We start from the raw sequence: 57,671 nt of genomic DNA on the forward strand, positions 1-57,671 counted from the left end.
TTCCGCAGTAGCTCAGTGGTAGAGCATTCGGCTGTTAACCGAACGGTCGTAGGTTCGAGTCCTACCTGCGGAGCCATATGCTTCCATAGCTCAGTAGGTAGAGCACTTCCATGGTAAGGAAGAGGTCAGCGGTTCGAATCCGCTTGGGAGCTTCCCAATCTATCTATGAACACAAAACAGTTCGGCCCGTTGGTCAAGCGGTTAAGACACCGCCCTTTCACGGCGGTAACACGGGTTCGAATCCCGTACGGGTCACCATTTTAAATCATTAATCCGGAGGATTAGCTCAGCTGGGAGAGCATCTGCCTTACAAGCAGAGGGTCGGCGGTTCGATCCCGTCATCCTCCACCATTTTATTCTTTACTTGCCGGTGTAGCTCAACTGGTAGAGCAACTGACTTGTAATCAGTAGGTTGGGGGTTCAAGTCCTCTTGCCGGCACCACTTACAACCATATATTGCGGAGGGGTAGCGAAGTGGCTAAACGCGGCGGACTGTAAATCCGCTCCTTTGGGTTCGGCAGTTCGAATCTGCCCCCCTCCACCATTTTAATAAAATCCTGTGGATCAGTTATATATTCTCTATATTGGGGAATTATATGATTACCACCTTTTTATTTTGTTGAATATTAATTATTGCATATCATATATTGGGCTATAGCCAAGCGGTAAGGCAACGGATTTTGATTCCGTCATGCGAAGGTTCGATCCCTTCTAGCCCAGCCATTTGCGGAAGTAGTTCAGTGGTAGAATACAACCTTGCCAAGGTTGGGGTCGCGGGTTCGAATCCCGTCTTCCGCTTAATATATTTCATATCCCTTAGGGGCCTTAGCTCAGCTGGGAGAGCGCCTGCCTTGCACGCAGGAGGTCAGCGGTTCGATCCCGCTAGGCTCCACCATCAACTACATACACCAAAACTTACGTCTTAAGCCAAAAATGGTTTAAGACTTTTTTTTGTTTAAGGCTAGTTGGGTATACTAATCCCAAGAAAGATCTTTTTTCACCAAAAACATATGTGATAGGAAAACGTGCATCTTTATACATGGAAATGTCGAGTTGAACCAACCGGCATATACGATATAAAATGGTGGAAAGGGGGAATTGTATGTCTATTCAGAAAATTTCCGTCATCGGGTTGCCTATGGACCTTGGTCAAGCAAGGCGAGGGGTGGATATGGGACCTAGTGCCATTCGCTGCGCAGAGATTGTCGAGCGGCTTGAAAGATTGAATATAGAAGTAGAGGATTTAGGAGATATAATTGTGGGGCGTCCTGAAAGTGCAGATGAGCCTGGGACAAATCTAAAAAACTTACAGCTTGTAGCAAAGGGTAACACCCTGCTTGCAACAAAAGTTGATGAAATAATAGAAGGAGGCTCCTTTCCGCTTGTATTGGGAGGAGACCATTCGATAGCCATAGGTACACTGGCAGGAGTCGCAAAGCACTATGAAAAATTAGGCGTGATTTGGTACGACGCACACGGGGATTTAAATACGGAAGATACTTCACCATCCGGGAATATACACGGTATGCCCCTGGCTGTCAGTATCGGGCTTGGACATCCGGACCTAATCAATATCCATGGTTTTGCTCCAAAGGTGAAACCGGAAAACATCGTAATAATTGGGGCAAGGTCATTGGATGAAGGAGAAAAAGAACTTATCCGTGAGAAAGGGATTAAGGTATTCACGATGCATGAGATTGACCGTTTGGGAATGACACGGGTCATGGAAGAATGCATTGATTACCTAAGGGAAAGAACGGATGGCGTCCACCTTTCATTGGATTTGGATGGAGTTGACCCAGCAGATGCACCCGGAGTAGGCACACCGGTGATTGGTGGTATAAGCTATCGGGAAAGTCATTTGGCCATGGAAATGCTTGCGGAATCCAACTTGATTACATCAGCTGAATTCGTAGAGGTGAATCCCATTTTAGATGAGCGAAATAAGACGGCGATCGTTGCCGTGGCCCTAATGGGTTCCCTATTTGGAGAAAAATTATTATAACTGAAAATTAAAAGAAACAGTAACCGGCTTGTAATGGGTTACTGTTTTTTATATGCTAGAAGACGTAGGTTTATTTTCCAGGGTGTATGTAACAGGAACATAGTTATAGATAGATGGTTGCAATCGTATATCCGTATTCACTTTAGAGCACTTCTGTCTGTGGGATCTCCATTTTTAGTTAAATGGATGTATTGGATGATTAAAGAATCCAGTTTACTGCTAACTTCAACAACCTCATTATCCACCATCGAAGAACGGGAAGCCAAAAACATCATCTTCTGTCTGTATTGTTCAATATGGTCTAAAATTTGTTCAGCCGTCATATAGAGAATCACTCCCTTGAATTTTACAATTTCTTACTATATAGCCCTGTTTTTTTTTTCTTAAACATAAAATGTAAAACTTTGTTAAAATTAATGTATTAAATTTTTGAAACCTTTTAGCTTACGATTCGTAGTAATCGTATAGCCGCATGAGCGGGGGTAATACCGGAAAATGGATGCACTCATTAAAGAGAGAATTAATCAAGTATTAAAGGGAGACCATAATGCATTTGGGGAAATTGTCGAAATTTACAAGGACAAAGTTTTCCAAATATGTTTCAGGATGCTCGGAAACAGGCAAGAAGCAGAAGATTTGGCGCAAGAGGCCTTTGTAAGGGCCTACGTGAATATTCGGAGTTTCAATATAACAATGAAATTTTCTACATGGTTATATAGGATTGCGACCAATCTTTGTATTGACCGGCTTCGCAAGAAAAAACCGGACTACTATCTAGATGCAGAGGTGGCAGGAACAGAGGGATTGAATATGTATTCCCAAATTGCATCGGATATGGCGAAACCCGAGGAAGAAGTTGAATCTTTAGAACTGCAGGAAACGATTCAAGTGGAAATAATGAAATTGCCCGAGAAATACCGATCGGTAATAGTATTGAAGTATATTGAAGAGCTATCACTAAAGGAAATCAGTGAAATACTCGATTTGCCGGTCGGTACGGTTAAGACGAGGATACATCGCGGTCGGGAAGCCTTGCGTAAACAACTACGCCATTTATAAAAAGAAGGTGAGAAAAATGAACTGCCATGAGGAAATCATTGAATATATGCATGATTATTTAGATGAGGACATCAAACCGGAGCATAAAGAGGTTTTACGGGAGCACTTGAATAACTGTGCTGAATGCCGGGATTACTTTCATGAAATGAAAAAGGCGGTCGCTCTTGTACAAAGCACTTCCCATATAAAGGCCCCGGATGACTTTACAGCAAAGGTTATGGCTCAATTGCCAAAGGAAACGAAAACAACAGGTGCCAAACGTTGGTTCAAAAGCCATCCCTTCATGACAGCGGCAGCGATGTTCATCATATTGATGACAGGATCTGTTTTTTCGACTTATAATCAGGACGAACATTTTTCAGTATCAAAGCAGCCTAACTTAGTGGTCGATGGTGAAACGGTGATTGTGCCTGAGGGTGAGACAATCAAGGGAAATGTGGTAGTTCAAAATGGTAACATTCAAATAGATGGTGAAGTAGAGGGAGATGTAACAGTCATAAATGGGCATAAATATATGTCTAAGGCAGGGAATGTGACTGGGAGCATCCATGTTATTGACCAAGCTTTTGAGTGGATGTGGTATAAAGTAAAGGACACTGCAACCTCGTTGGTTCCTGCTAAAGATGAGAATAGGGAATAGAAGCTGGGTGAGGGCACCGTTTTTCATTTAAGGTGACTTCGCCCAGCTTTATTTTTTTAGGGGACCATTATTCATGGTTCTTTTTTCCTGTGTAAATTTCTCACACTAGTTTTTAGATGTATCATTTAAAAAATGGTATACTATTAAGGTTATCGTATAAAGATTGTAATTGGTATTTGGAGTAATACTGACTGGAGGAAACAACATGTCTTTAACCAATTTGACTGTTTGGGACTATGTAGTAAATTTCATTGATATTCTCCTTGTATGGTTTGTGATATATAAATTGTTAACTATTATTCGAGGCACGAAGGCTATTCAGCTGCTAAAAGGAATTTTTGTAATTGTCATTGTAAAAAGCTTAAGCAACCTGTTTGGTTTCAATACACTCGGATGGTTAATGGCACAAGTCATGAATTGGGGAGTATTGGCGATTCTCGTCATTTTTCAACCTGAACTGAGAAGGGCACTTGAACAATTGGGACGCGGGAAGCTCTTTGCAAGGGGCACCGTTCCAGAAGAGAATCAGCAAGAGCGTTTAGTCGAGGAAATCCTAAAGGCGTCCACCTATATGGCAAAAAGGCGTATAGGAGCCTTGATTACGATAGAAAAAGGTACGGAGCTTGGGGATTATGTTGAAACGGGGATACCCCTGAAATCCTACATTTCTTCAGAACTGCTCATTAATATCTTCATCCCTAATACGCCGCTCCATGATGGCGCAGTAATTTTGCAAAATAACCAGGTGGCGGCTGCAGCCTGCTATTTGCCATTATCAGAGAGTCCATTCATATCAAAGGAACTTGGTACACGGCATAGGGCAGCCATAGGCATGAGTGAAGTTACGGATAGTCTTACGATTGTCGTTTCAGAAGAAACGGGAGGAATATCCGTCACTAAAAACGGGGAACTTTACCGGGATTTGAATCAAGAATCATTTAGGGCCATGCTTACAAGTGAACTGGTAGTGGAAAACATCAAATCAACTTCCTCAAGCATCTTTAACTGGAGGGGGAAAAAGAATGGATAAATTCACCAATAGCGCTTGGTTTATGAGAATCGTAGCTTTCGCCTTGGCAGCACTTTTGTTCATTTCCATTAACTTTGAGATGGAGTCGGATAAAAAATCGCTTGGTTTATCGACAGCCCCTGAAATCAGTACGGAGACCATCGAAAATGTACCGGTTGAAGTGTACTATGACCGTGAGAATCTAGTGGTGAGCGGAGTGCCGGAGACGGTTGATGTTACGCTTAAGGGAGCAAAAAGCCTCTTGATAAATGCGAAAAATCAAAGGGACTTTAAAGTGTATGTAGACCTTTCCGATCCTGCAATCTCAATGGGGGACAGAACTGTCACATTTAAAATAAGTGAGTTGAATGAAAAGTTAGTGGCGACGATCGATCCGGAATATGCCGAAGTCAACGTTCAGGAACGGGTGACGAAGGAATTCTCCGTTGAAGCCGAGTATAATAGCTCTTTACTTGAAGAGGGTTATACCGCTGGTCAGCCAACAGTCAGCCCGAAAACTGTCAAAATTACGGGTGCTAAAGATGCGATTGAACAAATTTCGTATGTAAAGGCAAACCTTGAAATAAGTAAGGGACTTAGCGAAACGGTGAACGCCAAGGCTACCGTTAAAGCCCTGGACAGAGACTTGAATAAGCTGGATGTGACGATCGAGCCATCTTCAGTTGCCGTTTCCTTAAAAGTGAGCATTCCTTCCAAGACGGTTTCGATAGAACCGAAGCAAACTGGCAAGACAAAGGATGGCATCAGGATCACAAGTATGAGTGTCGACCCAAAAGAGGTCACCTTATTCGGTTCGGAATCGGAACTGGAGAAAATAGATGAAATAAATCTTCCTGTAAATATCTCGAAAATCGATGGTGATACAGAATTGGAACTCGATCTTAATAAACCGGAAAGTGTACAAAAAATGTCCTTGGGTAAGGCAAAGGTCAAGATTCGCACCGAGAAAGTTGATGTGGATGAAGAGAGTTCAGAGCCAGTCGTAGAAGAGGAAGAACCTGAAACTGAACAAAAACAAGAAGAGCCAGTAGTCGAAAAAGAAGAAGAAAAAGAAAAAGATGAAACGGCTGCCGTTGAGTCCAAAACTTTCAACAATATACAAATTGTGCCTGTGGGCATACAGGATGGCCAAAATGCCGAATTGGAATCCGATGTAACTAGCATCACTTTGCTTGGTGAGGCGGATGATTTGAAGAAAATAACTAAAGACGACATTAATCTTACAGTAGATGTGAGTAAATTAGATGAAGGTACGCATGATGTGGATTTGGCGGTATCAGTGCCTGAGGGAATGGAATGGGAACTGGATTCTGAAACGATCTCGGTCACCATCACACAAAAAGACGAAGAGACATGACCTTGCTTTAACAACATCATTTAATTCAGTAACGATTCGAAGAAGGAGCGATAAAGATGGGTAAATATTTTGGAACAGACGGAGTAAGGGGTATAGCGAATAGCGAATTAACACCGGAGTTGGCATTTAAACTAGGCCGTTTTGGTGGCTATGTTCTTACTAGAAATACAGAAAAACCCAAAGTGCTGATAGGGCGCGATACTCGTATTTCAGGTGAAATGCTGGAAGGTGCGCTTGTTGCCGGTCTTTTATCCATTGGGGCTGAAGTGATGCGCCTTGGGGTCATTTCGACACCGGGAGTTGCCTATTTAACAAAGGCCTTAAGTGCTGAAGCAGGTGTCATGATCTCCGCTTCGCATAATCCGGTAGCGGATAATGGCATTAAATTCTTTGGACCGGATGGGTTTAAGTTATCCGATGACCAAGAAGCGGAAATTGAAGCACTATTAGATATGGAAAAGGATGAACTTCCACGCCCGGTTGGCGGAGATTTAGGCCATTTGAACGATTATTTCGAAGGAGGGCAAAAGTATCTCCAGTACTTGAAACAATCAGTGGATGAAGACTTTACAGGCATTCATGTTGCTCTTGATTGTGCACATGGGGCGACATCTGCCTTGGCCATGCACCTGTTTGCAGATCTTGATGCAGACATCTCTACTATGGGGGCATCGCCAAATGGATTGAACATTAATGATAAGGTAGGTTCCACCCACCCTGAAGCACTTGCTGAATTCTTAAAAGAAAAAGGTGCGGATGTTGGACTTGCTTTCGATGGTGACGGAGACCGTGTCATTGCCATAGATGAAAAAGGAAATATCGTGGACGGCGACCAAATCATGTATATCTGTGCGAAATACTTGAAAGAAAATAACCGTCTGAAACAGGGAACAGTGGTTTCTACGATCATGAGCAACCTTGGTTTTTATAAAGGTCTTGAAGAGCATGGCATACAAAGCGCCCAGACGGCAGTGGGTGATCGCTATGTGGTCGAGGAGATGCGAAAAGGCGGCTATAACCTTGGCGGTGAACAATCCGGACATATCATCTTCCTGGACTATAACACGACAGGTGATGGCTTATTGACGGGTCTGCAGCTTGTGAACATCATGAGCGATACCCAAAAAACCTTATCGGAGCTTGCTGGCGAGATGAAGAAATATCCACAAACGCTGATCAATGTCAGAGTTACCGATAAACACGCTGTAACCGATAATGAAAAGGTACAGGAAGTCATCAAGGCTGTTGAAGGGGAAATGAACGGAAATGGCCGTATTTTGGTGAGACCATCCGGTACTGAACCGCTAGTCCGTGTTATGGCTGAAGCACCGACAGTTGAGGAATGCACTAATTATGTAGATCGCATCGTCGCAGTTGTAAGAGCGGAAATGGGAATAAACGAATAACCAATCCTATGCATAAAAGGAACTAAATTTCCTTTTATGCATATTTTTATAAAGAAGTTCTTTTTCGCAGGTCTTGGTAATAAAGAATTGACCTATGTCCCTTATTTAAGGTATGATTATCCTGATTTACAACTCATTTTCTTGAAAATGGTTGTTTTAAAAAGGAGGGTAGGCAAGGAGAAACGGATTCACAAAAGCGCCTGAACTAAGTCTGGACGAGAAATGGCTTAGTTGACGAGGAGGAGGTTTATCGAATGATCGGCGGATACCTCCCGGCTGAAGTGCACAGCCGCAATAATTCCAATCTTAAAACAGTAGGGCAACTTACTGCACAAAGGGTTGGAAATGCACAATGGGAAAAAGTGCTTTAGGGCATTTCCTTTATAAAAATATATTAGAGATGAGGGGGCAGGGATGCCCCCGTGCATTCCTGTTCCCTCGAATCGGTTGGAGGAACAGAAATTATGTGTGGAATTGTTGGATATATTGGACTTAACGATGCAAAGGAAATTTTATTAAAAGGTCTTGAAAAACTTGAATATCGCGGTTATGACTCTTCAGGGATTGCTGTGAGAAATGAAGCAGGCGTGACAATCTTTAAGGAAAAGGGAAGAATCGCGGACTTACGAGCAGCCGTGGATGATAATACTATGGCACAAACCGGAATTGGACATACGCGCTGGGCCACCCATGGTGTGCCAAGCCGTGAAAATGCCCATCCACACCAAAGTAATTCAGGTCGATTGACTTTAGTTCATAATGGGGTCATTGAAAACTATGCGATTCTAAAACGTGAATATTTGAAGGATGTTGCCTTTAAAAGTGAAACGGATACGGAAGTCATCGTTCAACTGATAGAGAAGTTCGTGAACGAGGGCATGGAAGTGGAAGAGGCGTTCCGTCAAACACTCACTCTATTAGAGGGTTCATATGCAATTGCCCTATTGGATGCTGAAAATGATGAAACCATCTTAGTCGCAAAAAATAAAAGCCCGCTGCTGATCGGCGTCGGAAAAGACTTTAACGTTGTCGCTTCGGATGCAATGGCGATGCTGCAAGTCACAGATCAATTCCTTGAACTGATGGATAAGGAAATGGTTATCGTGACAAATGAAAAGGTAACGATCAAGAACCTTTCCAACGAAGAAGTCATGCGTGCTCCATACACTGCTGAACTGGATGCAAGTGATATTGAAAAAGGTACGTATCCTCACTATATGCTCAAGGAAGTCGACGAGCAGCCAGCTGTAATACGTAAAATCATTCAAGCATACCAAAATGAAGAAGGTAAACTTGCAATCGATTATAATATTACTGAAGCCGTAAGTGAGGCTGACCGTATTTATATCATCGCTTGCGGAACCAGCTATCATGCTGGGTTGATTGGTAAGCAATTCATCGAAAAAATGACTGAAATTCCGGTTGAGGTACATGTGGCATCGGAGTTCACTTACAATATGCCGTTATTATCAAAAAAACCGTTATTCATCTTCATTTCACAAAGTGGTGAAACTGCAGATAGCCGTGCCGTATTAGTGTCCATCAAAGCGCTTGGTCATAAAGCCCTGACCATCACGAACGTACCTGGCTCTACATTGTCACGTGAAGCGGATTATACGCTCTTGCTGCATGCTGGCCCAGAAATTGCCGTTGCCTCTACAAAGGCATACACAGCTCAAGTTGCGGTCTTATCCATCCTGGCAAATGTAACTGGCCAATTCCGTAACATGGAGTATGGTTTCGACCTTGTAAAAGAGCTTGGAATCGTAGCGACTGCAATGGAAGCCCTATGTGATTCGAAAGAAGAGATGGAAGAAATTGCTCGTGAATATTTGTCCGTTACGAGAAACTGCTTCTTCATCGGCCGTTCCCTTGACTACTATGTCGTTCTTGAAGGGGCCCTTAAGCTGAAGGAAATTTCATACATCCAGGCTGAAGGCTTTGCTGGCGGAGAACTTAAACATGGAACGATCGCCTTGATTGAAGAAGGTACACCTGTCATAGCACTTGCTACGCAAGCAGGCGTCAACCTAAGCATCCGTGGTAATGTGAAGGAAGTGGTTGCCCGTGGCGCAAACCCTTGCATCATTTCCATGAAGGGGCTTGAAGAAGAGGATGACCGTTTCGTCATCCCGGAAGTGAATGAACTATTAACACCCCTTATCTCTGTTATCCCGCTGCAGCTCATTGCTTACTACGCAGCCTTGCACCGCGAATGTGACGTGGATAAACCGCGTAACCTTGCGAAAAGTGTAACGGTTGAGTAAGTTACAATGAATGCAATGTAGATCTAAATAAAGTTCAACTGTTTATAAAAAGTTGCGAAGCTTTACCCCTTTGGCTATGATTAGCCAAAGGGGTATTTTTAATGTCCAAAACAACGAGAACCTCTCAAGCTGACAAGCGGTTTAAAGCATGCCAAGGAATAGGAAAAGGTGTGCAGTGACAATAAAGTTGTTTAATGCAATCTATCAAATCCATCGGTAGGTAATAACGGCATCCAATAGAGCAATGTTAATGATCTTCCTATGGTGCATTGTTGAAAGAAACCCGTATTGGCATTAAATTTAGGCGATGTTGAAAATGAAGTCTTCATAAAAATTTTTTAATTTAGGGGAGAATGACATGGAAGTCTTTGCAGAATTTTTAGCGAATATTGATAACCCGCAACATAGGGAACGAACGGAAGAGGTCTTGGCTTGGGTAACTAAGAAGTTTCCAAATCTAATGCCGAAAATTGCGTGGAATCAGCCTATGTTTACCGATCATGACACATATATTATTGGCTTTAGCGTAGCCAAACATCATATGGCTGTTGCCCCTGAAAAGGCAGGGATCGATCATTTCTCTGATGAAATCGTGCAGGCTGGCTATGATCACACCAAGCAGCTGGTACGTATCAAGTGGGACAGCCCGGTTGATTACTCATTACTTGAAAAAATGATCGAGTTTAATATTTTTGATAAGGCAGACTGTTCAACTTTTTGGCGGAAATAATAAATTGGATTATTAAGGGTGAAATTAATTTTAATCAAACTTTATACTAAACCATCAAATAGTAATAAAAAACAGCTGCCATTGCAGCTATTTTTTATTACTATGGATTTAAAATAAACTTCAAAATCACAAAGTCCTTCACGAAATAGGAAGCAGAATGGTGAAGGTCGTTCCCTTTTCGAGTTCACTTTTCACGGATATGGTCCCTTCATGCATCTCTATAATTCTTTTCACGATGGATAGGCCTAGACCGCTGCCGCTTTTTGAGCGGTCCCTTGCCAGGTCGGCTTTATAGAATCGCTCGAATATATGGAACTGGTCCGTTTCGGAAATGCCGATTCCATTGTCGGATATCGTTATGGATGCCAGGCTATCAATCTGTTGTAATCGAATCGTGATCTTTCCGCGATGGCGGGTGAATTTGATACTATTGTGTATTAAATTTGTCCATACTTGGCTCATTAAATCCTGGTCTGCAACTATTGGTACTTTTTCTAAGGATATATCCAATTCGAGTTCTTTTTCCAACCAAGCGGGTTCACAAGCCAAAATAATGGTTCGTATTTGCTGATCCACCCTGAAATTTGTCCTTTCAAAAGGATGATGCTCGGATTCAAGGGATGTAAGCTTTAGAAGGTTATCACTTAATTTAGATAATCTCCTGCTCTCTGTCTCTATTATATGAAGATAATGATTTCGTTCTTCGGGTGTCAGCTTATTAAATTGAAGAGCTTGGGCAAATCCTACAATGGAGGTAAGGGGCGACTGTATTTCGTGTGAGACGTTAGAGATGAATTCCTGCCGCATTTCTTCCATTTGCTTCAATTGCTTGGCCATGTGATTGAAGTGGTTAATGATATCCGTCATTTCGTTTTTCTTTTCCATTTTAAAATCCAATTGTACATTATAATCGCCATTTGCTATTTTCCTTAAGGCATCTATGATCTCGAGGTAAATATTTACCCGTTTATTGTGATGGATAGCGCGGATAAGATAACCGATGGATATCATGATTGCGATGCTTGTCATGATAGTGGCCAGAAACCGAACATAATCGGTTAACCTTAAGGGCAATAGTTCAATGATATAATATCCGGCGGAAAAGCAAATTGAAATAAACGTAACAAAAAACAGCGTGCCAAACATTTGTTTGAAAAATCGATTGCTTCTCATCTTGTTATCTCCAAGCGGTAGCCCAATCCCCAAATCGTTTTAATCCGGAAGGGGAATTCCGATTCTGGAAACCGTTCTCGCACTCTTTTAATATGAACATCGACAGTTCGTTCATCACCTTCATAATCATAGCCCCAAATGTCTTCGATAAGATCTTCCCTGGAAAAAGTTTTTCCAGGATAGCTTGCTAATTTAAACAACAATTCGAATTCTTTTAAGGGAATCGTATATTCCAGTTCTTTGAATGAAATTTCATGTGTGTTGCGATTCATCTTTAATTCGCCGATATTTAATGTTTGTGAAATAGTGATTTTATAGCGTTTTAGTAATGCCTTTATTCTCAGAACCAATTCGATCGGTTCAAATGGCTTTACAAGATAATCATCTGCCCCAAGCCCGAAACCTTTTACTTTCTGTGTTGTTTCCCCTTTTGCAGTCAGCATTAAAATGGGGATATCACTAAATTCCCGTAACTCCTTGCATAATTGCCATCCATCCATGTTAGGCATCATAATGTCGATGACTGCCAAATCGATTTTCGCTTTCTCCATTACTTTCAATGCTTGCAGTCCGTCTGAGGCCTCATATAGATCGAAGCCTTCTTTTCTTAACAACAGGTTTATAAGTTCGCGAATATGTGCATCATCATCGACTATCAATATTTTTGTCATCCTTCTTCTTTCCTTTCGGTGAATTAGGCCAGTTCAAGTTTGTTTAACTGCTGTTCAGCGAATTCGCGATATAATGAGTGCGTTTTATATAGCTCCTTATGTGTTCCGCTGCCCGTTATTTTCCCTTTTTCCAGAAAGATGATTTGATCTGAACCAACAACGGTCGATAGGCGGTGAGCAATGACTATTGTTGTTCGGCCTTTCATTAAATCATTCAATGCCTGTTGAACCACTTTTTCTGATTTGCTGTCCAGGCTGGAAGTAGCTTCATCAAGCATTAATATTTTGGGGTTTCTTAAAAATGCACGAGCGATCGCGATTCTTTGTCTTTGACCGCCTGATAATTTCATGCCCCTTTCACCAACCTCTGTATCATATCCGTTCGGCAGATCAGAAATGAACTGATCTGCATACGCCATTTTAGCCACTTGATTTAATTCTTCATCCGTTATATCCCGCTCGATACCATAACAAATATTATCTCGAATTGTACCTGATACAATCGGGCTTTCTTGTGAAACATATCCAATCTGGCTTCTCCATGAAAGGAGTGTGAAATCATTTATGTTTTCCCCGCCTATGGATATGGACCCTTGCTGTGGTTTGTAGAAACGCTCGAATAATGAAAAAAGGGTCGTTTTTCCGCTGCCGCTTGGGCCGACAATTGCAGTGACCTTTCCGGCTTCAACGTTAAAGCTTATATCTTTAAGTACCTGTTCTCCATTATTATAACTATAGTTCAGGTTCTCCACGCTGATTGATTGACCTATATTTTGAACTGGCTTCATTGCATCTTCTTCCTCCACTGAATCCAGAATGGAAATGATGCGCTCTGTTGCACCCGTTGCTTTTTGGAATTGTGTAAAGAAACTGGCTAATTGAGCCATTGGCATGATTATTTGGAAAAGATACATGATGAATGCAACTAGAGCTCCAGCTGTCAGAGCTCCTGAAGAAACGCGCATTCCCCCATAACCTAAAATCAGCACGAGTAATGCCATCATGACAAAACTCATTAGCGGCGCAATCAACGCTTGGATTTTTGCCTCTTTTAATCCGAATTGAAATAATTTATGGATGCCCTTTTTTCCATTTTGATATTCCAAAGCTTCTGCATTCGAAGCTTTAACAAGGCGTATTTCCGTTAGCACCTGCTGAAGGACTGCGGTGAAGCTTGCTGTCTCGTCCTGCATTCCTTTTGAAATTTTATGCATTTTTTTCCCTAATGGCATTAATATCAAAACAGAGAGCGGAATTGCAGTGAACATCAATAATGTCATTTTCCAATCCAGAACGAATAACACGATCATGGAGCCTACGATGGAAATGATTCCAGTAACGAAATTTGAGAGGTGTTCAGAGATTAATCCCTTCACTACTGTTGTATCATTTGTCATTCGGCTGACTGTTTCTCCCGATGGATGTTCATCAAAATAACTCACGGGTAATACGAGTAATTTTTTCCATAGTTGATCGCGGATACCGGCCACTACAGATTGACCGATCCGATTTAATAAATAGATGGAAAATCCACTGGCCAATGCTTGAACGATGATGGCAAGCACGAGAAGTGTGATCCGTTCAGTGCTTAGTGAACTGATTGAAAAATCATTAATTAGATTTTTTGTGAATAGAGGGACCATTAAACCTACACCTGTTGTACCTAGGCTTAATGCTAATGCTAGCCCTATCATTAGTTTAGAAGGCTTCGTTTGTTGAACCAACCGAATGAACTGGCGCCATCCTTTTTGATTTTTTGCTTCTGACATATGTAAATACATCCTTTCTTGGTTTTCATTACAGAGAAGTATATAAAAAAGTTGTGAATTGAATATGAACTACTCTTAGTTATTCCACGAAAATTCTGGTGAACCTTTTCTTTCTATTTTTCTTCAATACTACCGTCACTGTTCTCTGAATGAAAAAGTTTTAAAAATATGAAATGTTAAAGCTGATCAGTAGTGTGTGGCTTTTTCTTCTTAAGATACTATAAAAAAATTGGCCTGAAATATTCAGGGGACTAAGAAGGTAAAGGTATATGAAATTCATGGTTAATGGCAAGGCATATCAGTTATAATGGATCACCAGTAGCAATTTGGAAAATCGGAATGGAATGGAGTACAATTATAGAAATGGGAATATGTAAAAGGGAGTAAGATACAGATGAATCGGATTACCATATTGATAGCTGATGATGAGGTGGAAATTGCTGACCTGGTCGCTTTGCATTTGGAGAAAGAGGGATATAACTATATCAAGGTATCGGATGGGAAAGAGGCCATTCGTGTTATTAGCGATCAGAAGATAGATTTGGCCATCTTGGATATCATGATGCCGGAGTTGAATGGCTATGAAGTTACCCGTCAAATTAGAGAGAAATATCAAATGCCTATCATTTTTCTTAGTGCAAAAAGTTCCGATCTGGATAAAATCTCCGGATTGGTGATGGGGGCGGACGATTATATGACCAAGCCTTTCAACCCAATGGAATTGGTCGCACGAGTGAATGCGCAATTGCGACGGGCAATGCAGTTGAATAAAGCCTCAAACGAAAACGAATCTATATTGGAAGTCGGCGGTTTGACCATTTATCCGGATCAGCGCAAAGTGATACTATATGATGAAGTCATCGAACTAACTCCGAAGGAATTCGATATTTTGGTTCTCTTAGCCGGTCATTCCCAAAAAGTATATAGTGCGGAAAGTATTTTTCAGAATGTATGGGGCGAAGCGTATTATGAAATGGGCAATAATACTGTCATGGTTCATATTCGTACGCTAAGGAAAAAGCTTGGCGAGGATAAAAATAAAAACAAGTTCATTACGACAGTTTGGGGAGTGGGATATAAATTCAATGGCTGACATGTTACGAAGCTTCCGGGCTAAAATGATTGTATTGCTTGCATTGAGTATGTTGATAGCCGGAACCATTACCTTCCTGATATATAAAAGCCTTCAACTTTATTATCATACGAATGTAAAGGTCGAAGATCCATTGTTCCGTTTGCGTTTGATCATGAATATATATGGAGATCTAAACTTCTTTTTAATCATTTTTATCCCACTTTCGATACTATTCTTCTTTTTTCTTACTAAACCTTATGCGACATACTTTAATAAGATTTCCAATGGAATCAATGATCTCGCAAATGGTGACTTTAAAAGCAGAGTCGACATCTTATCAAAAGATGAGTTCCAGGATATAGCGGAAGATATTAACCGGGCTAGTGAGAAATTACAAGAAGCCGTAGAAAGAGGCGATTTTGCAGAAAGCAGTAAGGATCAATTGGTTCTGAACTTGGCCCATGATTTACGTACACCTCTAACTTCCGTTTTGGGATATTTGGACTTTATCCTTCGAGAAGAAGATTTACCTGCAGAACGAATCAGGCATTTTACGAAGATTGCTTATACGAAATCCCAACGTTTAGAGAAACTTATTGATGAACTTTTTGAAATAACCAGAATGAACTATGGCATGCTTCCATTAGAGAAAAAATCCCTCAACTTAAGTGAATTGCTCATTCAATTAAGTGAAGAACTATATCCACTCTTCGAAAAAAACCACTTGAGTGCAAGATTGACTCTTCCATCGCATTTAGATATTTCAGGTGATGGCGACCTATTGGCACGTGTATTCGAAAACTTATTGACCAATGCCGTACGTTATGGAAACGATGGACAGTTCGTGGATATCCTTGGTTTCACTGATAAAGGGGAGGTTGTGGTGCAAGTTATCAACTATGGAACTTGTATACCTGAGGAAGAACTACCTTATGTTTTTGATATGTTCTATACAAATGATAAGGCGCGGTCCCATAAAGATGGAAGCACAGGTCTCGGTTTATTCATCGCAAAAAATATTGTCGAACAGCATAATGGAACGATATCCGTTAAAAGCGATTCTATACAGACTCTATTTGAAGTGCGATTACCGCAGTGATTTAAGAAAAATTTTATTATTACCCCACTCTTTTTTTAAACTATTTTTCCTAACCTATAGAAAGAAGGTAAGGAGGACTGTTCATGAAGAAGTGGGTTTTTTTGTTTGTTTTATTTTTGCTGTTTGCACGTGAAGTAAACGAATATAAATCTGACGGTGATTTTCAAATTATTGATGAAAGACATGGTCTAAGGGTTCCGAAGGAAAGTGTAACGTTAGAAATAGCTAAGGATCAGGTTTACCAAGGGAATTTGTTATTGGTCAATAAGGAACATCCTGTACAACGGGGAGGGATCAAATCTGATGTGGTTAATCTATTTCAACACAAAGAACTAATAGATGGATATGGTCTGTTGGACGAAAGGATTCACCTGTCACAGGGGTGTGGCAGAGAAATTCTTGAAAATGGTTCGTGCAGCTGAAAAAGATAATGTCCGTCATTTCATGATTAGCAGCGGGTATCGGAATGAAGAGGAGCAAAGTCAGCTCTATCAAGAAAAGGGGTCTGCATTTGCTTTACCAGCTGGTTATAGTGAGCACAACTTAGGGCTATCACTTGATATAGGTTCCACCTTATCAGGTATGAATGAAGCCCCGGAAGGAAGGTGGCTGCAAAAGAATGCTTCGAAATACGGTTTTATTTTACGTTATCCGGAAAATAAAAAGGCTATTACAGGAATTGAATATGAGCCATGGCATTTCCGCTATGTCGGTCTTCCCCATAGTAGAATCATGCAGAAAAAGAATTTTACTTTGGAAGAATACCTTACTTATATAAAAGCGAAAAAGAAAATTGGGGGAACCATAATGGGTGTGGAATATGAAGTCACTTATTATCCTGTATCCTCAAAAAAGACGGTTAAGGTACAGGCCAACGCGTATGAAGTATCTGGAGATAATATGGGTGGAGTCATCGTGACTGCTTTTTCTTCTGTGCATCCACGTGATGGGCAAGAGAAATGAAGAAAATAATAATACAGGATATCATTATTCCAGCTTTGTTTGCTAGTTATATATTTTTGCTAATCAAAGTCATTTTATTTAAGTTTGGCCATATTGATATAACTTTTCTTCTGGAACAGCTTCAAAGTAATCTAAAAAACCCAGCAAATATGAAGGATAGATTATTATTGTTCGGTAATTTAATGCCGCTTAATGAAATAGTGACTGCTGTCCAAAATAGTACATATCACAATATATTCAATTTGCTAGGAAACATCGCATTATTCATTCCTTTTGGTATATTTCTACCCCTCGTTATTGGAAAGGGATATATAAATCTAAAGAGGGCATGCTGTATTTCCATTATAGTAAGTCTTTGTTTCGAAGTCGCTCAGGCTGTCTTTAATATCGGCATCTTTGATGTGGATGATCTTCTATTAAATACGTTTGGCGGAATGCTAGGGTATGCCCTATTCAAGTTAAACATCAAATCGAAAAACCATCAAGTATTATTGTAGATGTACAAGAATGAAGGAGTTCCTTTAACATGAGCATAGGAAAAAAGAGAGCCCGGGGCAAGATCCGGGCTTTTCCCTTGTCCTCAAATAATTTTCAACTTATGTCGAATAGGTAAAAAGATATAGTGATATTTTGATTTTTAATAATAAATACCTATATAAGCTAAAAACTTACCGGTTTTAACCGATTAAATATGGAGATACAAAAAACAGTATAAGTTAGGTGGAAAAAATGATTATTTTGAATGAGTCCATTGTGTCGCCAATTCTTCTAAAGGTGTTAGAGGAAAAGCAGATTCCAGTGCTGGAACAAGGGCAATGGGGAGACACATTAACATCAGAAAAGCTAAACATTCAAAAGGATACAGAATTTTTCAAGTCCATGGAAATGGACAAAAGAATTCTTACAAACTCTGAAAATGGCATAACATTATTAGGGCATTATCAACCGAATAGCAATGAATACATTTGGTCAAAGTTATTGAAGGATAAGAGTCAGGTGCGAAATTTGACGAAATCTTTATATCCTGATTTCTATTTCCAAGATATTGATTTATCCATTATAAGTGACCTGGATAAAAATCAAATACCGTTTCCGGTAGTTATCAAACCCAATATTGGCTATTCAAGTGTAGGGGTGCACAAAGTCAAGAATGAGCAGGATTGGGATATAGCCGTGAACCAGCTTAAAGCGGATTTACTTCATTCGGATGGATTATATGATTCAGAGGTGATCGGTTCCCAGACCGTTTTAATAGAAGAGTGGATTCAGGGTGAAGAGTATGCGATTGATGGTTATTACAATCAAGATGGTGAACCGGTCATTTTGAATGTCTTTAAGCGACTATTCAGGGATGATTACGATACTTCCGATCGAATTTATTATACTTCGAAGTTGGCCATTAATGAAATTTATCATGATGCACTGAAGTTCATGAGGAATATCCAAACGGTCCTTCCACTAAGGAATTACCCGGTACACTTTGAAATTCGCAAAAAAGGAAATCGGGTGATACCCATCGAAATCAATCCCTTGCGTTTTGCTGGGGCGGGTACAACGGATCTAGGTTACCATGCCTATGGAATGAATATGTATGAACACTATTTTTCTGGAACGAAACCGGATTGGAATCGGATATTGGAAGAGATGGACGATCATATATATAGCTTTTTCTTTGCAGAGGTTCCACTGGAAATAAATCTGGAAGATGTTGCGCGTATTGATCATGAAGGACTTCGTCATGAATTCGAACATGTTTTGGAATATAGGCAGCTTCCTTTCCCAAATGACCGGAGCATGGCCATCATCTTTTATAGAAGTGAGGATTTGAATAAAAATCTCCGATTGCTTCATTTGGATTTAATACCATATTTGACTATAAAACACCTGGTTTTCAACTAAGGGGGACATGGAAATGAGATTTTCAAAGCTGAATCCTAAAAAATCTCTATTGGCAAAACTATTCTTGTTTTATATTATTCCTTTCGTACTTTTCGCAGGGGCCATGGGCCTTTGCTTTTCCTATATTACTAATAAAATGATCAATGAGAATGTCCTTCCGCAATTCGATGATCGTCTTTCTGAAAATGCCCACAGTTTGGCAGCAAGCCTCAATCCCACTTTGATAAACAAGGCTTCGGTACGGGGAGAAGAGATTAAGCGTGAGTTGGATGCCTTTGTTAAAGATAAAAAGGGAATCGAATATGTTTATGTTTTGAAGCGGGAGAACGATGCCGACATGATCGTAGCCCTGAACGGCAGCGAGGACTACATGGTGGAATCCCCCTTCACGCCGGAACAGGCAAAATCGATAGATGGAAAAAAAGATGTATTAAGTGAAATATATAAAGATAAGTGGGGTACACACAAGTCATACTTTACGCCAATCGATGGAACGGATGCGATTGTCGGAATCGATATGGATGCAAAATTCATTGATGAATTGAAAAGTACAATGTTATTCTATAATATCTTATTTCTGGCAAGTGCCATTATATTAGGTGTGTTATGCGCCGTTGTCATCGGGAAAAAGATTTCGGGACCCGTCAATGAACTTGTTGGTTACACGAATGAAATGGCAAAAGGGGACTTAAGTAAATCGATTCCCGTTGTCAGACGGGATGAGATTGGCGATCTGTCAAGTGGATTTGAAGATATGAGATTAAGTTTGGCGCATATTATCCAGAATGTCCGTGAACATGCCCAAACGATGAATCAAACGACAGTGTCCATTCAGCAATCCTTTGAAGAGATGGTGGAATCCTATGGCCAGATAGTGACGGGGACAACGGAAGAAGCAAAAGCTTCGGAAGAACGTGCCCATCATATTGACCGAATTTCCAATATGATCAGTGACTTATCGGATACAATCCGTTTTATGAACGAGCAAACGAATGAAATGAATGAATTTACGATGCATACGAATACACTTGCTGAACAAGGAAGTAAGCAAGTGCAAGATGTAACGGGCCAGATGGATAAAATCATGGAAAACGGCCAAGCGAATAAAGCCAATTTGGTGAGCCTGGAAGAGGATGTAGTGAAGATAAATGAAGTGATTGGTCTAATTAGGGTGATTGCTTCTCAAACGAACCTGCTATCCCTGAATGCTTCCATTGAAGCGGCACGGGCTGGGGATGCGGGCAGAGGGTTTGCCGTAGTCGCTCAAGAGGTGCAAAAATTGGCTGTGCAAACAGATGAATCCATCGATATCATTTCAGAATCCATTATGCGGATTAATGAACAAACAGCCAAAGTCATCCAAAATAATGATGAGAGTTTTCAGGATATATTAAATGGTGTTTCCTTAGTGGAAAACAATGGCGAGATTTTCAATAAGATATTTGAATCCGTAGAGAAATTGCTGAAAGGCACGGAACAATTAGCCGCCCATTCGAAAAAAATCAATGAGTCTTCGGATGAAAGCCTGGCATCCATTCAGGAAATTGCAGCAATTTCAGAAGAAGGAGTCGCAACGACGGAGCAAATCTCGGCAGCTGCCATTCAACAAAGTACCATAATGACTGAATTGAAGGAGCAAAATCAAGATTTAGCAAATGAATCGGCGATTTTAGAAGAAATGGTAGAAAAGTTCATTACCGAAAAATAAATATTTGATGTAATCATCTACAAAAACCTTTCGTTATAACGAGAGGTTTTTGTTTGGATGAATGCATGTAAGAGTTCATGTGTAATAGATAGAGTCACTTTCGTTACTGCTTATTTTTTCATCGAATTGAGAGAGTATTAAAAATTGCTGGAAAAAAGTTTAACCAAACCATTTGCAATCGCTACCATTTAATGTTATGCTTAGTCTTAATTATTTTTGTTCGGTACTAAGGATACTAAAAGTACTACTTTTCGTTTTCGATGATGACTTAGAGCAAGGATAGTAATACATTGTGCTTAGATGCACTAGGAGGCAACAACAATGGAACAAGGTAAAGTAAAATGGTTTAACGCAGAAAAAGGTTTTGGATTCATCGAACGCGAAAACGGAGACGACGTATTCGTACATTTCTCAGCTATCCAAAGCGAAGGTTTCAAATCTTTAGACGAAGGTCAAGAAGTTACTTTTGAAGTAGAACAAGGTCAACGCGGACCTCAAGCTTCTAACGTTCAAAAAGCATAATTTCAAAAACAAAAAAGACGGATCCTTGTTATAGGGTCTGTCTTTTTTTGTTTTGTGAAAATACATAACAAAAAACCCTGCTCAAGGATGAGCAGGGTAAATGGTACAAGTAAAGTAAAACGCTTAAAAAGGTTTGACTAAGTATATCATAGTTTTTCTAAAAAATACTAAATTAAATATATTATACTTATCAAGGTACCGATAGGTAATTACTGAAATCATTGAAGGGGGTAAAGGAATTTATTCCGCTTCTTTTTTTTTTGCCTGAATATAGGAAAGGGGACATCTCAGCAAAATTCCAGGGGAGCCACTCCGATGTGAAACAAAAAAACGATGGCCCACATATAAAGACATAAGGGCACTTTCATTAACTTTGGGAAGGAGAAAAGATTCTTATACATTCAAACATAGATTTGAATATTCAGTGAATTGTGTTATATTATAATCAAACGAATATTTGAATGAGAGGTGTGAGAAGATGACGGAACTGAAAGATATATGTGATGTTCACCTGCATGATGAAGTGAAGGTTAACCGCATTCAAGTAGAAATGGGCCAGGTGGATATATCCAGCATGTCGAAGCTGTTTAAAGTTATAGGCGATGAAAATAGGGCGAAGATAGCTTATGCACTCTGCACGGACGAGGAATTGTGTGTGTGCGATCTGGCCAATATCATTGGTGCTTCGATGGCAACAACGTCACATCATCTTCGGACCCTTTATAAACACGCAATCGTAAAATACCGAAAAGAAGGAAAGCTGGCTTTTTATTCTTTAGATGATCACCATATAAAGCAATTGATTCTGATTGCGTTAGAACATCAGCAGGAGGTAAGGGTCGATGGCTGAGTCCCCAATGAAAACATATCGTATCCAGGGTCTATCCTGCACGAATTGTGCGGCTAAATTTGAGAACAATGTCCGTGAACTAGAGGGTGTGAATGATGCCAAAATCAACTTTGGGGCGTCGAAGATTTCGGTACAGGGCAGCGCAACCATTGAAGAGATTGAAAAGGCGGGAGCCTTTGATAATCTGAAGATCCGCGGTGAACAGGAACTGGTAACGCAAAAGGAACCATTTTGGAAGCAAAAAGAAAATATTAAAGTGGTGTTTTCGGTTATCCTATTGCTGGTCAGCTGGATATTGGATAATCGATATGCTGATGGAAGCATCATGCCGGTAATCGGTTATGCAGCTGCGATCATAGTTGGAGGATATTCATTATTTTTCAATGGATTGAAAAACCTTGTAAGGCTTCGCTTTGATATGCACACCCTTATGACGGTTGCCATCATCGGAGCAGCCGTGCTTGGTGAATGGGGCGAGGGCGCTACCGTCGTCATTCTATTTGCGATAAGTGAGGCATTGGAAAAATATTCGATGGATAAAGCACGTAATTCCATCGAATCATTAATGAACATCGCACCTAAAGAAGCCTTGATCCTTAGAGGGCATCACGAAATGATGGTTGGGGTTGATGAGATTGAAGTGGGCGACATCATGATCGTTAAACCGGGTCAAAAGCTTGCAATGGATGGCCGGATCATGAAAGGGGCCTCGACACTTAATCAAGCAGCCATTACTGGGGAATCCGAGCCGGTTTTTAAAACGGTTGAGGGTGAAGTGTTTGCCGGAACCTTAAATGGTGAAGGGCTGCTCGAAGTGGAGGTCACGAAGCGAGTCGAGGATACGACGATTGCAAAAATCATCCATCTTGTTGAAGAAGCACAGGCCGAAAAAGCCCCATCCCAAGCCTTCGTGGATAAATTCGCAAAATTCTATACGCCGGCCATCATGCTCATTGCCTTGGCCATTGCCGTATTACCCCCGATTGTGATGAACGGGGATTGGAGTGAATGGATTTACCGGGGATTGGCTGTACTGGTTGTCGGCTGTCCTTGTGCTTTGGTCATTTCCACTCCCATCGCCATCGTGACAGCTATCGGAAATGCTGCGAAACATGGTGTGCTGATTAAAGGCGGGGTCCATTTGGAGGAAGCAGGAGCCTTAAAGGCGATCGCGTTTGACAAAACGGGTACTTTAACAAAGGGCGTACCTGAAGTGACTGATTTCAAGTTGTTATCTGATGTGTTGAATGAACAGGATGTGCTGGCTATCGCTGCTGCTTTAGAAAGCAGATCACAGCACCCCCTTGCCACGGCCATTCTTCAAAAGGCGGAAAATTACGATGTGGACTATCATTCTTTATTGGTAGAGGATTTTACTGCTATCACCGGTAAAGGCATAAAGGGGAAAATCAATCAAGAAATCTATTACATTGGTAAGCCCCATCTTTTTGAAGAAGAGCCAGGTATAGTGTTCTCTGAGGATGTGCTTAAATTAATCAGCGGCTTTCAAAATACAGGGAAAACGGTGATGGTGCTTGGTGATCAAGTAAAGCTGCTGGCACTGATCGCAGTGTCAGATGAAATAAGGGAAAGCAGTAAGGAAGCGATTCGGAAACTGCATGAATTGGGTATTGAAAAAACGATCATGCTGACTGGCGATAATATCGGAACAGCTAAAGCAATTGGAGCGGCAGCCGGCGTTCATGAGATTGAGGCGGAGCTATTGCCGCAGGATAAATTGAACATGATCAAACGATGGAAACAAAAATATGATCGAGTGGCCATGGTAGGCGATGGTGTCAATGATGCTCCGGCCTTGGCAGCTTCCACGGTAGGAATTGCAATGGGCGGGGCGGGCACGGATACGGCCCTTGAAACTGCCGATATCGCCTTAATGGGTGATGACTTATCGAAGCTGCCTTATACAATCCGCTTAAGCCGCAAAACATTAAAAATCATAAAGCAGAACATCACGTTTTCATTGGTGATTAAAATCCTGGCCTTATTATTGATAGCGCCGGGCTGGTTAACACTTTGGATGGCGATTTTTGCCGACATGGGTGCGACGTTATTAGTGACCTTGAACAGTCTTAGGTTGTTGAGAATAAAAGAATAGAATAATAAAAGCTCCCTGGCGCATCTTAAGGTGCACCAGGGAGCTTTTATTTATGAACTTTCCAATTGTTTCATGTGAAACTTTGAAAAAAGCAGTCGGTCCTCTTATTTTTTTGTTGAAAGTAAAAGGAGGTTCAATGAAGAATATTGCTTTGGCAGCAATCGTTATGCAGGCGATGTCTGGTATGCTACAATGTGGCTGACTTTTAGGCAGCATGATAGGTTTGTTTAAGTATAATATAGGGAGTAAGGTATGTACGGAAAGGATTTGAAATGATGGAAATACAGCAAAGGGCTATCTTGGTTGGAGTTAATCTCAACGGTTCAAGGGATTTTGAGTATTCAATGGAGGAATTGGCCAATTTAACGGAAGCATGTGAGGTAGAGGTTGCAGGGACCATCACACAAAATTTGCATCGGGTGAACTCATCACATTTTATCGGTACCGGGAAAATCGAGGAAGTAAAAAATCTCGTTGAGTATAAAGAAGCTAATGTCGTCATTTTTAATGATCAGCTCTCCCCTTCGCAACTTCGTAATCTGGAGAGGGACATGGATTGCAAGGTGATTGACCGGACAATCTTGATTCTGGACATCTTCGCGCATCGGGCGAAAACGAAGGAAGCACAGCTTCAGGTAGAAGTGGCGAAGCTGCAGTATATGCTCCCGCGTCTTGTAGGTTTGAGGGAGTCATTAGGGCGTCAGAGTGGCGGGGTCGGTACAAACAAGGGTGCAGGTGAAAAGCAGTTAGAGCTTGACCGCAGGAGAATCGAGGAAAATATAAGTGTATTGAATAAGGAACTGGAAGACCTTGTTGCACACCGGCAAACGCAGAGGAAACAGCGGAAAAAGAATGCCATCCCTGTCGTATCCTTGGTCGGCTATACCAATGCAGGTAAATCTTCGATCATGAATGCTTTGATCGAAATATTCCATCCAACAGCAGAGAAGCAGGTGTTTGAGAAGGATATGCTGTTCGCTACGCTTGAAACATCCGTCCGAAACATTCCGCTGCCGGATAATAAGGAATTTTTATTGACTGATACGGTGGGATTTGTGTCTAAATTGCCCCATCATCTCGTAAAAGCATTCCGATCAACTCTAGAAGAAGTGGTGGAAGCGGATCTGTTGATCCATGTTGTCGACTTTTCCAATCCAAATCATGAGCAGCAAATAGAGATAACGGATAAGACTTTAAATGAGATAGGCATTAAAGGGATTCCGACGATTTTTGCCTATAACAAAGCGGACCTTACCGATTTGGAAATCCCTAAGGTGAATCGTGACTCTGTATATATGTCAGCAAAAAACAAAGTCGGCATCGAGGAATTGATCGAACAAATTCGCCAGCGTATTTTTGTCGACTATACTCACTGTGAAATGCTGATTCCATATGATCAAGGGCAGCTGGTTTCCTATTTCAATGAAAATGGTCACATAACGGAAACTGAATATGAGGCAAATGGATATCAAATAAAGCTTGAGTGCAAGAAAACGGATTATGAGAAATATAAACGATACGTTATTCATCCGGAATGAGCCTGCCTGTTGATAAATTGTTAACGGTTTGTTGATAAGTGGAAAAGTTGATTTCTGTATGTGGATAACTTTTGTTAAAATGCTTCTGTTCCGCAAAAACAAAGAGAATATCACCATATAATATGTGAATAAGTTGTGGATAAAAGTGAAAAGACCCAGGAAACCTTGAATTGAGTTTCTGGGCTTTTTTTTATGTGGACAAATTGTTGATAAGTAGGTTTTGGAACAAATCATCCAAATAATATCAGGAAGTATGATGAAACGTAAGTTTGAATGTAGAAAAATGACGATGTTTATCATTTATTGTTAGGAAATATAACATGAATATTACATATTGCATATCTAGCATCTGGAAATACTTTACACTTTGTATAATGTAACTTGCTTTTCAACATTATAAAATAAAGAATACTCAATTCTCTGATTTATCATCAGGTTTTGATTTTTTAAGATTAGTAGGGGGGGCTTTTTGTGTTAGAAGGAAGCAGGGATAGAGGAGTGACCAGTGAGAGAATGATAGAAAATAATAAACAAAACGAGAGAATTTTGGCTGGGAAATCGCCATGACTTGTTAGTTGAATAAATTGACGGAAACCATGTTGGCAATCATTTCAATCGTTTAAATATGAGGACAGTAGAGAGAAATGCATGCAATTCCTCCCTTTTTATTTTTCAAAAATAAATGTTTGGAAGGAGAAATAGTGGATGAGTATGACGAGCCCGTTAAAAGGTGGTCTAGAGATTAACTTTCAGGAAGCGGAGAGGGGTTTATCCCCAAGGGAAGCTTTGGAAGAATCGAATCGATGTTTATACTGCTATGATGCCCCATGTATCCAAGCCTGTCCGACGGGAATAGATATTCCAGGTTTTATTAAGAAGATAGCTTCAGGTAATTTTAAAGGGTCGGCCAAGACGATCATGACTGCCAATCCTGTCGGTGCCAGCTGTGCTCGGGTATGTCCGACTGAAGAGTTATGTGAGGGAGCATGTGTCCTGAACCACTCTACAAAGCCAATCATGATTGGCAATCTCCAGCGTTATTCCACAGATTGGGCCATCCAAAATAAACAAGCCCTATTCAAGGCCGGGAAGAAGAATGGCAAAAAAGTTGCCATTGTAGGAAGCGGTCCCGCGGGTTTGTCTGCAGCAAGGGAGTTAGCCTTGCTTGGCTACAGTGTAACCATTTTCGAAGCTGAAAAGAATCCAGGCGGATTAAATACTTACGGGATTGTATCGTTCCGTTTGCCTCAGAGCATTTCTTATTGGGAAGTTGAACAAGTAAAGAGTTTGGATGTTGATATTAAAACGAATACACGGGTCGGAGTGGATGTTTCCGCAAATCAGCTGACTGCCGACTATGATGCGGTCATTTTAGCTATCGGCATGTCCGATGTCCCTAAGCTTGGAATTGAAGGGGAGGATTTGGCTGAAGTTTATGATGCAATCGATTTCGTAAAAGCAACGAAAACAGGAGCAATCACTGATAAATTCATTGGGAAGAAGATGGCGGTGATTGGAGCTGGAAACACGGCGATCGATGCCGCAACCTGTTCTGTACGCCTGGGCGCCGAACAGGTGAGCATTATTTATCGTCGTACCCAAAAGGAAATGACAGCCTATGATTTTGAATATGAGTTTGCCAAACAAGAAGGTGTCGGGTTTCACTGGCTGACTGCACCCTCCAGGATCCTCTCGGATGAAAGAGGTCAGGTTACGGGCATCGAGTGCGTGAAGATGGTGCTTAGCGAGGCAGGGGAAGATGGGCGGCGCCGTCCAGTCCAAATTCCCGGGTCGGAGTTCGTCATACCGGTCGATGGGGTAATTCGTGCTATAGGCCAATCCAGATATATAGGATTGATTGAACAGTTCGGCATTGAACATGATGATGGTGTCGTTACATTGGATGGTGATTCCTATAAGACATCGCATGAAAAGATCTTTGCGTGCGGTGACGTGATCTTCGGAAAAGGCCAAGGTGAGGCAATGGTTGTTTCAGCTGCCCAGCAAGGGAAAAAGACAGCCTATGAAATTGACTCGATTTTGAATTGCGAAGCGGTGGATATTGCTTAATAACTATGAAAAATAGGAGGCTTATCATGGCTGATTTATCAATTGATCTTGCAGGTATTAAATCTCCCAATCCTTTTTGGCTTGCTTCAGCACCACCTACTAATTCAGGTTATCAAGTCCAGCGCGCATTTGAAGCTGGCTGGGGAGGAGCCGTTTGGAAGACATTGGGTGACCCCATCCTGAATGTCTCATCACGTTTTGCAGCGGTCAGCTTTAATGGACAGAGAGTTGCCGGGTTCAACAATATAGAATTGATTACGGATCGTCCGCTTGAAGTGAATCTTAAAGAAATATATGAAACGAAGAAAAGGTTCCCTGATCATGCAATCATTGCATCGGTGATGGTGGAGCCGCAACAGGAAAAGTGGCATGAAATCATCAAGCGCATAGAAGATGTAGGGGTCGATGGTTACGAGTTGAACTTTGGCTGCCCGCACGGTATGGCAGAGCGTGGGATGGGAGCTGCTTCGGGACAGGTTCCTGAACTTGTGGAAAAGCAAACATACTGGGCCAAGGAAGCTGCATCCAAACCCGTCATCGTCAAGCTTACACCGAATATAACCGACATTACGGTTACGGCTGAAGCGGCGGTGCGCGGCGGTGCGGATGCAATAAGCATGATCAATACGATCAACAGCTTGGCAGGAGTGGATATCCATTCATGGAATACGATTCCCCATGTTGGCGGCAAGGGGGCTCACGGAGGGTATTGTGGTCCCGCTGTGAAGCCGATCGCTTTGAATATGGTGGCAGAGTGTGCAAGGAATAATAAGATCAATGTTCCCATTTCCGGAATAGGCGGCATTTCAAATTGGCAGGATACGGTGGAATTTTTATTGATGGGTTCGACTGGCGTGCAAATTTGTACGGCTGCCATGCATCACGGTTTTAGAATAGTAGAAGACTTGATTGATGGACTTTCCAATTACCTTGATGAAAAAGGGATATCCTCCGTGATGGATATTGTCGGTAAGTCCGTACCGCGCTATTCCGACTGGGGGAATTTAGATCTTAATTATAAGGTCGTTGCGCGCATTAATAATGATGTGTGCATTAACTGCAATAAATGCCATATTGCATGTGAAGATACTTCTCATCAATGTATAGATATGTTCAAGGACACGTCAGGCAGCTCCTTTTTGAGAGTGCGCGAAGAAGATTGCGTAGGCTGTAATCTATGCTCGATCGTCTGTCCGGCCGATGGGGCGATCGATATGATCGAATTGACAAATGAATTACCGCCAATGACGTGGAATGAACGCCAATCGTTCCTTGGGGGCATAAGCAGTGAAAGTGTTGATTTCGTAAAATGATGGAGGGTTCTAATATGAAGAAGATCATTAAAAATGGAACGATTGCAACGGCTGCAGATACGTATCAAGCCGATATATTGATTGAAAATGAGAAGATTGCAATGATTGGCAAGGACCTCCCGGCTGAGGGGGCTGAAATCATTGATGCAAAAGGCGCTTATATTTTTCCGGGGGGCATTGATCCGCATACACATCTCGATATGCCGTTTGGCGGGACAACGACAAAGGATGATTATGAAACGGGGACGATTGCCGCTGCATATGGAGGCACGACAACGATCATCGACTTTTGTTTGACCGAAAAAGGGGTGCCGTTAAAGAAAGCGATAGAAACATGGCATGAAAAGGCCACTGGAAAAGCGGCCATAGATTACGGTTTCCATTTAATGATCAGTGAGATTAACGATGATGTATTGGCTGAGCTGCCGAGCATCATCGATAATGAAGGGATTTCTTCCTTTAAAGTGTTCATGGCTTACAAGAATGTTTTTCAGGCTGATGATGCCACGCTATACCGCACTCTGTTGCAAGCAAAGGAACTTGGGGCACTTGTCATGGTTCATGCTGAAAATGGCGATGTCATCGATTATCTTACGAAGCAGGCGCTGGCTGAAGGTAACACCGATCCAATTTACCATGCATTAACAAGGCCTCCAGAGCTTGAAGGGGAAGCAACTGGACGGGCTGCCAAACTTACGGAAATGGCAAATGGCCAGCTCTATGTCGTTCATGTCACCTGTGAAGATGCGGTTGAAAAGATTACTGAGGCAAGAAATAAAGGGGTGGATATTTGGGGGGAGACTTGTCCGCAATATCTGGTTCTTGACCAATCTTATCTTGAAAAGCCCCATTTCGAGGGATCTAAATATGTATGGTCCCCGCCGTTAAGGGAGAAGAAAAACCAGGAAGTGCTATGGAATGCTTTGAAAACGGGCCAGCTGCAAACGATCGGCTCCGATCAATGCTCTTTTGATTTTAAGGGACAGAAGGAACTTGGACGTGAAGATTTCACGAAAATACCGAACGGCGGGCCAACGATTGAGGATCGCATGAGTATCCTCTTTTCTGAAGGGGTCATGAAAGAGCGTATTACCTTGAATCAATTCGTCGACATGACATCCACGCGTGCCGCCAAGCTATTTGGATTATTCCCGAAGAAAGGTACGATAGCGGTAGGTTCGGATGCTGATATTGTCATTTTTGACCCGAAAGTTGAAAGAGCCATTTCTGCAGAAACCCATCACATGGCTGTAGATTATAATGCTTTTGAAGGCATGGGAATTACAGGTGAACCGGTGTCCGTTTTATCGAGAGGTCAATTCGTCATTAAAGACAAACAATTTGTAGGCGAAGCTGGAAAAGGGCAATTCCTGAAACGGGCAAAATATAATGCGGCGCTGAAGCCGGATACAGGGAAAAAGCTTACAGTCTAACTTTGGTAAGGAATCTTGCAAATTAAATTAGGGGGATTTTCTATGAGTGAGAAGAAAGATTATTTAAAGTCTCCCGATTTGCTGCCTATACCTCATAGTGAGAAAAACATAAGTGCAGCCGGATTTGGTTTCATTTGGGTGGGCATGGCTGTAGTATTGGCTGCCTTCGCAATCGGTGGGAACGGTGTCCAAAGTTTATCCTTAGGCTGGGTCGTTCTTGCAACGGTCATTGCCTGTGTGGTTCTCGGCTTTTTGATGACAATGACAGGGGATATAGGTGTTGAACATGGAATATCATTCCCTGTTTATATGAGGGCGCCGTTCGGTACGATTGGCACCCACATCCCTTCGGTTGTACGCGGTTTTGTAGCGTCATGCTGGTTCGGCTTAAATACTTACTTTGGAGCCACTGCAATGAACGCTATCTTCACAACCCTTTTTGATTTTGATAATTGGTTTATCTGCTTCCTCATTTTTGCCGTTTTACAATTAGTCAACACGGCAATGGGAATAAAGTCGATAGAACGATTCGCCGACTTGGCGGCGCCCGTCATCATTTTAATTTCCGGCTGGATGTATTTCACCCTATCCGATCAGGCTGTAGCCCAAGGAAGAGATGTATGGTCCTGGATTGAAAGTCCGGTCACTGGCGGGGCCGCCGCAACGGCTTTCATGGTCGTCATTATGGCAAATATGGGATTTTGGGGCACGTTGACTGCAGATATGCCAACGCTTTCCCGCTATATTAAGGCACCAAAAAATGAAAAAAATTGGTTCAAGCGCAATAAGGGGCAAATAATTGGGAATATTATCACCTATCCCATCACTCAGACGTTCATGGTGATTATCGGGGCGGTTTCTTATATGGCTGTTTCCAATTATGATCCTGTAGTTGCCATACAGGGATCAGCAAGTGGAATTGCCCTCGGCGTCCTTTTGATCATGATCGTATTTGCTCAATGGTCGACGAATACTACGGCCAATGTCATTCCCGCAGCTACCATTTTCTCCAATGTCATGGGTCCTAAAATGCCATTTTGGGCGGGAGTCGTTGTAGCGGGGGTGATTGGGATAGTAGTTCAGCCATGGAGCCTGTTCGGCATCATAATAGAAGTTTTATTAATAATAGGCGGAATCCTGGCATCCATTGTCGGCATCCTGGTAGCGGATTACTATTTCCTTCGTAAACGGAGAGTGAATGTACAAGAACTCTATGAAAGTGAAGGCCAGTATAAATACTTGAATGGAGTGAATTGGGCAGGAATCATTTCTTGGGTGATTGGAGGAATCGGTGCAACGATTTTTTCAAATTATTCGTTTATTATTGGCTTTCTTCTCGGCGGTGCAAGTTATTTTATATTAGCTAAGTATTGGTGGTTCAAGCGATATGAACAAGCTGAAATCATTGATCCGAGCGATGAGAAATATTTAGGCATTTCCGTCGGCAGGGATTGGATAATTGGGAGAGGTCCAGAACTTGAGGAAGAGATGGCTTTTACGACCGGCAAGGAGAACGTTTGAAAAAGGGGGAATGGAAATGTCCGAATATCAAGACTATCGCTTAGAAAGGGAACAAATCGATTTTTTACTTGAAAGAGGATATCGAATCACCCGGGTTTCCGAAAGTTTAAGTGGAGCCTTTCTCGATTTTGAACTGATTGAAGGAACGAAGCAGGAATGGAAGCAATTGAACATCAAAACCCCGGAAGGAAGGAAATACTTCTCTACATTGCTTTTCAAAAAAAAATTGAATTGAAATCGTCATGTACCGGGCCTATTCCTTACGAATGGGCCCTTTTTGTTCGAGTTTTTTGTAGAATTTTGACGTTAGATTTTCTGACAAGTGTCTGGAGATTTAAGGGTTGTCCGTTTATAATAGATTTTAAAGCAGTTTTATAAAAGGATGTGGCTGGATGAATACATCGATTACAATCGAGGAAATTCTAACACGCAAGCATTTTGATCTGACGGATATAATTGCAGGTAGAAGTGGGATAAAGCGTCAAGTGAAGTGGGTCCACTGCATGGAAGTCACACAAATCAGCCATTTGTTAAATGGAAACGAACTGATACTGACTACCGGTTTAGGGTGGAAAGACTGCGATGACACATTTCTATCCTACTTAAGACAGTTAATTGAATGCGATGCAGCTGGACTCTGTATAGAGATTGGCGCCAACACCATGGCAGTGCCGCAATGTGCCATCGATCTCGCAAATGAACGGCAATTCCCTATCATCCTATTTCATGAAGAAGTCCCTTTCGTAGAAATCACGCAGGATATACATTCCCTTATCATCAATAAACAATATCAGATGATCTCCAACTTAGAAAGCTACTCCCAGCAGTTAAATAAAAATCTCCTCGAAATTGACCATTATGAACCAATTCTAAAATTTCTCCACAGCTATTTAAATGTACAGGTTATTCTTATCTTTAATGAAAATGATATAGCCAGCTTTCCAAAAATAAAGAAAAAAACAACCTATCAAATGGTGGCGGACATATACGAAGAGAAGCGGAACATGGATAAAACCGTTCTTGGACAGCCGATTCGAGTGCTTGGTGAAAATTATGCTGAATTGCTCATATGCAGCAACGGCAGAGAGTTGACTGATTTTGATTCACTGATTTTGGATCGAACGGCTACCGCGTTGGCACAGCATCTATTAAGGGAGTTATATATTGAAGAAAAGAAAATGTCGGAAGAAAGTATATGGCTTACAAATTGGATTGAAGGTGAATATAGTGACGAAGCAATCCGGGAGAGGCTTTCCTATATTGATCCGAAAATGCATTTGGATGGCGGAATTGTTTGCATTTGCAAACAACACCCAAAGTATAATAAAAACTCCGCAAAATTAGATGGAACCTATTTTAAGATAATGTTTAGAACTGTTTTTGAACAGTACGGCTTTCAGATATTTTCCATGGAAATACATCAGCATCTTGTTTTTATTTTAGGTGATAATCGTTCATCTGAAGATTGGAAATCAAGGGTTACAAGCGCGGTGGATCGAATCATGAAAATGGATGTAAGCGGGCGTAATCGTATGGGTCTGCTTTCCATTGGGTTTGGTAAGCATGTTCAAAGGTTAAGTGAGATTTATAAAAGTTATGAAACGGCCCGTGAAACTTTGCTGCTTCAGGATACGTTACCAGAGGATAACAGGAGCATCTTTTATCAGGACTTACATATGCATCGCATGATATCGCTCATAAATAAGCATGGTAATCTGGAGGAAACAGTGTACGAATATTTAGGTCCTGTCATTGAATATGACAAGCAAAACAATGGTGAGTTAATGCCTACCTTAAAGACCTACCTTGCCTGTAACGGTTCTAAACAGGAAACGTCGAAACAACTATTCATTGTCCGGCAAACGCTATATCATAGACTTGAAAAATTGGAGAAACTGCTAGGTTCTGATTTTATGCGTTCAGATAAGCGTCTGGGCCTTGAATTCATGATTTTTGCATTGGACTTCTTACAATACAGCAGCAGGAAGATCAGAGGGAAATATGTAGACAAATATATTGGAAGATAAGTAAGACTAAAGGGTGTCCCAAGGACATCCTTTTTTGAATGCAAGGAAAGGGAGGCAGAAAACAAGGTAAATGCTGACATCAAAATGGCTTATATAGCATCTTGATGTCAGCATCTTATATTAATATTCATCTTTTTTGGAAAGGCAGCGGTCACATTCCAAGAGGTAGGATTCAGCTTGTTCAATGATATGGGTCCCGCATTCCGTACATTGTTTAGGCGGCAGTGTCCTGAAGAATTCCAATGGGTTTTTAGTTTGCATGATGATTCCTCCTTATGATTTGGTTTAATCAGTCTTCGTGTTTGGAAAGGCAGTGGTCACACTCCATCAAGTAAGATTCAGCTTGTTCAGTGATATGGGTTCCGCATTCCGTACATTGTTTAGGCGGCAGTGTCCTGAAGAATTCCAATGGGTTTTTGGTTTGCATGATGATTCCTCCTTTTTGATATGGTTTAATCAGTCTTCACGTTTGGAAAGGCAGTGGTCACATTCCATTAAGTAGGATTCAGCTTGTTCAGTGATATGGGTTCCGCATTCCGTACATTGTTTAGGCGGCAGTGTCCTGAAGAATTCCAGTGGATTTATAGTTTGCATGATGGTTCCTCCTTTTTGATTTGGTTTAATCAGTCTTCGCGTCTGGAAAGGCAGCGGTCACATTCCATTAAGTAGGATTCAGCATGCTCGATAATATGGTCACCGCACTCGGGGCAATGTTTAGCAGGGATATTGTTAAAAAACTCAATGGGTTTTTTCATTTGCATGATGATTTCCTCCTTTTAATGTTAGATATATTTTCCGATCGCTTTATTCTTCACGTTTGGAAAGGCAGCGATCGCATTCCATCAGATAGGAATCTGAGTGGTCCACATGTGTTTCACCACATTCCGGGCAATGTTTAAATGAATCGATTATGAGTAAATCTGATTGATTTGCTTGCATGTCTCGCTCCCCCTCTTTATAGTACAGTTTTTGTTGTTTGCTTGTTGTTATAATACAGTATATACCCGAATTTGGAAAATGTATAGGTATTTTACAGAAAATTTGAAATTTTTTTCGCTGATTGTCTAAAAACCCTATAGGTAAGGGAATTATCATCTGTTTATTTTTGAATTTACCTTCATGGCAAGTAGGAAATGGAAGAAATGACGCTTTTTATAAAACGAAAAAACAAAGAGGGAACGAAACGGACAGACAATTTCCAATGTGTTGTGATAGGCATTAATGTAACAGATGAGAAACAGGAAAATCAGTGATCAATGAATGCCTGTTTCACAGTCGATGTAACATATAAGAGCTTGTTCTAAAATTTCAGCAAAATTCAAGCAGCAGCGATTATGTGTAAGTTCCTGTCTGTGTGGTTTTAATACAACAGTAAAGAGGTAACTTGCTAGTAGAAGTACAAAAATGGGAGGTAGCATATGTCGAAAGCGATGATTATCGTCAATCCATCTTCAGGTAAGGAAAAAGCAGGAAAGATTTTGCCGAAAGCGGAAAAGGCACTTGGTGAAATTTTTGATGAGGTATGCGTTCGTAAAACGGAAGGAGAGGGGGATGCTACGGGTTTTGCTAAGGAGGCCTGTGCAGAAATGTTCGATGCTGTCATTTCCATGGGTGGGGATGGAACGGTGAACGAAATAGTGAATGGTTTGGGCGAGCAGCAGCATCGGCCTACTTTCGGAATCATTCCACTAGGAACCATCAATGATTTTGCTAGATCTTTGGGAATACCATTGAATCCCAATGCTGCCATCGAGATTTTGAAGGATATGAATATTAAGGAATCGGACATAGGGAAGATCAATGACCGTTACTTCATGAATGTGTTGGCAGTTGGGGCAATCGCAGAGGCCACCTATAATGTTACCGTTGAACAAAAAACCCGTCTTGGTTCTTTTGCATATTTCATTGAAGGAGCAAAAGCGATCATTAAAAAGACTCCGTTTCCTTTAACGGTTGAACATGATCAGGGAAAGTGGATGGGCGAGGCTCATTTACTAATTGCAACAATGACTAACTCTGTCGGCGGTTTCGAACAACTTGCACCAGAGGCGGAAGTGAATGATGGAAAGCTGCACACATTCATCATTAAGGATTTATCTCTTCCTCTCATCGTCAAGATCATTCCCAGTTTGATTAGGGGGGAGATCATGGGGAATGACGAAGTTGAATATATTAAAACATCCAAGCTCCATTTAACTACTTCAGATGATCTTGTAGTCAATATCGATGGAGATGAAGGCATTCTTCTTCCTTTCCAGGCAAATGTACTGCACAAACATCTTCGTCTCTTTGTCCCGGGAACTAAATAGCTTGTTATGTGGGTTCATTGTCTTACTGGGAAAAGCTGATCATGGGTTAGCCAATCAGCTTTTTTTTCTATGCGGTTACCCAAGGTTTATTGATGGAGTGGTTTGCGGTGTTCATCGTGCACAACGTAAGCTCCTTCGCTTTTATAAAAGGTATCATTATTCAGGGGGATTCCAGGTTAGAATAGTTAATGCATGAATGACTGGGTATAAATATGTTACGCTTATAGTTATGATTATAGATGAGAGAGGAAGTTTGATGTTTGTATGGAGTTTTTTCTTGTTATATTAGCGCTTCTTATATTGATTGGAGTGTCTAATGTAATTAACCATTTTATACCTTTTATACCTGTACCATTAATACAAATAGCACTGGGTGTCATATTGGCACTTTTACCCCTGGGTATGCATGTTGAGATGGAGACGGAATTATTTTTGCTATTATTCATCGCACCCCTATTATTCAATGATGGCAAAAATGTACCACGAACAGCACTATGGAAGTTGAGAGCACCCATTTTGATGCTTGCACTAGGCCTGGTATTCATAACGGTTTGGGCAGGCGGGTATTTAATTAATTGGATGATCCCTTCGATACCATTGCCGGCAGCGTTCGCTTTAGCGGCCATTTTGTCACCTACGGATGTAGTGGCAGTAAGCGCTTTGGCGAGTCGGGTCAAGTTACCGAAGAGCATCATGCACCTTCTCGAAGGCGAAGGGCTAATGAATGATGCCTCAGGTTTAGTTGCCTTTAAGTTTGCCGTTGCAGCTACAGTCACTGGTGTTTTCTCCCTAGTCGACGCAACCTTCAGTTTCATATGGATTGCAATTGGTGGGTTTGTAGGTGGAGCGATACTAGCTTTCATCATTATCAGGCTTCGTGTATTTCTTCGCCGTTTAGGGATGGAAGACGTCACGATGCATATGCTGATCCAAATCCTAACTCCTTTTATTATTTTCCTCGCTGTGGAACATTTCCACCTTTCTGGGATTTTAGCAGTCGTGGCTGGGGGAATTGTCCATGCCATTGAACGAGATCGGGAAATATCACCAACTGTAGAACTTCAAGTCGTTTCAAAGAGTACATGGTCCGTCATTTTATATGTATTGAATGGCCTTGTATTCGTTTTGCTTGGCTTGCAAATCCCAAGCGTTGCGAAAACTATCTTTCAAGATCCAGCCTTCAATAATGGACAAGTGATCCTTTATATCGTGATCATTACACTTTTCCTCTTCGCTTTACGATTCATTTGGCTTACGGCTGCCTGGTCGATTGGCTGGATGACGAAAAAAGCGGGAGCCCAAAAACCAGACTTCAAAGCTGCTGGAATCATTACCATTTCCGGTGTTCGCGGAGCTGTAACCTTAGCAGGTTCGTTCTCGATTCCATATGTGTTGGCAGATGGAAGTCCTTTTCCAGAGCGTTCGTTAATCATTTTCATTGCAGCAGGTGTCATATTGCTGACACTGATTGTTGCGAGTGTATTTCTTCCAATCGTGGCAAGGTCAGAAGAAGAGGAAGTGGTGGACAAGCAGTCTGACAAAACGAAAGCTGCTGCCATTCACTCACATCAAGCCGCTATTCGGGTGATTGAGTCCCAAATGACAGATGAAAACCGGGAAGCGGCTTTATCGATCATTTCCAGGTACTGTACCAAGATCAATGAACTGTCCTATGTAGAACAGGAGAAAGAACCGGCGGCATTAAGGGAAGAAGAGAAGGATCTTCGCTTCAAGGCCCTTGAAGCAGAGCAAAGATTCTTGGATAAACTTATTAAGGATGAAAAAGTGGACCGGGAAACGGCGTATATATGCAAGGAATACATCCAGCGTATGGAAGGTGCGGTAACAAATCGACTGAAGTTCCGCTTTTTCAGGTCAGTAACGCTGTTCAGAAGAAGTATGCTGAGGGTTTTAAAATTATTTTTCCCTAATAAAAGTGAAATAAGAAAAATCAATCTTGAGAGATTGGAAAAGGTCAGGGATCTTAAAATCAGGATGTATAAAGCTGCCATCCAAGAGATACAAGCCGGAATTACATCCGATAATCATAAGACATCCTCGATGATCATAGACGAGTATAAAGTGTTGATTTTAAAATGCAAACGTGAAAATAGAGGCCGTACCCCGAGTAAAATGGTCGAATATGAAAGAGAGCTGTTCTATAAAGCGATCCAGGCAGAACGGGACGAAGTGCAGGATATGTTTGAAAAACGACAAATCTCCCGTGATGTTGCCAACATACTCCGCCAGCAAATCAATTTACGGGAAGCACTGACAATCAATGAAAATACACACTGATTAACAAAAGGAGCACTGCCAATAAATTCGGCAGTGCTCCTTCCGGTTTGTGAAGGAAATATCGGAAGGGGCATCGAATCATTAATGTATCCAATAATTGATGAAAGAGGCTGTACTTAATGGAAATGGAAATCGAGACCATCACCTTAACGCCTTATTTACCGGAACATCTTCACCAGCTTTCCCAGTTTTATTTACCGGGTACACAAACCCCTTTTTCGGCTTTGCCGGAAGAGTCACTGAAATATTGCCGGGTAGATTGCGACAGGCACCCTATTGTAATATTGGCCGATGGTACCCCTGTTGGCTTTTTCGTTTTACACATTGGCGAAAATATCGCCCCTTTCACCAGCGATAAAAAAGCGATATTACTCCGTGGATTACTTGTTGATCAAAAACATCAGGGCAAAGGGATTGCGAAGAAGGCCTTGCAAATCCTTCCGGAATTCGCAAAAGGGATTTTTCCAAACAAGGATTCGATCATTCTGGCAGTGGACGCCATGAACGTGATTGCAAAAACGCTTTATGCAAAAGTGGGGTATCAGGATACAGGGATTCAAAAAGAAGGCAGATGCGGGTTGATGGAAATAATGGAGTATAGATTAGATTACGATGAACAAGGATATGGAGTAAGGGATTAGACTTTTCCAAAAGGAGAGGTCTTTTTTTGTCCAATTTGTTACAGGTTTCATTATTAAACCAGTGATTTAGAAGGGCTGCTTTTAATAATCCCGCTGCCTTATGGTACACTTTACTTAATGCAAAATTCGTTAATCGAGGTGTAGTCCTAATGAAAACAGTCGTAGTCGTAGGTGGGGGCATTACCGGTTTATCAACCATGTATTATTTACAAAAAACAGTTAAAGCGAGGAGTCTCCCGGTACGATTGATATTAATAGAAGGAAATGAAGAGCTTGGCGGTAAAATAAGGACTGTGCACGAAGGACCTTTTAAAATTGAAGCGGGTGCTGATTCGATTGTCGCCAGGAAACAAAATATACAACCATTTCTTAAAGAATTGAACCTGGAGGATCAAGTTGTCTATAATGCGACGGGAAAGTCATTCATCCATACAGACGGGGTGCTGAAGGGAATCCCCGATGATGCCCTTTTTGGAATACCAATGAGCCTGGAGTCGCTGGCAAAAAGTGATCTGGTTTCTGCCCAAGGCAAGGTTGACGCTTTAAAGGATTTCTATACAAAAAATGAGACCTTTACGAAAAATGACTCCATCGGCTTATTTCTTGAAAGCTTCTTAGGCAAGGAATTGGTGCAAAAGCAGATATCGCCTGTCCTTTCTGGTGTATACTCAGGAAAATTAAATGAATTGACCATTGCCAAAACACTGCCAGAGATGCTGGATTATAAAAATCAATATGGCAGTATAATACGAGGTCTTTCGGAAAATAAGCAGAAATACCAAAGCAAGGGAAATAAGAAGTTCCTTTCGTTTAAAAATGGCTTATCAACATTGGTTGAACGAATTGAAGAAAGCCTCGATTTGGTCGAGATTTTAAAAGGGGTCCGTGTAAATGAAATTGGAAGAAATGATGAGGGGTATATCATTTCATTGGCAAACGGTGAAACGTTCGAAACGGACTTTATCGTGTTGAGTACACCGCATACCGTTGCCCAGAAATTATTGGGAGATCGGGAGCTGGATGAGGACTTCGACGGCTTGATCAATAGTTCGATGATTAGCGTTTATCTTGGATTCGATATCCCGGACAGCATGCTTCCTAATGACGGGACAGGTTTCATTGCAGGTGATAATAGTGATTTGATCTGCAATGCATGTACTTGGACAAGCCGGAAATGGGAGCATACTTCTGAAAATAGTCAGCTTTTGGTAAGGCTTTTTTATAAAAGCTCAAGTCCGGACTATGAACGATTACGGTCCCTTACAAATCAGGAATTGATCTCCGTGGCTTTATGCGACATTAAAAACAGTCTAAGTATTTCTGGCAATCCAATTACGAGTGAAGTGACGAAATGGCATGAAAATATGCCGAACTACCATATTAAACATCCTCAAATCGTTCAATCCCTGGAGGAGAAAATCTCCGAGAATTATCCGAATGTTTTGCTTGCGGGCTGTTCATACAATGGTGTCGGAATCCCGGATTGTATTGCTGATGGGGAAAAGAAAGCACAAGAAATATGTCTGAAGTTGTAAAAGGGGGACTGCCAGATGGCGGTCTCAGACTGTAGATAAACTCGAGGGAAATTGAGTGTTTGTAAAATTGGAACGTTGATTTCCACTCGAGGCACTCGCTTGCCGGGGTCTCCCCTGGACGCGCTTTTCCCGCAGGAGTCTCGTACCTTACGCTCCAATCAACTTTATTTTCCCTTTTAATTAGAACCCTTTTGCCTAGTTTTAAAATTAAGGTGATAAAAATACTTTCTAAAACATTTCCGCTAAATCCTTGAAATGATTACTTTAGATCAATTGATCAATAGAACGATTTTGTAATCGTCACGATCGTAACACCAGGTATGATAATAATATCCTAGAGTCTCTTTGAAAACGTGATTAGAAGAGGCCACAAACATATTTGAGGATCTTTTTTTAGTACAATGTACGGAAAGAAGATCATCAAAAAAGTGGAAGAATCGCGAGAGGTTACCTATTCTTTATACCTGATTCACTTCATTTCCAATAGTAAATCAGAAAGGACTGCCAGGTGGCAGTCCATTTTTTATGCATGCTGGAAATTCCGTTTGAAGTTTCCGGCATTTCCTGTATAATGATATTCGTAAAATTAAACTGAAAGTTTACTTATATAAAACTTTATCTACTGTGTGTTTACTATAAGTAAACTGTTGAGGGTAAATATGATGCAAATTGGAAAAAAAATAAAGAACCTTCGCTTGAAAAAAGGATTGACCCAGGAAGAATTGGGGGAAAGAACGGATTTAAGCAAAGGATATATTTCACAGTTGGAAAGGGATCTTAGTTCCCCATCAATTGAAACTCTTTTCAATATTTTAGAAGTGCTTGGCTGCACGCCGAAGCAGTTCTTCGATGAAGAGGATCAAGTCCAAAAGGTAGTGTATGAAGAAGAGGCACAAACGTTTTTCATCGATGAAGAACGCGGGTATCAAATCCAGTGGCTCGTGCCTGAATCGAATGAGAAGGAAATGGAACCTATTCGACTGACTCTCCAGGAAAAGGGGGAGTTCAAACAATTTGAACCATCCTTGTCGGAAACATTCGGCTATGTATTAAACGGAAGAGTCATTGTAAAGCTTGGTAAACATACGTATTTCGTCAAGGCAGGGGAGTCGATTTATTTTCATGCTTCAGATGAACATCAAATCATCAATGATTTTGAAGGTCCTTCCGAGTTATTACTCGTGGTGACGGAATCATACTTATAGAATTCAAATCAGATGCAATCGCTGAAAATTGATGAGTAAGGTAATGGAGAGAGGGAAGAGCTATGGCAAACGGGAATATAATACGCTTCGATCAGGTTACGAAGCAATTCGATGATGATACGGTAGTTCTCGATAATGTTAGTTTTGAAATCGAGAGAGGGAAGTTTTATACGCTCTTGGGTCCTTCCGGATGCGGGAAGACTACGATCCTTCGTTTGATTGCCGGATTTACGGAAGCCTCCAAAGGTGATATTTACTTTGAAGGAAAAAGGATCAATGATGTGCCAGCCAATAAAAGGCAAGTGAATACGGTATTTCAAGATTATGCACTTTTTCCGCATTTAAATGTGTTTGAAAATGTAGCATTTGGTCTTCGGATTAAAAAAATGAAAAACTCGGAAGTGGAAATAAAGGTGAAGGAAGCCCTCAGCTTTGTTAATTTGGAGGGTTATGAAAAACGGGAGATCAGGGAAATGTCCGGCGGTCAGCGGCAACGGGTGGCGATTGCCAGGGCGATCGTTAATGAACCGGAAGTCATCCTTCTTGATGAACCGCTATCTGCCCTCGATTTGAAATTGCGTACAGAAATGCAATATGAATTGCGGGAGCTGCAACAGAGGCTTGGAATCACGTTTATCTTCGTCACTCATGACCAAGAGGAAGCATTAGCGATGTCAGATGAGATTTTTGTCCTTAACAAAGGGAAAATCCAGCAAAGCGGGACCCCTACGGATATTTATGATGAACCCCTGAATCGATTCGTTGCCGATTTCATCGGCGAGTCCAATATTGTAAAAGGAAAAATGATTGAAGATTACCTCGTGGAATTCGTCGGCAGACAGTTCGAATGTGTCGACCAAGGATTGAACAGTAATGAGGCTGTCGATATTGTCATCCGCCCGGAAGATTTAGAGATTACTTCCATCAATCGCGGGAAACTGCAAGTTCGTGTGGACTCCCAGCTATTTCGCGGAGTTCATTATGAAATCAGCTGCTATGACCATGATGGAAATGAATGGCTTGTCCAATCAACGAGAAAAGTGGCAGTTGGGGATGAAATAGGTCTGTATTTCGATCCGGAATCCATCCATGTCATGCGATTGGGTGAAACTGAAGAGGAATTCGATAAGCGTCTGGAAGCGTATCATGATGGGGAAAGTCATGAAGAATAAAATATCCCGTAATATTTACTTCATACCATATGTCTTATGGATTGCTTTATTCGTTATCGCACCCATTTTGTTGATCCTTTACTACTCCTTCTTTGATATTGAAGGCAATTTATCTTTGATTAACTATCAAAAGTTCTTTACGCCAGTATATTTAAAAATGACTTTAAGCTCATTCTGGTATGCGTTCCTGATTACGGGGATATCCCTTTTAGTCGCCTATCCGACAGCATATTTGTTAACGAAAACCAAGCATAAGCAGTTATGGCTTTTGCTGATTATCGTGCCTTCCTGGATCAATTTACTTTTGAAGGCTTATGCCTTCATTGGTATCTTTGGCACGTATGGTGTGGCAAATGGTTTTCTGGAGGCGGTAGGAATCGGAAAGCAGCAGATTCTCTTTACCGATTTCAGCTTCATATTCGTTTCGGTTTATATTTTCATCCCGTTCATGATCTTACCGATATTCAATGCGCTTGATAAAATGAATCCAACCCTTCTGGATGCGGCCAATGACTTGGGGGCGTCCAGATGGATGACATTCCGCCGAGTCATTTTTCCATTGACGATAGATGGTGTAAAGACGGGATGCCAGGTAGTCTTCATCCCGGCACTTTCATTATTCATGCTTACAAGACTGATTGCCGGTAACCGCGTCATTACGCTAGGTACGGCTATCGAGCAGCACTTCCTTGTAACACAGGATTGGGGAATGGGTTCCACAATTGCGGTATTTTTGATTATTATAATGTTCCTGATTATGTTTGTAACGGGTAACCGAAAGCAGGGTGTGTAAATTGGGCAATAAATTATCACCAATATCAAAAGCGTTTCTCGTTTTGATTTTTCTTATACTCTATGCACCGATTTTCTTTTTAGTCTTTTACTCTTTTAACAGCGGTGGAACGATGTATGACTTTAAAGGGTTCACGATGGAGTGGTACAAGGAGCTGTTCCAAGATACAAGGCTGTTGATCATTGTATTGAATACACTTGTGATTGCTTTATTATCTGCACTGATCGCAACGATCATCGGGGTGATAGGGGCAATTGGAATTCGGTCCTTTACGAGCAGCAAAGCTAAGAATACGGTATTGTCATTGAATAATGTATTGATTGTCAGTCCCGATGTGATCATCGGTGCTTCCTTCCTGATTTTATTCACGATGGCCGGGATCAAGCTTGGATTCTACTCGGTACTGTTGTCGCATATCGCCTTCAGTATCCCGATCGTTGTGCTTCTGGTCCTTCCGAAACTTCAGGAAATGAGCCCTACTTTAATTGATGCGGCACGGGATTTAGGGGCAAGCCGGTGGGATGTATTGACGAAGGTCATCCTTCCATACATCCTACCCGGTATTTTTGCTGGTTTTTTTATGGCATTGACTTATTCACTTGATGATTTTGCGGTTACGTTCTTTGTGACCGGTAATGGCTTCTCCACTCTTTCTGTGGAAATCTATTCATTGGCACGCCGTGGAATTTCATTGAATATCAATGCACTGTCGACACTGCTGTTCGTCGTGACACTGCTGTTGGTTGTCGTTTATTACTTTATAACTCAACGTGTAAGGCAAACGGGAATGGGGGGGAAACGATGAAAAGGCTTGTCCAAATGTTTTTGATCATCTCCCTCGTATCGGCTTTGCTTCTATATGCGATTTCAAGATTGAATTCATCGCAGGGATTTACGAGCAGCAATACGCTTACCATCTATAATTGGGGAGATTACATCGATACCGATCTAATCGAACGTTTTGAAGAAGAGACGGGCATAAAGGTCATTTATGAGACATTTGATTCGAATGAGGCCATGATGACAAAGATCGAACAGGGCGGTACGACTTATGATATTGCCATTCCGTCTGAGTATATGATCGATAAGATGAGGCAAGAAGACTTGCTCGTTCCCTTGGATCATTCCAAGCTTCCGAATTTGAAAAATATCGATGAGCGATTCATCGATCTGCCATTCGATCCGGAGAATAAATATTCCGTGCCGTATTTCTGGGGAACGGTTGGAATTGTTTACAATTCCAAGATGCTCGGTGGAAAGGAAATAACGGCCTGGGCGGATTTATGGGATAAAGATTTAAAAAATGAAATCCTTTTGACGGATGGAGCTAGAGAAGTGATGGGCATGGGCCTGAACTCTTTGAATTATTCATTGAATGATATAGATGAAGAACACCTTCAAGAGGCAAAATCCAAGCTAGATGCCCTCACCCCGAATATTAAAGCGATCGTCGGAGATGAAAGCCGCATGCTATTGGAAGCCCAGGAAGCGGCGATTGGCCTTGTTTGGTCGGGAGTTGCTTCTGAAATCATGGCTGAAAACGAAGATCTCGAATACGTTGTTCCAAAAGAGGGGTCCAATTTATGGTTTGATAATATGGTCATCCCGAAAACAACCAAAAATGTCGATGCGGCTCACCAGTTCATCAACTTCATGCTGGACCCGAAAGTTGCAGCACAGAACGCGGAATATGTAAGTTACTCGACACCTAATAAAGAAGCACTGAAATATATGCCTGAAGAAGTGGTGAAGGATGAACGTTTCTATCCATCTCCGGAACTGACAAAGAAACTGGAAGTGTACGAAAACCTGGGGAAGAAAAACTTAGCCCATTACAACGAACTCTTCCTTGAATTCAAGATGCATCGTAAATAACACACAAAAAAAGCATGGTGTAGGAATTCCCTACGTACACCATGCTTTTTCGATTCTTTGTTTCACGAGTATTCGCTCCAAACTCACGAGTAAAAGTCCAAAACTCACGAGTATTTGCTCCAAACCCACGAGTGAAAGCCCGAATTGCACTCTGTTACCCATTTATCAAAAGGCGAAATAACGGTATAATATCTTTTTTTGTAATGATCAACCAAAGTCTCAATGTAAAATGGTAGCAGAAGGAAATACTCTAAAATATATGTAGGTATATAAGTATGTTAGTATAATGATTGTGTTGGTGCATATTGAAGGTGGAACTAAAATCTTAAGGATTAATTAATAATTCCAAGCTATCATTATAGAAAAATTAAGGGAGAGTATTCATGAAACTATTAAGGAGCACGAAGGCATATATTTGGGCAGGGAGCATTTTAATCATTGGCGGGATCATGGCATTTGCGATGATTTCATCCACGGATAAGACAATGGCGAGTATCGATGGCGAGAAAATCAATAAGGATGAGCTGTATGACGCGCTTGTTGCGGGATACGGAGCAGATACTTTAGACCTGTTGATTACGAATAAATTGGTTGAATTGGAAGCGGAAAAAGCAGGGATTAAAATTAAGGATGATGAAATCCAGAAAGAAATCGATGTTATGGTAGAGTCCTATGGTGATGAAAAGTCGCTAAAAGAGCAATTGGAAGCAAGCGGTTCTTCAATGGAAGCCTTAAAAAAGGACATCGTAGTTTATCTGCAAACGAAAAAACTGGTAGAACCGAGAATTACCGTGACGGATGAAGAAATCAGTACGTATTTTGAAGATAACAAAGATACATTTGCTCAAGTGGAACAAGTGGAAGCCAGTCATATTTTAGTCGAAGACGAAAAAACGGCTAAAAAGGTTGCGAAAGAAATCGCAGATGGCGGTGATTTCGCTAAATTGGCAGCTGAATATTCCACTGATACCGAAACGGCGGATAACGGTGGAAGCCTGGGGTATTTTGGGAAAGGCGATATGGTGGAAGAGTTTGAAAATGTTGCCTTTGATCTTGATATAAATAAAGTCAGTGATCCAGTTAAATCCGAATATGGATACCATATCATAAAAGTAACCGGTAAGAAGGAAGCAAAAAAAGCTAATTTAGAAGACAGTAAAGATGTAATTAAAGAAACGCTTCTTTCTGAAAGATTACAAGAGGAATATCCCGTTTGGTTAGCTGAAGTGAAAAAAGACCATGAGATAACGAATAAATTGGAGGACTCTAACTAAGGTATCAAGTGAAGGATATATGAAAAAACAAAAGGGTAATGGTGTACCTTTCATCGAATGATGTCCCCAATCCAATTGGCCCAAAGCAACACCTTCAACTCCATAGGTATAGTTTTGTCTGAATTTTATACAGAGTTGATTGGAGCGGAAGGTACGAGACTCCTGCGGGAAAGGCGCGTCTAGGGGAGACCCCGCAGGCGCAAGCCGAGGAGGCTCCACGACCGCCCGCGGAAAGCGAGTGCCCTACGTTCCAATCAACGTCCAAATTGTACAAGCCATAATAAAAGCTGAGGCATAATGCCTCAGCTTTTTTATATATTAGAAGTTGGATGAGATGGACTTTTGATTGGATAATCCTGATTTTTTAACGATTTCATCACTCTCTTTTTCACCTTTATCATTATCGGATTTCAATGATTGTGACGGCGTTTCTTTCAGCTGTTTACCGGCTACGACCACCTTTGAACTGATGTCTTTTAATTCACTTGTTGCTTCCTTCGCTGTACCAAGGGCATCAGTGGAGATATCCTTTACTTCTGATACTTTACCCACCACGTCTTCATTGACGGTTTCATATAGTGTTTCGACGTCATTGATTGCCTCTTTAATCGTCTCGGTTGCCCCTTTGACTCCTGATACCATCTGTTCCTTCATTTCGCCGGGATTTTCCTTGACCTGTTCAATCATATTCATGGAGTTGTCTTTTAAAAGGACGGCTGAACGCTTTACTTTATTTCTTGTGTTGGAGTCAAGTAAGGTCAACGCACCACCAACAAGCCCCCCGATTAGAATCCCTTTTAAAAGTTTGCTATTCGTTTGAGTTTCGATAGTTGATTGAGTCATTTATATTTCCTCCTTTAGAATAGTAGATTGTATGCTTACTTTGGGTTTTCCCTTATTTACCATAAGTTAAACTGGAAATAATAAACTGTCATGGGATTGACATAATAAATAAAACAATAGTAATCTACATATAGTTAAATGACTGAACTACTTTTGGGAGGTGCAACGATGACTAATGTAAAAGTTACTGGATTGATTGATCGATATATGAAGGTTTCCTTCTATGTCAATAAGATGGGGGAGCTTTTAATAAAAGACCAGATTTGTGATGTGCTGACGAACGAACAATACTATACTTTACGGTTCATTCAACAACAGCGGTTGTGTACATCGACGGAAATCAGTGATGCCTTTTATGTTAATAAGAGTGCCGTCACATCCAACATCAATAGGCTGGAAGGCAAAGGATTGATAGAACGGGAACAGGACCTGGTTGACCGAAGGGTCTTTCACTTGAAGCTTTCAAAAGAGGGGGAAGCATTGTTACAGGAAACGGAAAATAAGATTCATAAGTTGGTAGAGAGCATCATGACGAAATTCGATTATGAAGAGATCGTTAGATTCCTTGATACATATGAGAAGCTTGCACAAATTTTCATACAAATGAAGAATGAGGAATGGGAGGAAATATAATGAGGGGGATCATAAAGGGAAGATGGCTGGTCATTATCGCTTGGGTTGCAATTACGGCAGGTCTATTGTTTTCGGCACCGAATATGGCGGACCTTGTCCGGAATAAGGGGCAGCTGGATGTACCGGCAGAGTACTCCTCTGGGATGGCCAATGAGCTAATGAAAGAGATCCAGGATAAGGATGAGTCACAAGTGGCCCTCGTATTTCATGGTGATAAGAAGCTGTCTTCCTCGGAATTGAAAGAGATTGAGATAGCGATCCAAAACCTTGAAAAGAATAAAGCGGAGCTTGGCATCAAAGAGGTCATGACCCATTTTAAAGAGCCCTCGCTAAAAGGTCAGTTGGTCTCGGAGAATGAAACGACGGTTTTGACATCCATCACGATGGTCAAGGGGGACCGAGAAGCTAAGGAAGTGATCGATGCCCTTTATAAAGAGCTGGAGCAAGTGGATGTCGAGCATTATTACACAAGCAGCTGGATGATCGATGAAGATCTTAATGCCAATTCCCAAGAAGGGCTGAAGAAAACTGAAGGCATCACGGTTGTCTTCATTCTGGCTGTATTGCTGATAGTCTTCCGTTCAGTGGTGGCACCGATCATTCCGTTGGTAACGGTAGGTTTCACTTATTTATGCTCACAATCCATCGTCTCATTCCTGGTGGATAAATGGGACTTTCCGATTTCGTCTTACACCCAAATATTCCTGGTAGGTATTTTATTTGGAATCGGGACTGATTATTGCATCCTGCTGCTTAGTCGTTTCAAGGAAGAGCTATCGTCACAGGAGTCTTTGCCTGAAGCGATCGTTGCGACTTACCGAACTGCGGGTAAGACGGTCTTCTTCAGTGGGCTGACCGTAATGATTGGTTTTGCGGCAATCGGTTTTTCTACTTTTAAGCTCTATCAATCTGCGGCGGCCGTTGCCATAGGGGTTTTCATTTTAATGATCGCCCTCTATACGATCGTTCCATTTTTCATGGCGGTTCTTGGCAAAAAGCTATTCTGGCCGGCAAAAGGGAAACTTGAGCACAGTGAAAGTAAACTATGGGGAATTCTCGGTAACTTCTCCATGAACCGCCCATTGTTGGCGCTGATGATCGTTGCAATCGTCTGTGTTCCCTTTTTGTTTATGTATGATGGGAAGATTTCATATAACTCCCTTGAAGAAGCGGGTGATGATGTTCCTTCCATCATGGCATTTAATATCATTTCCGATGAATTCGGACCGGGACAATCCATGCCAACACAGATTGTCATAAAGAATGACGAACGCATGGATTCGGAAGAGTACGTCGCACTTGCTGAAAAAATCAGCCAGGAAGTCGTCAAGGTGGATGAAGTCGATGTAGTTCGATCCATGACCCGCCCGACAGGTGAACCGATTAAGGATTTATTTGTAGCGAACCAGGCCGAAACTTTGGAGAAGGGAATCGGAGAAGGAAATGAAGGCATTAAACAAATAAGTGATGGATTAAAAACGGCAGGCAGTGAGCTTTCAGATTCAGGACCGCGGTTGAAGCAAGCGACGGACGGAATAGGGGGTCTAATATCCGGGACCAATGAATTAAAGAGCGGTGTAGGCCAGGTGGAGAAGGCGTTAACAAGCATTGAAGCAGGCATTCGCGATGGCTCTTCAGGGACTGGGGATATAAAAAATGGACTGAATGAGGTCAAGGCAAACTTGGAGAAGCTCGCCACCGGAAGCGGACAGCTCCTCGAAGGCTATAAACAATCAGCTAATGGGCTAAGTGGGCTCACAGATGGATACAAAGAGATTCAAACTAATCTTACGGGCGTATCACAAAGCCTTGCTGGCTTAAATCCTTCCTTTGAGCAAATGGAAGCCACTCATCCAGAATTACAGACGGATCAGTCCTATCAAACGATCAAGCAAACAGTGCAAGGGGCACAGGGTGGCTTGGAGCCCATGGCAGCAGGCCTTGCCGAGCTAAATAGGAATCTTGGTTCAGTGTCCGGTGGTTTGAATACGGCGAACGAAAATATGGCACAAATCGTAAACGGTCAAACATCTCTCGGGGAGGGCCTGAACCAATTGATTTCAGGTGTTGACACTTTACAAAAAGGTCTAAGCACGATGGCCAATGGTCAGGGGGAAGTCATAAATAATCTGTCAGGATTTAAAGGCGGCCTTACCAGCTTAAGTAATGGGCAGCAAGAACTCCTAAATGGTTTTTCAAGCCTCGGCGGGCAACTTACTGATTTGACAGATGGCTTAAATGAAAGTGCCGATGGCCTGAATGAAGTCCATGATGGACTATCGTCCGCACAGGGTTATTTATCAGGGCTGGCAAAAACGGATAAAACGGTAACAGGCATGTACATTCCCAAAGAAGTAGTCGAAAGCGAAGAATTCGGGGAAGCATTGAACGCATATTTATCTGAAGACGGTAAAACCATGACCATGGATGTGGTGTTCAAGGCGAATCCATATTCCAATGAAGCAATCGAGCAAATTGATTCGATCGAGGCAACCGTTGAAAGAGTAACGAAAGATACAAAGCTAGAAAATGCGCAAGTGGCGATAGGGGGAATCACAAGTACACATCATGACTTGGGCATGATGTCTGAGGAGGATTTCTCTCGGACGGTCGTTTTGATGCTGTCGGGTATCGCCATCATTCTCTTTTTCATGCTGCGATCCCTGGTCATGCCGATCTATTTGATTGTATCGCTCGTTTTGACTTATTATACAGCGGCAGCCATTACCGAGTTGCTTTTTGTTAATATTCTCGGTTACGCCGGCATCGGCTGGGCAGTTCCTTTCTTTGCTTTCGTCATCTTGATTGCTCTTGGCATTGACTATAGCATTTTCTTGATGGATCGCTTTAACGAATGGAAGGATAAACCGGTCAAGGAAGCGATGTTACTGTCCATGAGAAAAATGGGAACGGTGATCATCTCGGCAGCCGTAATTCTTGGCGGAACCTTTGCTGCCATGATGCCAGCAGGAGTTTTATCGCTCTTGGAGATAGCCACTTTAATATTGGTGGGGCTTGCTTTATATGCGTTTGTCATATTGCCATTGTTTATTCCAGTGATGGTTGCGACGTTCGGAAACGCGAATTGGTGGCCGTTTTTGAAAAATAAGGAATAAACTTAAATTAAAGAAGGCATCCGAATGGATGCCTTCAGTTTTTCGACTGAATGGGGGTTCTTGAATAGATGGAACCTCCCTAGATAGAATAAATTTGCGACACTCCTGGCCGAATAACTCCGCTAGATTGCTTGCTTTGATGAGGGCTTGGCAGACAGTTGGTGAAAAGGAGCGAATTTAAGGAGTGTTCCGCAAAATAAATGCTTCGGAATGCGAAGGTCGAATAAAATCGTGAACGGTCGAATAAAGAGCGGGCTAGGACGAATAAAATCGTGAACGGTCGAATAAAGAGCGTGGTAGGTCGAATAAAATCGTGAACGGTCGAATAAAGTGTGTGGTAGGTCGAATAAAATCGTGAACGATCGAATAAAGTGTGTGGTAGGTCGAATAAAATCGTGAACGGTCGAATAAAGAGCGGGCTAGGTCGAATAAAATCGTGAACGGTCGAATAAAGAGCGCGCTAGGTCGAATAAAATCGTGAACAATCGAATAAAGTGTGTGGTAGGTCGAATAAAATCGTGAACGATCGAATAAAGAGCGTGGTAGGTCGAATAAAATCGTGAACGGTCGAATAAAGAGCGTGGTAGGTCGAATAAAATCGTGAACGGTCGAATAAAGTGCGTGGTAGGTCGAATAATATCGTGAACGGCCAAAAAAAGTGTGTTTAAGGACGAAAAGCTGCGTGGACGGCCGAAAAAAGCTCCGGATGACGAATAACTGCGGCTCCGGAAACATATTCAAATAAAAAAACTGCAGACAATCTCGCTTTTCTTCGAGTTTGTCTACAGTAAGAAGGCATCCGCATGGATGCCTTCTTTAATTATGTATTCTTTTTTGGCTAAATCGATTTATAATTGGGGGATTCTTGTTTTATATTTCGCGATGATCTTTTGATTGTGTTCATCTGCCCCTTCGATATTACTGCTTAGGAATACGGGAGGGGTCTCCCCTGACTCAATAATCGTTTGGATGACTTGCGTGAAAATCATATTGAGGAGAACGGCCCCGACCACGGTCGATCCAGAACCAAAAGGTATATTATTTGATTTCAGTAATGTGTCACCTTTGGCAATATGATTGTCTATGACCAAATCAACGACATCGTGGAGATAATGCTTCTGTTTATGCCGTGAAGGACAACTTTTTGCATACTCCGGTGATGTTAGTCCAATGACGAAGGCCCCTTTTTCTTTTGCGATAGTGGCGACATCTATGGGAACGGGATTTACGCCGGATGATGAAATGACGATACAGACATCACCAGGACGAATATCCTCATCATGCATGAATTTCTCTGATAGGTCATTTTGCCGTTCAAGTTGGGATGATCTTGAAGCACCCTTAAAAAGCATCAAATCTTCAACGAAAATAGGACGAATTGCCGCTAACCCACCTGCCCGGTAGAATACCTCTTCGGTCAAAATATGAGAGTGCCCGCTTCCGAATAAATGGATGAGTCCATCTGACATCACTGCTTTTGCGATATGTTCCACAGATTCCTTAATTGATTGCTTTTCCTGTTCTTCCACAATTGTGAGTAAAGCCTGCACTTCTTCAAAGTATGAGTTCATATATGTGACACCCTCCGATTGAAAATATTCAATTTTATCTGCTTATTTTGATACTGAACTTATACCTGTCCGCACGATAAGCCGATTTAACATATTCAAGGGGAGTTCCATCTATCAGGAACGTATGCCTTTGAATGAATAATATGGGTGAGTGCTTTGGAATCGCTAAATGGGTGACTTCTAATTCAGAAGCAATCGATGATTCCAACGTTTGTGTAGCATAGTCTATTTTAAGTTTAACGTAGTTCTCCACATATTGGTAAAGAGAAAGGTTAATGATTTCTTCCGTTAATCCTTTAATTAAATTGGCAGACATGTACACGGTCTCGAGCGCCATTGGAACATCATCAGCCAACCGAATGCGTTTTATTTCATAAACGGGAGCATAAAGGGAAATGTGCAATTCACTGGCAATCTTCTTATCAGCCGGAATGATTTCAAAGCTCAGCAGCTTACTGCTTGGGTTCAAACCCCTGGCTTTCATGTCCTCGGTAAAACTGGTCAACCCATTGAGCTGCTGCTCCAACTTCTTATCGGCGACAAAGGTTCCCCTTCCTTTTTGACGGTATAAGTATCCGTCATTCACCAAATTATTTATGGCTTGCCGGACGGTCATCCGGCTAATTCCGAATTGCTCGGCATATTCACGTTCAGATGGAAGGGCATCGTGCGCTTGGAACTCACCGTTTTCTATTTGTCTTTTTATTTGTTCTTCGATTTGAAAATAAATCGGAAGAGGTGAGTTTTTATCAATCATCGACTTTCGCTCCTTTTAGGGTATTAATACTCCGGATAACGCTTTTTGGTCTGCGATAATTGTAACATTATTATGTTTTTTTAGGATAGATGCAGGGAATTCCTCTGAAATGTCACCGTGTATCAATTTCTTCAGTGTTTCGGCTTTTTCTTCACCAGATATCAGCAGCAGAATTTCTTTGCTTTTCATGATTGTTGAAATGCCCATCGTAACGGCATGTGTAGGAACTTCGTCTATGGAATCGAAATAACGTGCATTCGCTTGGCGCGTTGAATCCTCGAGTGTCACGACATGAGTTCCTGATGTGAAGGAAGTTCCAGGTTCATTAAAACCAATATGGCCATTTTGCCCAATGCCAAGTATCTGAAGATCGATCCCTCCGACGGAATCTATCATTTCATCATACCGTTTACATTCTCCGTTCGTGTCATCTGCTGTGCCATTTGGCAGGTGAGTGCGCTCTTTATTTATATTGATGTGAGTGAATAGGGAGTCATTCATATAATAATGGTAACTGTTTGGATCATTTGGTTTTAAGCCGATATACTCGTCAAGATTAAAAGACGTTACATGTTCATAAGATGTATGATTGCGCACGTGATCTTCAATCAAATTATCGTACATTCCTTTAGGGGTACCGCCTGTTGCAAGGCCCAATTTGATATTAGGATTTCCTTTGACCTTTCCGATCACTATTTCTGCGGCTGTCCGGCTCATTTCCATGTAGTCCTGCACTTGTATGATATTCATTATACATTCTCCTTTTTAAAAGCTATATTTCCTCTGCAGAACGTCATTTCAACGTCCAAGCGGTCATTCAATATTACAAGATCGGCGTCTTTGCCGACCTGGATGCTTCCTTTTCTGTCAAAAATCCGAAGTTGTTTGGCAGGGTTTTCCGCCGTCATTTTTATAATGTCAGTCATGGAACAATCGGTATATTCCATTGTGTTCTTGATGGCATCGTTCATTTTCAATATACTGCCGGCTAGTGTACCATCTGAAAGCGTTGCTTTCGTTTCGTTAACATACACAGGCTGACCGCCTAAATCATAGGTTCCCTTTTCAAGCCATTTGGCACGAAGCGAATCCGTTATCAAGATCATTCGTTCGCTGGTAATTTGGTTATATGCCAGCTTGATCATTTCCGGCCTGCAATGAATGCCGTCAGCAATAAGTTCAACAAATAGCTCGTCTCGAAGATAAGCAGCTCCCAAAACACCGGGTTCACGGTGATGGAGTCCCCGCATCCCATTATAAAGATGTGTAACGTGAGTAGTCCCTGCTTGGATTGCTTCATCGATTTGGTCATATGTTGCATCTGAATGTCCAATGGAAGCGACGACGCCAGTTGCCTTTAAGTGAGCGGCAAGATCTAATCCGTTTGGTTGTTCAGGAGCAAGCGTTACAAGCTTGATTTGATTTTCGGCCATTTCCTGCCACCTTTTAAATAGAGTGACATCAGGGTCAACGATATGCTCTTCAGGCTGTGCTCCTTTACGGACCGGTGATATGAAAGGACCTTCTAGATGGATTCCAATTATTTCAGCGTGTTCTTGAGATTGATTTTCGATATATTTACCAGCATTAAGAAGTGCTGATTCAATGGCTTCGGCTGTTTGAGTCATTGTAGTGGCCAGAAAGCTGGTGGTTCCTTCTTTGGGAAGAGTCTCTGCCATTGTGGATAATGCTTCATGTGTGGCATCCATTGCATCGGAATTGGATGCTCCGTGAATGTGGATGTCGATCGCACCGGGAATTACCTGATAATCCGGTGAAAGAGTAATTACCTCGGCATCATCATCCTGTTTGTATTGGCTGACTGGACCAACTTCGGCAATTTTTCCATCCACGACTTTAATATACCCATTTTTGTATGTTTCCTTTTCGCTATGAACTATTAGATTATTAATAATGAATGTTTTCATACATAATCTCCTTTATGAAAGTAAAACTTAATGAATGAGTCAATATATTTTGCCCTCATTTTATCGTTTTTATTAAAAGTTGTCTAGACCAGTTGGGGTATATCAGGATTAAAAAAGCATTTTTTGCTTTTTTTTCGAAGAAAATAGTATATTTTTAAGTGAATTGGTATAGACATCTATATATTTTCTGTGCTAGTATAAGCCAAAGAAAAGTTATTATATTGATAAAATGAAAACGCTTTATACGTCTTTTCGTTCTGCTGAATCAAAAGAAGTTAAGAACAAGGGAGATGAGTTCGATGTTAAATTTTTTACAAAAGATAGGTAAGGCTTTAATGTTACCGATTGCTGTTTTGCCAGCAGCGGCTTTATTGCTTCGTTTAGGGCAACCGGATTTACTCAATATTCCATTTATGGCTGCCTCGGGACAAGCCATTTTTGATAATCTTGCCATATTGTTCGCTTTAGGTATAGCGATTGGATTATCCAAAGATGGAAGCGGTGCTGCGGCATTGGCAGGTCTTGTTGGTTACTTTGTTTTAACGAATGGTACACAAGCGATTAATAAAGATATCAACATGGCTGTTTTAGGCGGTATTATATCCGGTATAGTTGCCGCTCTTCTATATAATAGATACTCCGACATAAGACTCCCTGAATGGCTTGGATTCTTTTCAGGGAAACGATTCGTCCCGATCATCACTTCGCTTGCGATGATTATACTTGCGGCAATATTCGGTTTTGTTTGGCCGCCGATTCAAGATGTAATCAATAGTGTTGGTGACTGGATTACAGGTGCAGGGGCATTGGGAGCCGGCGTATTCGGCGTTTTGAATCGCTTATTGCTTCCAGTAGGCCTACATCATGTCTTGAATAGTATGGTTTGGTTCGTCTTTGGTGAGTACAATGGAGCGACAGGTGATATAAATCGTTTCTTCGCAGGGGACCCGACTGCTGGGCCCTTCATGACCGGCTTTTTCCCGATCATGATGTTCGGTCTTCCAGCTGCGGCATTAGCGATGATTGCAGCTGCAAAGAAAGAGAAACGTAAATTGGTGACGGGGATGCTTGTTGGGTTAGCTTTCACTTCTTTCCTTACAGGAATCACTGAACCGATTGAATTTCTGTTCATGTTCATCGCACCGGTGTTATATGTAATACATGCCCTTTTAACCGGGGTCTCCCTGGCACTTGCTGTTATATTGGATATCCATCATGGTTTTGGATTCTCCGCAGGAGCCATTGATTATTTCTTGAACTTTGGTATTGCGCAAAAACCGCTATGGTTAATACCGATTGGCTTAGTATACGCGGCAGTTTACTTCGTGATTTTCTATTTTGTCATCAAGGTCATGGATTTAAAAACACCTGGCCGTGAAGACGATGAGGAAGAAGTGGAAGAAGAAACTATTGTGAAAACAGGGGATAAATATACCGATATGGGATCGCTTTTCATTCAAGATCTTGGCGGTAAAGAGAA

General features: G+C 41.6%; 51 protein-coding genes, 9 tRNA genes and 1 pseudogene (1 of these 61 running past the window's edge). 47 read left to right on the forward strand and 14 right to left on the reverse strand.

Going from position 1 to position 57,671, the window contains the following annotated elements; all coding sequences use genetic code 11:
- Nucleotide 1: 1 nt before the first annotated feature.
- From ACYP5M_RS24520 to rocF, 10 genes are all read left to right on the forward strand, one after another.
- A tRNA-Asn gene (locus ACYP5M_RS24520) sits at nucleotides 2–76 on the forward strand.
- Between the two features lie 3 nt (nucleotides 77–79).
- Nucleotides 80–152 (forward strand) — tRNA-Thr (locus ACYP5M_RS24525).
- Nucleotides 153–183: 31 nt separating this feature from the next.
- Nucleotides 184–258 (forward strand) — tRNA-Glu (locus tag ACYP5M_RS24530).
- 17 nt (nucleotides 259–275) lie between these two features.
- Nucleotides 276–351: transfer RNA gene (locus ACYP5M_RS24535), tRNA-Val, on the forward strand.
- Nucleotides 352–366: 15 nt separating this feature from the next.
- Nucleotides 367–442, forward strand: a tRNA-Thr gene (locus ACYP5M_RS24540).
- A gap of 18 nt (nucleotides 443–460) precedes the next feature.
- Nucleotides 461–544: transfer RNA gene (locus ACYP5M_RS24545), tRNA-Tyr, on the forward strand.
- Between the two features lie 104 nt (nucleotides 545–648).
- A tRNA-Gln gene (locus tag ACYP5M_RS24550) sits at nucleotides 649–723 on the forward strand.
- A gap of 3 nt (nucleotides 724–726) precedes the next feature.
- A tRNA-Gly gene (locus tag ACYP5M_RS24555) sits at nucleotides 727–798 on the forward strand.
- Between the two features lie 21 nt (nucleotides 799–819).
- Nucleotides 820–895: transfer RNA gene (locus tag ACYP5M_RS24560), tRNA-Ala, on the forward strand.
- Nucleotides 896–1,102: 207 nt separating this feature from the next.
- Nucleotides 1,103–2,005, forward strand: a complete 903-nt coding sequence (gene rocF / locus ACYP5M_RS24565; RefSeq protein ID WP_101225658.1) for an arginase — start codon at nucleotides 1,103–1,105, stop codon at nucleotides 2,003–2,005.
- A 137-nt stretch (nucleotides 2,006–2,142) separates the two neighbouring features.
- On the opposite strand, the gene ACYP5M_RS24570 is transcribed toward rocF, so the two are convergent.
- The gene (locus ACYP5M_RS24570; RefSeq protein WP_101225659.1) at nucleotides 2,143–2,328 is read right to left on the reverse strand and encodes an aspartyl-phosphate phosphatase Spo0E family protein; all 186 of its coding nucleotides are present in this window, start codon (nucleotides 2,326–2,328) and stop codon (nucleotides 2,143–2,145) included.
- A 172-nt stretch (nucleotides 2,329–2,500) separates the two neighbouring features.
- Here ACYP5M_RS24570 and sigW point away from each other — a divergent pair, with 172 nt between their 5' ends.
- The 7 genes from sigW (at nucleotide 2,501) to ACYP5M_RS24605 (ending at nucleotide 10,494) form a co-directional block, all read left to right on the forward strand.
- Nucleotides 2,501–3,064, forward strand: a complete 564-nt coding sequence (sigW, locus tag ACYP5M_RS24575) for an RNA polymerase sigma factor SigW (protein ID WP_048685727.1) — start codon at nucleotides 2,501–2,503, stop codon at nucleotides 3,062–3,064.
- A gap of 16 nt (nucleotides 3,065–3,080) precedes the next feature.
- Nucleotides 3,081–3,704, forward strand: a complete 624-nt coding sequence (locus ACYP5M_RS24580; RefSeq protein WP_101225660.1) for an anti-sigma factor family protein — start codon at nucleotides 3,081–3,083, stop codon at nucleotides 3,702–3,704.
- Between the two features lie 205 nt (nucleotides 3,705–3,909).
- Nucleotides 3,910–4,734, forward strand: coding sequence for a diadenylate cyclase CdaA (gene cdaA / locus ACYP5M_RS24585; protein ID WP_034304935.1), 825 nt, complete (start codon nucleotides 3,910–3,912; stop codon nucleotides 4,732–4,734).
- Nucleotides 4,727–6,091: a CdaR family protein gene (locus tag ACYP5M_RS24590; RefSeq protein ID WP_459735636.1), complete on the forward strand. Its 1,365-nt coding sequence runs from the start codon at nucleotides 4,727–4,729 to the stop codon at nucleotides 6,089–6,091. Before cdaA ends, ACYP5M_RS24590 begins: the two co-directional genes overlap by 8 nt.
- Nucleotides 6,092–6,147: 56 nt before the next feature.
- Nucleotides 6,148–7,497 carry a phosphoglucosamine mutase gene (glmM, locus tag ACYP5M_RS24595; RefSeq protein WP_101225662.1) on the forward strand — a complete coding sequence of 450 codons (1,350 nt, stop codon included), beginning with the start codon at nucleotides 6,148–6,150 and terminating at the stop codon, nucleotides 7,495–7,497.
- 464 nt (nucleotides 7,498–7,961) lie between these two features.
- Nucleotides 7,962–9,764, forward strand: a complete 1,803-nt coding sequence (gene glmS, locus ACYP5M_RS24600; RefSeq protein WP_101225663.1) for a glutamine--fructose-6-phosphate transaminase (isomerizing) — start codon at nucleotides 7,962–7,964, stop codon at nucleotides 9,762–9,764.
- 358 nt (nucleotides 9,765–10,122) lie between these two features.
- Nucleotides 10,123–10,494 carry an iron chaperone gene (locus ACYP5M_RS24605; protein ID WP_230178737.1) on the forward strand — a complete coding sequence of 124 codons (372 nt, stop codon included), beginning with the start codon at nucleotides 10,123–10,125 and terminating at the stop codon, nucleotides 10,492–10,494.
- Nucleotides 10,495–10,632: 138 nt separating this feature from the next.
- Here the strand turns inward: ACYP5M_RS24605 and ACYP5M_RS24610 are convergent, their stop codons facing one another.
- Genes ACYP5M_RS24610 through ACYP5M_RS24620 form a run of 3 tightly spaced genes read right to left on the reverse strand, consistent with a single transcriptional unit; the run spans nucleotide 10,633 to nucleotide 14,119 of the window.
- A complete protein-coding gene (locus ACYP5M_RS24610) occupies nucleotides 10,633–11,667 on the reverse strand; it encodes a sensor histidine kinase (RefSeq protein ID WP_452445306.1) in 1,035 nt (344 codons plus the stop codon).
- Nucleotides 11,664–12,338 (reverse strand): response regulator, encoded by a 675-nt coding sequence (locus tag ACYP5M_RS24615; protein WP_434168260.1) that lies wholly within the window; start codon nucleotides 12,336–12,338, stop codon nucleotides 11,664–11,666. Before ACYP5M_RS24615 ends, ACYP5M_RS24610 begins: the two co-directional genes overlap by 4 nt.
- Nucleotides 12,339–12,361: 23 nt before the next feature.
- Entirely contained in the window at nucleotides 12,362–14,119 is a 1,758-nt protein-coding gene (locus ACYP5M_RS24620; protein ID WP_452445305.1) for an ABC transporter ATP-binding protein, read from the reverse strand.
- Nucleotides 14,120–14,501: 382 nt separating this feature from the next.
- Between ACYP5M_RS24620 and ACYP5M_RS24625 the strand changes: the two genes are divergently transcribed.
- From ACYP5M_RS24625 to ACYP5M_RS24705, 17 genes and pseudogenes are all read left to right on the forward strand, one after another.
- Nucleotides 14,502–15,200, forward strand: coding sequence for a response regulator transcription factor (locus ACYP5M_RS24625; RefSeq protein WP_434168264.1), 699 nt, complete (start codon nucleotides 14,502–14,504; stop codon nucleotides 15,198–15,200).
- On the forward strand, nucleotides 15,193–16,281 hold the full coding sequence (locus ACYP5M_RS24630; RefSeq protein WP_230178727.1) for a HAMP domain-containing sensor histidine kinase: 1,089 nt from the start codon (nucleotides 15,193–15,195) through the stop codon (nucleotides 16,279–16,281). The genes ACYP5M_RS24625 and ACYP5M_RS24630 overlap by 8 nt, the downstream gene beginning before the upstream one ends.
- An 83-nt stretch (nucleotides 16,282–16,364) precedes the next feature.
- Nucleotides 16,365–17,244 (forward strand): annotated as a pseudogene (locus ACYP5M_RS24635) (M15 family metallopeptidase).
- Complete coding sequence (locus tag ACYP5M_RS24640; RefSeq protein WP_230178723.1) at nucleotides 17,241–17,741, forward strand: VanZ family protein; 501 nt, start codon at nucleotides 17,241–17,243, stop codon at nucleotides 17,739–17,741. Before ACYP5M_RS24635 ends, ACYP5M_RS24640 begins: the two are co-directional and overlap by 4 nt.
- A 232-nt stretch (nucleotides 17,742–17,973) precedes the next feature.
- Entirely contained in the window at nucleotides 17,974–19,143 is a 1,170-nt protein-coding gene (locus tag ACYP5M_RS24645) for an ATP-grasp domain-containing protein (protein ID WP_452445302.1), read from the forward strand.
- Nucleotides 19,144–19,156: 13 nt separating this feature from the next.
- Nucleotides 19,157–20,851, forward strand: a complete 1,695-nt coding sequence (locus ACYP5M_RS24650) for a methyl-accepting chemotaxis protein (protein WP_459735637.1) — start codon at nucleotides 19,157–19,159, stop codon at nucleotides 20,849–20,851.
- 321 nt (nucleotides 20,852–21,172) lie between these two features.
- Nucleotides 21,173–21,373, forward strand: a complete 201-nt coding sequence (locus ACYP5M_RS24655; protein ID WP_034304915.1) for a cold-shock protein — start codon at nucleotides 21,173–21,175, stop codon at nucleotides 21,371–21,373.
- 478 nt (nucleotides 21,374–21,851) lie between these two features.
- Nucleotides 21,852–22,223, forward strand: coding sequence for an ArsR/SmtB family transcription factor (locus ACYP5M_RS24660; RefSeq protein ID WP_101225672.1), 372 nt, complete (start codon nucleotides 21,852–21,854; stop codon nucleotides 22,221–22,223).
- Nucleotides 22,216–24,339 carry a heavy metal translocating P-type ATPase gene (locus tag ACYP5M_RS24665; protein ID WP_459735638.1) on the forward strand — a complete coding sequence of 708 codons (2,124 nt, stop codon included), beginning with the start codon at nucleotides 22,216–22,218 and terminating at the stop codon, nucleotides 24,337–24,339. Before ACYP5M_RS24660 ends, ACYP5M_RS24665 begins: the two co-directional genes overlap by 8 nt.
- Before the next feature lie 52 nt (nucleotides 24,340–24,391).
- Complete coding sequence (locus tag ACYP5M_RS24670) at nucleotides 24,392–24,541, forward strand: hypothetical protein (protein ID WP_157831163.1); 150 nt, start codon at nucleotides 24,392–24,394, stop codon at nucleotides 24,539–24,541.
- A gap of 70 nt (nucleotides 24,542–24,611) precedes the next feature.
- Nucleotides 24,612–25,877 carry a GTPase HflX gene (gene hflX, locus ACYP5M_RS24675; protein ID WP_459735639.1) on the forward strand — a complete coding sequence of 422 codons (1,266 nt, stop codon included), beginning with the start codon at nucleotides 24,612–24,614 and terminating at the stop codon, nucleotides 25,875–25,877.
- A gap of 711 nt (nucleotides 25,878–26,588) precedes the next feature.
- A complete protein-coding gene (locus ACYP5M_RS24680; protein ID WP_459735662.1) occupies nucleotides 26,589–27,947 on the forward strand; it encodes an NAD(P)-dependent oxidoreductase in 1,359 nt (452 codons plus the stop codon).
- A gap of 26 nt (nucleotides 27,948–27,973) precedes the next feature.
- Nucleotides 27,974–29,260, forward strand: coding sequence for an NAD-dependent dihydropyrimidine dehydrogenase subunit PreA (gene preA, locus ACYP5M_RS24685; protein WP_427575392.1), 1,287 nt, complete (start codon nucleotides 27,974–27,976; stop codon nucleotides 29,258–29,260).
- A 14-nt stretch (nucleotides 29,261–29,274) separates the two neighbouring features.
- Nucleotides 29,275–30,693, forward strand: a complete 1,419-nt coding sequence (gene hydA, locus ACYP5M_RS24690) for a dihydropyrimidinase (RefSeq protein WP_101225677.1) — start codon at nucleotides 29,275–29,277, stop codon at nucleotides 30,691–30,693.
- 42 nt (nucleotides 30,694–30,735) lie between these two features.
- Nucleotides 30,736–32,214, forward strand: coding sequence for an NCS1 family transporter (locus ACYP5M_RS24695; protein ID WP_459735640.1), 1,479 nt, complete (start codon nucleotides 30,736–30,738; stop codon nucleotides 32,212–32,214).
- Between the two features lie 16 nt (nucleotides 32,215–32,230).
- Nucleotides 32,231–32,449, forward strand: coding sequence for a hypothetical protein (locus ACYP5M_RS24700; RefSeq protein WP_101225679.1), 219 nt, complete (start codon nucleotides 32,231–32,233; stop codon nucleotides 32,447–32,449).
- 157 nt (nucleotides 32,450–32,606) lie between these two features.
- Entirely contained in the window at nucleotides 32,607–34,241 is a 1,635-nt protein-coding gene (locus tag ACYP5M_RS24705) for a PucR family transcriptional regulator (RefSeq protein ID WP_260359292.1), read from the forward strand.
- A gap of 120 nt (nucleotides 34,242–34,361) precedes the next feature.
- On the opposite strand, the gene yhfH (ACYP5M_RS24710) is transcribed toward ACYP5M_RS24705, so the two are convergent.
- The 5 genes from yhfH (ACYP5M_RS24710) to yhfH (ACYP5M_RS24730) are packed head-to-tail and all read right to left on the reverse strand — an operon-like array spanning nucleotide 34,362 to nucleotide 35,180.
- Complete coding sequence (yhfH, locus tag ACYP5M_RS24710; protein WP_072274044.1) at nucleotides 34,362–34,502, reverse strand: protein YhfH; 141 nt, start codon at nucleotides 34,500–34,502, stop codon at nucleotides 34,362–34,364.
- A 28-nt stretch (nucleotides 34,503–34,530) separates the two neighbouring features.
- Nucleotides 34,531–34,668 (reverse strand): protein YhfH, encoded by a 138-nt coding sequence (gene yhfH, locus ACYP5M_RS24715; protein ID WP_101225681.1) that lies wholly within the window; start codon nucleotides 34,666–34,668, stop codon nucleotides 34,531–34,533.
- A gap of 29 nt (nucleotides 34,669–34,697) precedes the next feature.
- On the reverse strand, nucleotides 34,698–34,835 hold the full coding sequence (yhfH, locus tag ACYP5M_RS24720; RefSeq protein WP_082196596.1) for a protein YhfH: 138 nt from the start codon (nucleotides 34,833–34,835) through the stop codon (nucleotides 34,698–34,700).
- 29 nt (nucleotides 34,836–34,864) lie between these two features.
- Nucleotides 34,865–35,002, reverse strand: coding sequence for a protein YhfH (gene yhfH, locus ACYP5M_RS24725; RefSeq protein WP_127777520.1), 138 nt, complete (start codon nucleotides 35,000–35,002; stop codon nucleotides 34,865–34,867).
- Between the two features lie 43 nt (nucleotides 35,003–35,045).
- Complete coding sequence (gene yhfH / locus ACYP5M_RS24730) at nucleotides 35,046–35,180, reverse strand: protein YhfH (protein WP_137017534.1); 135 nt, start codon at nucleotides 35,178–35,180, stop codon at nucleotides 35,046–35,048.
- 479 nt (nucleotides 35,181–35,659) lie between these two features.
- Between yhfH (ACYP5M_RS24730) and ACYP5M_RS24735 the strand changes: the two genes are divergently transcribed.
- The 10 genes from ACYP5M_RS24735 to ACYP5M_RS24780 all read left to right on the forward strand — a co-directional run bounded on the left by ACYP5M_RS24735 (nucleotide 35,660) and on the right by ACYP5M_RS24780 (nucleotide 47,343).
- Nucleotides 35,660–36,550: a diacylglycerol/lipid kinase family protein gene (locus tag ACYP5M_RS24735; protein ID WP_459735641.1), complete on the forward strand. Its 891-nt coding sequence runs from the start codon at nucleotides 35,660–35,662 to the stop codon at nucleotides 36,548–36,550.
- A 264-nt stretch (nucleotides 36,551–36,814) separates the two neighbouring features.
- Nucleotides 36,815–38,848 (forward strand): Na+/H+ antiporter, encoded by a 2,034-nt coding sequence (locus ACYP5M_RS24740; protein WP_260359294.1) that lies wholly within the window; start codon nucleotides 36,815–36,817, stop codon nucleotides 38,846–38,848.
- Nucleotides 38,849–38,967: 119 nt separating this feature from the next.
- Nucleotides 38,968–39,489 (forward strand): GNAT family N-acetyltransferase, encoded by a 522-nt coding sequence (locus ACYP5M_RS24745; RefSeq protein WP_260359295.1) that lies wholly within the window; start codon nucleotides 38,968–38,970, stop codon nucleotides 39,487–39,489.
- A 149-nt stretch (nucleotides 39,490–39,638) separates the two neighbouring features.
- Nucleotides 39,639–41,024: a protoporphyrinogen oxidase gene (locus tag ACYP5M_RS24750; RefSeq protein ID WP_459735642.1), complete on the forward strand. Its 1,386-nt coding sequence runs from the start codon at nucleotides 39,639–39,641 to the stop codon at nucleotides 41,022–41,024.
- Nucleotides 41,025–41,686: 662 nt separating this feature from the next.
- Nucleotides 41,687–42,229 carry a helix-turn-helix domain-containing protein gene (locus ACYP5M_RS24755; protein WP_260359297.1) on the forward strand — a complete coding sequence of 181 codons (543 nt, stop codon included), beginning with the start codon at nucleotides 41,687–41,689 and terminating at the stop codon, nucleotides 42,227–42,229.
- 62 nt (nucleotides 42,230–42,291) lie between these two features.
- Entirely contained in the window at nucleotides 42,292–43,401 is a 1,110-nt protein-coding gene (locus tag ACYP5M_RS24760; protein WP_101225687.1) for an ABC transporter ATP-binding protein, read from the forward strand.
- Nucleotides 43,391–44,194: an ABC transporter permease gene (locus ACYP5M_RS24765; protein WP_101225717.1), complete on the forward strand. Its 804-nt coding sequence runs from the start codon at nucleotides 43,391–43,393 to the stop codon at nucleotides 44,192–44,194. The genes ACYP5M_RS24760 and ACYP5M_RS24765 overlap by 11 nt, the downstream gene beginning before the upstream one ends.
- Nucleotide 44,195: 1 nt before the next feature.
- The gene (locus tag ACYP5M_RS24770) at nucleotides 44,196–44,999 is read left to right on the forward strand and encodes an ABC transporter permease (RefSeq protein ID WP_034304873.1); all 804 of its coding nucleotides are present in this window, start codon (nucleotides 44,196–44,198) and stop codon (nucleotides 44,997–44,999) included.
- Nucleotides 44,996–46,069: an ABC transporter substrate-binding protein gene (locus ACYP5M_RS24775; protein WP_144480945.1), complete on the forward strand. Its 1,074-nt coding sequence runs from the start codon at nucleotides 44,996–44,998 to the stop codon at nucleotides 46,067–46,069. Before ACYP5M_RS24770 ends, ACYP5M_RS24775 begins: the two co-directional genes overlap by 4 nt.
- Nucleotides 46,070–46,452: 383 nt before the next feature.
- Nucleotides 46,453–47,343 carry a peptidylprolyl isomerase gene (locus tag ACYP5M_RS24780; RefSeq protein ID WP_459735643.1) on the forward strand — a complete coding sequence of 297 codons (891 nt, stop codon included), beginning with the start codon at nucleotides 46,453–46,455 and terminating at the stop codon, nucleotides 47,341–47,343.
- Nucleotides 47,344–47,661: 318 nt separating this feature from the next.
- Here the strand turns inward: ACYP5M_RS24780 and ACYP5M_RS24785 are convergent, their stop codons facing one another.
- Nucleotides 47,662–48,186 (reverse strand): YtxH domain-containing protein, encoded by a 525-nt coding sequence (locus ACYP5M_RS24785; protein WP_185149873.1) that lies wholly within the window; start codon nucleotides 48,184–48,186, stop codon nucleotides 47,662–47,664.
- 168 nt (nucleotides 48,187–48,354) lie between these two features.
- On the opposite strand from ACYP5M_RS24785, the gene ACYP5M_RS24790 reads away from it, so the two are divergent.
- Both ACYP5M_RS24790 and ACYP5M_RS24795 read left to right on the forward strand, forming a co-directional pair.
- Nucleotides 48,355–48,819 (forward strand): MarR family winged helix-turn-helix transcriptional regulator, encoded by a 465-nt coding sequence (locus ACYP5M_RS24790; RefSeq protein ID WP_101225690.1) that lies wholly within the window; start codon nucleotides 48,355–48,357, stop codon nucleotides 48,817–48,819.
- Complete coding sequence (locus ACYP5M_RS24795; protein WP_459735644.1) at nucleotides 48,819–51,935, forward strand: MMPL family transporter; 3,117 nt, start codon at nucleotides 48,819–48,821, stop codon at nucleotides 51,933–51,935. Before ACYP5M_RS24790 ends, ACYP5M_RS24795 begins: the two co-directional genes overlap by 1 nt.
- Before the next feature lie 848 nt (nucleotides 51,936–52,783).
- Here ACYP5M_RS24795 and ACYP5M_RS24800 read toward each other — a convergent pair.
- From ACYP5M_RS24800 to nagA, 4 genes are read right to left on the reverse strand one after another with little or no spacing between them, the layout of a single operon-like run.
- Complete coding sequence (locus tag ACYP5M_RS24800; protein WP_459735645.1) at nucleotides 52,784–53,506, reverse strand: SIS domain-containing protein; 723 nt, start codon at nucleotides 53,504–53,506, stop codon at nucleotides 52,784–52,786.
- 34 nt (nucleotides 53,507–53,540) lie between these two features.
- Complete coding sequence (locus ACYP5M_RS24805; RefSeq protein WP_101225693.1) at nucleotides 53,541–54,263, reverse strand: GntR family transcriptional regulator; 723 nt, start codon at nucleotides 54,261–54,263, stop codon at nucleotides 53,541–53,543.
- A gap of 15 nt (nucleotides 54,264–54,278) precedes the next feature.
- Nucleotides 54,279–55,013 carry a glucosamine-6-phosphate deaminase gene (gene nagB / locus ACYP5M_RS24810; RefSeq protein WP_230178693.1) on the reverse strand — a complete coding sequence of 245 codons (735 nt, stop codon included), beginning with the start codon at nucleotides 55,011–55,013 and terminating at the stop codon, nucleotides 54,279–54,281.
- Entirely contained in the window at nucleotides 55,013–56,191 is a 1,179-nt protein-coding gene (nagA, locus tag ACYP5M_RS24815; protein ID WP_459735646.1) for an N-acetylglucosamine-6-phosphate deacetylase, read from the reverse strand. The genes nagB and nagA overlap by 1 nt, the downstream gene beginning before the upstream one ends.
- A 299-nt stretch (nucleotides 56,192–56,490) precedes the next feature.
- On the opposite strand from nagA, the gene nagE reads away from it, so the two are divergent.
- Nucleotides 56,491–57,671: the 5' portion of an N-acetylglucosamine-specific PTS transporter subunit IIBC gene (gene nagE, locus ACYP5M_RS24820; RefSeq protein ID WP_459735647.1), read on the forward strand. 730 nt of this gene lie beyond the right edge of the window; the window shows 1,181 of its 1,911 coding nt (coding positions 1–1,181); it begins with the start codon at nucleotides 56,491–56,493; its stop codon lies beyond the right edge, outside the window.

Source organism: Peribacillus sp. N1, assembly GCF_054600815.1.

Coding starts and splice junctions, on each gene's coding strand:
- rocF (WP_101225658.1), top strand. CDS start 1,103: ATGTCTATTCAGAAAATTTCCGTCATCGGGTTGCCTATGGACCTTGGT.
- ACYP5M_RS24570 (WP_101225659.1), bottom strand. CDS start 2,328: ATGACGGCTGAACAAATTTTAGACCATATTGAACAATACAGACAGAAG.
- sigW (WP_048685727.1), top strand. CDS start 2,501: ATGGATGCACTCATTAAAGAGAGAATTAATCAAGTATTAAAGGGAGAC.
- ACYP5M_RS24580 (WP_101225660.1), top strand. CDS start 3,081: ATGAACTGCCATGAGGAAATCATTGAATATATGCATGATTATTTAGAT.
- cdaA (WP_034304935.1), top strand. CDS start 3,910: ATGTCTTTAACCAATTTGACTGTTTGGGACTATGTAGTAAATTTCATT.
- ACYP5M_RS24590 (WP_459735636.1), top strand. CDS start 4,727: ATGGATAAATTCACCAATAGCGCTTGGTTTATGAGAATCGTAGCTTTC.
- glmM (WP_101225662.1), top strand. CDS start 6,148: ATGGGTAAATATTTTGGAACAGACGGAGTAAGGGGTATAGCGAATAGC.
- glmS (WP_101225663.1), top strand. CDS start 7,962: ATGTGTGGAATTGTTGGATATATTGGACTTAACGATGCAAAGGAAATT.
- ACYP5M_RS24605 (WP_230178737.1), top strand. CDS start 10,123: ATGGAAGTCTTTGCAGAATTTTTAGCGAATATTGATAACCCGCAACAT.
- ACYP5M_RS24610 (WP_452445306.1), bottom strand. CDS start 11,667: ATGAGAAGCAATCGATTTTTCAAACAAATGTTTGGCACGCTGTTTTTT.
- ACYP5M_RS24615 (WP_434168260.1), bottom strand. CDS start 12,338: ATGACAAAAATATTGATAGTCGATGATGATGCACATATTCGCGAACTT.
- ACYP5M_RS24620 (WP_452445305.1), bottom strand. CDS start 14,119: ATGTATTTACATATGTCAGAAGCAAAAAATCAAAAAGGATGGCGCCAG.
- ACYP5M_RS24625 (WP_434168264.1), top strand. CDS start 14,502: ATGAATCGGATTACCATATTGATAGCTGATGATGAGGTGGAAATTGCT.
- ACYP5M_RS24630 (WP_230178727.1), top strand. CDS start 15,193: ATGGCTGACATGTTACGAAGCTTCCGGGCTAAAATGATTGTATTGCTT.
- ACYP5M_RS24640 (WP_230178723.1), top strand. CDS start 17,241: ATGAAGAAAATAATAATACAGGATATCATTATTCCAGCTTTGTTTGCT.
- ACYP5M_RS24645 (WP_452445302.1), top strand. CDS start 17,974: ATGATTATTTTGAATGAGTCCATTGTGTCGCCAATTCTTCTAAAGGTG.
- ACYP5M_RS24650 (WP_459735637.1), top strand. CDS start 19,157: ATGAGATTTTCAAAGCTGAATCCTAAAAAATCTCTATTGGCAAAACTA.
- ACYP5M_RS24655 (WP_034304915.1), top strand. CDS start 21,173: ATGGAACAAGGTAAAGTAAAATGGTTTAACGCAGAAAAAGGTTTTGGA.
- ACYP5M_RS24660 (WP_101225672.1), top strand. CDS start 21,852: ATGACGGAACTGAAAGATATATGTGATGTTCACCTGCATGATGAAGTG.
- ACYP5M_RS24665 (WP_459735638.1), top strand. CDS start 22,216: ATGGCTGAGTCCCCAATGAAAACATATCGTATCCAGGGTCTATCCTGC.
- ACYP5M_RS24670 (WP_157831163.1), top strand. CDS start 24,392: ATGAACTTTCCAATTGTTTCATGTGAAACTTTGAAAAAAGCAGTCGGT.
- hflX (WP_459735639.1), top strand. CDS start 24,612: ATGATGGAAATACAGCAAAGGGCTATCTTGGTTGGAGTTAATCTCAAC.
- ACYP5M_RS24680 (WP_459735662.1), top strand. CDS start 26,589: ATGACGAGCCCGTTAAAAGGTGGTCTAGAGATTAACTTTCAGGAAGCG.
- preA (WP_427575392.1), top strand. CDS start 27,974: ATGGCTGATTTATCAATTGATCTTGCAGGTATTAAATCTCCCAATCCT.
- hydA (WP_101225677.1), top strand. CDS start 29,275: ATGAAGAAGATCATTAAAAATGGAACGATTGCAACGGCTGCAGATACG.
- ACYP5M_RS24695 (WP_459735640.1), top strand. CDS start 30,736: ATGAGTGAGAAGAAAGATTATTTAAAGTCTCCCGATTTGCTGCCTATA.
- ACYP5M_RS24700 (WP_101225679.1), top strand. CDS start 32,231: ATGTCCGAATATCAAGACTATCGCTTAGAAAGGGAACAAATCGATTTT.
- ACYP5M_RS24705 (WP_260359292.1), top strand. CDS start 32,607: ATGAATACATCGATTACAATCGAGGAAATTCTAACACGCAAGCATTTT.
- yhfH (WP_072274044.1), bottom strand. CDS start 34,502: ATGCAAACTAAAAACCCATTGGAATTCTTCAGGACACTGCCGCCTAAA.
- yhfH (WP_101225681.1), bottom strand. CDS start 34,668: ATGCAAACCAAAAACCCATTGGAATTCTTCAGGACACTGCCGCCTAAA.
- yhfH (WP_082196596.1), bottom strand. CDS start 34,835: ATGCAAACTATAAATCCACTGGAATTCTTCAGGACACTGCCGCCTAAA.
- yhfH (WP_127777520.1), bottom strand. CDS start 35,002: ATGCAAATGAAAAAACCCATTGAGTTTTTTAACAATATCCCTGCTAAA.
- yhfH (WP_137017534.1), bottom strand. CDS start 35,180: ATGCAAGCAAATCAATCAGATTTACTCATAATCGATTCATTTAAACAT.
- ACYP5M_RS24735 (WP_459735641.1), top strand. CDS start 35,660: ATGTCGAAAGCGATGATTATCGTCAATCCATCTTCAGGTAAGGAAAAA.
- ACYP5M_RS24740 (WP_260359294.1), top strand. CDS start 36,815: ATGGAGTTTTTTCTTGTTATATTAGCGCTTCTTATATTGATTGGAGTG.
- ACYP5M_RS24745 (WP_260359295.1), top strand. CDS start 38,968: ATGGAAATGGAAATCGAGACCATCACCTTAACGCCTTATTTACCGGAA.
- ACYP5M_RS24750 (WP_459735642.1), top strand. CDS start 39,639: ATGAAAACAGTCGTAGTCGTAGGTGGGGGCATTACCGGTTTATCAACC.
- ACYP5M_RS24755 (WP_260359297.1), top strand. CDS start 41,687: ATGCAAATTGGAAAAAAAATAAAGAACCTTCGCTTGAAAAAAGGATTG.
- ACYP5M_RS24760 (WP_101225687.1), top strand. CDS start 42,292: ATGGCAAACGGGAATATAATACGCTTCGATCAGGTTACGAAGCAATTC.
- ACYP5M_RS24765 (WP_101225717.1), top strand. CDS start 43,391: ATGAAGAATAAAATATCCCGTAATATTTACTTCATACCATATGTCTTA.
- ACYP5M_RS24775 (WP_144480945.1), top strand. CDS start 44,996: ATGAAAAGGCTTGTCCAAATGTTTTTGATCATCTCCCTCGTATCGGCT.
- ACYP5M_RS24780 (WP_459735643.1), top strand. CDS start 46,453: ATGAAACTATTAAGGAGCACGAAGGCATATATTTGGGCAGGGAGCATT.
- ACYP5M_RS24785 (WP_185149873.1), bottom strand. CDS start 48,186: ATGACTCAATCAACTATCGAAACTCAAACGAATAGCAAACTTTTAAAA.
- ACYP5M_RS24790 (WP_101225690.1), top strand. CDS start 48,355: ATGACTAATGTAAAAGTTACTGGATTGATTGATCGATATATGAAGGTT.
- ACYP5M_RS24795 (WP_459735644.1), top strand. CDS start 48,819: ATGAGGGGGATCATAAAGGGAAGATGGCTGGTCATTATCGCTTGGGTT.
- ACYP5M_RS24800 (WP_459735645.1), bottom strand. CDS start 53,506: ATGAACTCATACTTTGAAGAAGTGCAGGCTTTACTCACAATTGTGGAA.
- ACYP5M_RS24805 (WP_101225693.1), bottom strand. CDS start 54,263: ATGATTGATAAAAACTCACCTCTTCCGATTTATTTTCAAATCGAAGAA.
- nagB (WP_230178693.1), bottom strand. CDS start 55,013: ATGAATATCATACAAGTGCAGGACTACATGGAAATGAGCCGGACAGCC.
- nagA (WP_459735646.1), bottom strand. CDS start 56,191: ATGAAAACATTCATTATTAATAATCTAATAGTTCATAGCGAAAAGGAA.